44 protein-coding genes, 4 tRNA genes and 1 pseudogene (1 of these 49 only partly in view) are annotated in these 44,434 nt (G+C 47.2%); 20 read left to right on the forward strand and 29 right to left on the reverse strand.

Features of this window, described 5'->3' with window-relative positions; all coding sequences use genetic code 11:
- Positions 1-855, forward strand: partial view of a DEAD/DEAH box helicase gene (locus I8H75_01775; GenBank protein ID MBH2006068.1) — the 3' portion only. It extends 828 nt beyond the left edge of the window; only the last 855 of its 1,683 coding nucleotides appear in the window; its start codon lies off the left edge, out of view; its stop codon occupies positions 853-855.
- Here the strand turns inward: I8H75_01775 and hflX are convergent.
- Genes hflX through I8H75_01790 form a run of 3 tightly spaced genes read right to left on the reverse strand, consistent with a single transcriptional unit; the run spans position 804 to position 3,427 of the window.
- On the reverse strand, positions 804-2,420 hold the full coding sequence (gene hflX / locus I8H75_01780; protein MBH2006069.1) for a GTPase HflX: 1,617 nt from the start codon (positions 2,418-2,420) through the stop codon (positions 804-806). The two genes, I8H75_01775 and hflX, sit on opposite strands and share 52 nt — an antisense overlap.
- A complete protein-coding gene (locus I8H75_01785) occupies positions 2,417-2,653 on the reverse strand; it encodes a Fe(2+)-trafficking protein (protein MBH2006070.1) in 237 nt (78 codons plus the stop codon). Before I8H75_01785 ends, hflX begins: the two co-directional genes overlap by 4 nt.
- Positions 2,654-2,686: 33 nt before the next feature.
- Positions 2,687-3,427 carry a Bax inhibitor-1/YccA family protein gene (locus I8H75_01790; protein MBH2006071.1) on the reverse strand — a complete coding sequence of 247 codons (741 nt, stop codon included), beginning with the start codon at positions 3,425-3,427 and terminating at the stop codon, positions 2,687-2,689.
- 97 nt (positions 3,428-3,524) lie between these two features.
- Here I8H75_01790 and I8H75_01795 point away from each other — a divergent pair, with 97 nt between their 5' ends.
- From I8H75_01795 to I8H75_01820, 6 genes are all read left to right on the forward strand, one after another.
- A complete protein-coding gene (locus I8H75_01795; GenBank protein MBH2006072.1) occupies positions 3,525-5,792 on the forward strand; it encodes an HAD-IC family P-type ATPase in 2,268 nt (755 codons plus the stop codon).
- Positions 5,793-5,927: 135 nt separating this feature from the next.
- Complete coding sequence (gene ccoN / locus I8H75_01800) at positions 5,928-8,039, forward strand: cytochrome-c oxidase, cbb3-type subunit I (GenBank protein MBH2006073.1); 2,112 nt, start codon at positions 5,928-5,930, stop codon at positions 8,037-8,039.
- Positions 8,040-8,213 (forward strand): CcoQ/FixQ family Cbb3-type cytochrome c oxidase assembly chaperone, encoded by a 174-nt coding sequence (locus tag I8H75_01805; GenBank protein MBH2006074.1) that lies wholly within the window; start codon positions 8,040-8,042, stop codon positions 8,211-8,213.
- A complete protein-coding gene (locus I8H75_01810; protein MBH2006075.1) occupies positions 8,206-8,772 on the forward strand; it encodes a c-type cytochrome in 567 nt (188 codons plus the stop codon). Before I8H75_01805 ends, I8H75_01810 begins: the two co-directional genes overlap by 8 nt.
- Positions 8,759-10,090 carry a cytochrome c oxidase accessory protein CcoG gene (ccoG, locus tag I8H75_01815; GenBank protein MBH2006076.1) on the forward strand — a complete coding sequence of 444 codons (1,332 nt, stop codon included), beginning with the start codon at positions 8,759-8,761 and terminating at the stop codon, positions 10,088-10,090. The genes I8H75_01810 and ccoG overlap by 14 nt, the downstream gene beginning before the upstream one ends.
- Positions 10,090-10,785, forward strand: coding sequence for a sulfite exporter TauE/SafE family protein (locus tag I8H75_01820; protein ID MBH2006077.1), 696 nt, complete (start codon positions 10,090-10,092; stop codon positions 10,783-10,785). Before ccoG ends, I8H75_01820 begins: the two co-directional genes overlap by 1 nt.
- On the opposite strand, the gene I8H75_01825 is transcribed toward I8H75_01820, so the two are convergent.
- From I8H75_01825 to I8H75_01845, 5 genes are read right to left on the reverse strand one after another with little or no spacing between them, the layout of a single operon-like run.
- Complete coding sequence (locus I8H75_01825; GenBank protein ID MBH2006078.1) at positions 10,782-11,285, reverse strand: flavin reductase family protein; 504 nt, start codon at positions 11,283-11,285, stop codon at positions 10,782-10,784. The two genes, I8H75_01820 and I8H75_01825, sit on opposite strands and share 4 nt — an antisense overlap.
- Positions 11,260-12,294 (reverse strand): ATP-grasp domain-containing protein, encoded by a 1,035-nt coding sequence (locus tag I8H75_01830; protein ID MBH2006079.1) that lies wholly within the window; start codon positions 12,292-12,294, stop codon positions 11,260-11,262. The genes I8H75_01825 and I8H75_01830 overlap by 26 nt, the downstream gene beginning before the upstream one ends.
- 31 nt (positions 12,295-12,325) lie before the next feature.
- Positions 12,326-14,227, reverse strand: a complete 1,902-nt coding sequence (rpoD, locus tag I8H75_01835) for an RNA polymerase sigma factor RpoD (GenBank protein ID MBH2006080.1) — start codon at positions 14,225-14,227, stop codon at positions 12,326-12,328.
- 19 nt (positions 14,228-14,246) lie between these two features.
- Positions 14,247-15,860, reverse strand: coding sequence for a toprim domain-containing protein (locus tag I8H75_01840; protein ID MBH2006081.1), 1,614 nt, complete (start codon positions 15,858-15,860; stop codon positions 14,247-14,249).
- Entirely contained in the window at positions 15,857-16,327 is a 471-nt protein-coding gene (locus tag I8H75_01845; protein ID MBH2006082.1) for a GatB/YqeY domain-containing protein, read from the reverse strand. Before I8H75_01845 ends, I8H75_01840 begins: the two co-directional genes overlap by 4 nt.
- 143 nt (positions 16,328-16,470) lie before the next feature.
- On the opposite strand from I8H75_01845, the gene I8H75_01850 reads away from it, so the two are divergent.
- Positions 16,471-17,430, forward strand: a complete 960-nt coding sequence (locus I8H75_01850; GenBank protein MBH2006083.1) for a DUF1566 domain-containing protein — start codon at positions 16,471-16,473, stop codon at positions 17,428-17,430.
- A 78-nt stretch (positions 17,431-17,508) separates the two neighbouring features.
- Positions 17,509-18,393 carry an SPFH domain-containing protein gene (locus I8H75_01855; protein MBH2006084.1) on the forward strand — a complete coding sequence of 295 codons (885 nt, stop codon included), beginning with the start codon at positions 17,509-17,511 and terminating at the stop codon, positions 18,391-18,393.
- Here the strand turns inward: I8H75_01855 and I8H75_01860 are convergent.
- Positions 18,379-19,266 carry an LD-carboxypeptidase gene (locus tag I8H75_01860; protein ID MBH2006085.1) on the reverse strand — a complete coding sequence of 296 codons (888 nt, stop codon included), beginning with the start codon at positions 19,264-19,266 and terminating at the stop codon, positions 18,379-18,381. The genes I8H75_01855 and I8H75_01860 overlap by 15 nt on opposite strands.
- 31 nt (positions 19,267-19,297) lie before the next feature.
- Positions 19,298-20,317, reverse strand: coding sequence for a DUF1566 domain-containing protein (locus I8H75_01865; protein ID MBH2006086.1), 1,020 nt, complete (start codon positions 20,315-20,317; stop codon positions 19,298-19,300).
- Positions 20,318-20,515: 198 nt separating this feature from the next.
- On the opposite strand from I8H75_01865, the gene I8H75_01870 reads away from it, so the two are divergent.
- A complete protein-coding gene (locus tag I8H75_01870; GenBank protein ID MBH2006087.1) occupies positions 20,516-21,880 on the forward strand; it encodes a trypsin-like peptidase domain-containing protein in 1,365 nt (454 codons plus the stop codon).
- 315 nt (positions 21,881-22,195) lie between these two features.
- Here the strand turns inward: I8H75_01870 and I8H75_01875 are convergent.
- Both I8H75_01875 and I8H75_01880 read right to left on the reverse strand, forming a co-directional pair.
- A tRNA-Arg gene (locus tag I8H75_01875) sits at positions 22,196-22,272 on the reverse strand.
- A 3-nt stretch (positions 22,273-22,275) separates the two neighbouring features.
- Positions 22,276-22,352 (reverse strand) — tRNA-His (locus I8H75_01880).
- 173 nt (positions 22,353-22,525) lie between these two features.
- Between I8H75_01880 and I8H75_01885 the strand changes: the two genes are divergently transcribed.
- Entirely contained in the window at positions 22,526-23,113 is a 588-nt protein-coding gene (locus I8H75_01885; GenBank protein MBH2006088.1) for a DedA family protein, read from the forward strand.
- Between the two features lie 27 nt (positions 23,114-23,140).
- Here I8H75_01885 and ssb read toward each other — a convergent pair whose 3' ends face one another.
- From ssb to serS, 11 genes are all read right to left on the reverse strand, one after another.
- Entirely contained in the window at positions 23,141-23,572 is a 432-nt protein-coding gene (gene ssb, locus I8H75_01890) for a single-stranded DNA-binding protein (GenBank protein MBH2006089.1), read from the reverse strand.
- A gap of 239 nt (positions 23,573-23,811) precedes the next feature.
- Positions 23,812-24,756 carry a ribose-phosphate pyrophosphokinase gene (locus I8H75_01895; GenBank protein ID MBH2006090.1) on the reverse strand — a complete coding sequence of 315 codons (945 nt, stop codon included), beginning with the start codon at positions 24,754-24,756 and terminating at the stop codon, positions 23,812-23,814.
- A tRNA-Gln gene (locus I8H75_01900) sits at positions 24,757-24,831 on the reverse strand.
- Between the two features lie 262 nt (positions 24,832-25,093).
- On the reverse strand, positions 25,094-25,591 hold the full coding sequence (locus tag I8H75_01905) for a hypothetical protein (protein ID MBH2006091.1): 498 nt from the start codon (positions 25,589-25,591) through the stop codon (positions 25,094-25,096).
- A gap of 191 nt (positions 25,592-25,782) precedes the next feature.
- Positions 25,783-26,514, reverse strand: coding sequence for a M23 family metallopeptidase (locus I8H75_01910; GenBank protein MBH2006092.1), 732 nt, complete (start codon positions 26,512-26,514; stop codon positions 25,783-25,785).
- Complete coding sequence (pcnB, locus tag I8H75_01915) at positions 26,504-27,736, reverse strand: polynucleotide adenylyltransferase PcnB (GenBank protein MBH2006093.1); 1,233 nt, start codon at positions 27,734-27,736, stop codon at positions 26,504-26,506. Before pcnB ends, I8H75_01910 begins: the two co-directional genes overlap by 11 nt.
- The gene (locus tag I8H75_01920) at positions 27,639-28,466 is read right to left on the reverse strand and encodes a type III pantothenate kinase (protein ID MBH2006094.1); all 828 of its coding nucleotides are present in this window, start codon (positions 28,464-28,466) and stop codon (positions 27,639-27,641) included. Before I8H75_01920 ends, pcnB begins: the two co-directional genes overlap by 98 nt.
- Positions 28,467-28,478: 12 nt before the next feature.
- Positions 28,479-29,696, reverse strand: a complete 1,218-nt coding sequence (locus I8H75_01925; protein MBH2006095.1) for a hypothetical protein — start codon at positions 29,694-29,696, stop codon at positions 28,479-28,481.
- Positions 29,693-30,205 carry a hypothetical protein gene (locus tag I8H75_01930; protein MBH2006096.1) on the reverse strand — a complete coding sequence of 171 codons (513 nt, stop codon included), beginning with the start codon at positions 30,203-30,205 and terminating at the stop codon, positions 29,693-29,695. The genes I8H75_01925 and I8H75_01930 overlap by 4 nt, the downstream gene beginning before the upstream one ends.
- Before the next feature lie 57 nt (positions 30,206-30,262).
- Entirely contained in the window at positions 30,263-30,637 is a 375-nt protein-coding gene (locus I8H75_01935; GenBank protein ID MBH2006097.1) for a hypothetical protein, read from the reverse strand.
- A complete protein-coding gene (serS, locus tag I8H75_01940; GenBank protein ID MBH2006098.1) occupies positions 30,625-31,872 on the reverse strand; it encodes a serine--tRNA ligase in 1,248 nt (415 codons plus the stop codon). The genes I8H75_01935 and serS overlap by 13 nt, the downstream gene beginning before the upstream one ends.
- 21 nt (positions 31,873-31,893) lie before the next feature.
- Between serS and I8H75_01945 the strand changes: the two genes are divergently transcribed.
- Entirely contained in the window at positions 31,894-32,250 is a 357-nt protein-coding gene (locus tag I8H75_01945; GenBank protein MBH2006099.1) for a hypothetical protein, read from the forward strand.
- 58 nt (positions 32,251-32,308) lie between these two features.
- Here I8H75_01945 and I8H75_01950 read toward each other — a convergent pair whose 3' ends face one another.
- From I8H75_01950 to I8H75_01960, 3 genes are all read right to left on the reverse strand, one after another.
- The gene (locus tag I8H75_01950; protein ID MBH2006100.1) at positions 32,309-33,082 is read right to left on the reverse strand and encodes a hypothetical protein; all 774 of its coding nucleotides are present in this window, start codon (positions 33,080-33,082) and stop codon (positions 32,309-32,311) included.
- A gap of 103 nt (positions 33,083-33,185) precedes the next feature.
- Complete coding sequence (locus I8H75_01955; protein ID MBH2006101.1) at positions 33,186-33,872, reverse strand: polyprenyl synthetase family protein; 687 nt, start codon at positions 33,870-33,872, stop codon at positions 33,186-33,188.
- A complete protein-coding gene (locus tag I8H75_01960) occupies positions 33,863-34,360 on the reverse strand; it encodes a thioredoxin family protein (GenBank protein ID MBH2006102.1) in 498 nt (165 codons plus the stop codon). The genes I8H75_01955 and I8H75_01960 overlap by 10 nt, the downstream gene beginning before the upstream one ends.
- A 24-nt stretch (positions 34,361-34,384) precedes the next feature.
- Between I8H75_01960 and I8H75_01965 the strand changes: the two genes are divergently transcribed.
- The 4 genes from I8H75_01965 (at position 34,385) to I8H75_01980 (ending at position 40,058) form a co-directional block, all read left to right on the forward strand.
- Positions 34,385-35,359, forward strand: a complete 975-nt coding sequence (locus tag I8H75_01965; protein MBH2006103.1) for a hypothetical protein — start codon at positions 34,385-34,387, stop codon at positions 35,357-35,359.
- A gap of 238 nt (positions 35,360-35,597) precedes the next feature.
- Entirely contained in the window at positions 35,598-36,044 is a 447-nt protein-coding gene (gene smpB / locus I8H75_01970; GenBank protein MBH2006104.1) for an SsrA-binding protein SmpB, read from the forward strand.
- A 61-nt stretch (positions 36,045-36,105) separates the two neighbouring features.
- Positions 36,106-37,743, forward strand: coding sequence for a serine/threonine protein kinase (locus I8H75_01975; GenBank protein MBH2006105.1), 1,638 nt, complete (start codon positions 36,106-36,108; stop codon positions 37,741-37,743).
- A complete protein-coding gene (locus I8H75_01980) occupies positions 37,740-40,058 on the forward strand; it encodes a hypothetical protein (protein MBH2006106.1) in 2,319 nt (772 codons plus the stop codon). The genes I8H75_01975 and I8H75_01980 overlap by 4 nt, the downstream gene beginning before the upstream one ends.
- On the opposite strand, the gene I8H75_01985 is transcribed toward I8H75_01980, so the two are convergent.
- The 3 genes and pseudogenes from I8H75_01985 to I8H75_01995 form a co-directional block, all read right to left on the reverse strand.
- The gene (locus I8H75_01985) at positions 40,051-40,752 is read right to left on the reverse strand and encodes a hypothetical protein (GenBank protein MBH2006107.1); all 702 of its coding nucleotides are present in this window, start codon (positions 40,750-40,752) and stop codon (positions 40,051-40,053) included. The two genes, I8H75_01980 and I8H75_01985, sit on opposite strands and share 8 nt — an antisense overlap.
- Positions 40,753-40,915: 163 nt before the next feature.
- Positions 40,916-41,011, reverse strand: a pseudogene (locus tag I8H75_01990) (transposase).
- A gap of 10 nt (positions 41,012-41,021) precedes the next feature.
- Positions 41,022-41,095, reverse strand: a tRNA-Gln gene (locus tag I8H75_01995).
- Positions 41,096-41,131: 36 nt separating this feature from the next.
- On the opposite strand from I8H75_01995, the gene I8H75_02000 reads away from it, so the two are divergent.
- The 4 genes from I8H75_02000 to I8H75_02015 all read left to right on the forward strand — a co-directional run bounded on the left by I8H75_02000 (position 41,132) and on the right by I8H75_02015 (position 44,222).
- Entirely contained in the window at positions 41,132-41,854 is a 723-nt protein-coding gene (locus I8H75_02000) for a hypothetical protein (protein MBH2006108.1), read from the forward strand.
- An 87-nt stretch (positions 41,855-41,941) separates the two neighbouring features.
- On the forward strand, positions 41,942-43,000 hold the full coding sequence (locus I8H75_02005; GenBank protein MBH2006109.1) for a hypothetical protein: 1,059 nt from the start codon (positions 41,942-41,944) through the stop codon (positions 42,998-43,000).
- Positions 42,997-43,464 (forward strand): hypothetical protein, encoded by a 468-nt coding sequence (locus I8H75_02010; protein ID MBH2006110.1) that lies wholly within the window; start codon positions 42,997-42,999, stop codon positions 43,462-43,464. Before I8H75_02005 ends, I8H75_02010 begins: the two co-directional genes overlap by 4 nt.
- Positions 43,461-44,222, forward strand: coding sequence for an ABC transporter permease (locus tag I8H75_02015; GenBank protein MBH2006111.1), 762 nt, complete (start codon positions 43,461-43,463; stop codon positions 44,220-44,222). Before I8H75_02010 ends, I8H75_02015 begins: the two co-directional genes overlap by 4 nt.
- Positions 44,223-44,434: the final 212 nt, after the last annotated feature.

Raw genomic sequence — 44,434 nt, forward strand, 5'->3', positions numbered from 1 at the left:
GGAGATATGAGTCAGTCTGCTCGAGAACGCGTACTGGATGAGTTAAAGCACACCGAATCGTCCATCTTAATTGCAACAGACGTGGCCGCACGAGGAATTGATGTGCCCGGTCTCACGCATGTCTTTAACTACGAACTACCCGATAATCCGGAGAGTTATGTTCACCGAACTGGGCGAACCGGCCGAATCGGGCACATCGGAACGGCGATTTCGCTTATACGAGACAAAGATGAGCTCATGCTAAGCCAGCTCCAGAAAACATATGAGCTAAGCTTCGAAAGAGTTCCATTTCCCGCTGAATCTGAAATTCTCTGGATGCAAAGTCAGCGATTGGCGCAGCTTTTAATTGAGCAAGCAGAACAAGTCGAAATTAGTCAATATCGACCCGTCGCAGAAAGCCTTCTCGGTCGACCCGACCTCGCGGAAGTGCTCGCTTTTCTCTTGCGTTCACATTTTTCAAAAATAACTCAACCAAGCAAACCAACTCAATCGGCCCCTAGGCCCAAAGCACCGTCTGTACAAAAGCTTCCGGAACATCGCGACCTTTACGTCACCCTGGGCCGACAAGACGGATTTACCAACCTCGCGGGCCTAGCCAATCATGTCAGCGATTTGTCTAAAGTTGATTTAGGACACTTTACAGGTCAAGGAAACCTTCGGGATACAAGCTCTCATCTCGAAGTCGACTACAATGTAGCCAACCAGATCAAAGAAGCGCTTCATGGACTCGCACGCGCATCGGGTGTCACAGAAACAATTACGTGTGATTTTGGTTCAGGAAAACCTCAAAAACCGAGAACATTTCACAAGGACAGAAGATTCTCAAGCAAATCGGACAAACCAAACCCGGTTTGAGCAGAGACGAGAATTCCCTCTTGCTGTTTCATCCAGGCTTTTTGAGTGAAGTCGGCTTCAAATCGGTCGGCTTTATTCACCACCAAAAGCTTGGGTTTATCGGATAGGCCCAGCGTATCGATCAAATCGTTGACCACTCGAACGTGTTGTGGGGCTTCAGGATCCGAGCCATCCACCACGTGGAGCAACAAATCGGCTTCCTGCAGTTCTTCAAGCGTTGCACGAAAGGCGTTAATCAGTCCCTGAGGAAGATCTCGAATGAAACCAACCGTATCAATCAAAATAATTTCGCGACCATTCGGTAGCCACCGTTTTCGGGAAGTGGTGTCGAGCGTCACAAACAAAGCGTTTTCTGCATCAATATCGGATTGGGTCAAACGATTCATCAAAGTCGATTTTCCCGCGTTGGTATAACCCACCAAAGATACAACTGGAAAATGCTTATTCTGACGACCTTGGCGAGTCCGTTCTCGTTGTTCACAGAGCTTATCAATCTCTCGTTCGAGTTTTGCCACTCGATCTTTCACGCGCCGCCGATCGAGTTCCAGTTTGGTCTCACCAGGGCCCACTCCACCAATTCCTCCAGTTAAGCGAGATAAGCCACTGTGCTTCTTGGCAAGTCTTGGAAGCGAATATTGAAGCTGCGCAAGCTCAACCTGAAGCTTTCCGGATCGAGATTTGGCGCGTTGCGCAAAGATATCCAAAATCAACATCGTACGATCGAGGATCTTTAAGTCCGTCGCTTCGGTAATCGCATTGAGTTGCGAGGGTGTCAGATCGCGATCAAAAATCAACATTTCCGCACCCAAATGCAAAGCATTCAGACACAGCTCTTCCAACTTTCCGCTGCCAACAATCGTGCGTGGATCTAGGACCCTGCGCTGTTGAATGACTGTATCCAGAATCTGAACTTGAGCGGTTTTAGCCAATTCTTGAAGCTCATTCATCGAAGCTTGCCATTGCTCTCTAGGGGTTGCGTAAACTCCAACGAGCACGGCTTTTTCACGGGCACCATAGGCAACTTTTGGGCTGCTCTTCAGCAAAGATGCCTCAAGCTCAGCAATCAATTCGGAAAAATGAAAATCGATGGCCTTGAAGCTTGAATAGGATTCAATCTGACAATGAATGCTGGGTGAAAGCGTTCCCAGGACACAGCGACCGGCAGTCCCATCTGGCAATCCTTCAATTTGAAGCACTAAATCCAGTTGGAGCTTCTCAAGATCCATCCTAAAATCTCGATCCAACGGGTAAGTCGCTTGTGTCGAACGTCTTGGCTTGACAACCACCAAGCGAACCCCTCTCAAACGAGAAGACGAGGCCCTAGAGCGACCGATGTCCGGCAGGTATAATCTTGAACCGTCCCCCAGAATGACCGAAGTCACGCTGCCTTTACGATCAATCAGCACGCCCAACAATCGATTGAGTTCAGCGGCCTGACGACATAAGGTTCTCACCAAATCAGCACTAGCCACCTCTCCATCGCCAACGAAGCAGGCATACACAGCTTCGAGGGCGTGGATTTGAGAGGCTTTAAGCCCTGATGTCTTACCGAAAATCGAGTTCAGACTGGCGTCCCAACCTGAAGCATTTCTTCACCTTCGCTATCCAGTTTGAGGAAACTGCGCATTTGCTGCAAAAGCTTTTGACGATCGACGGATTCCGACAAATCAAGCCGGTATTCGTTGATGATTTTTGTCTGCATCTGCCGCCAAGCTTCCCAATCTTCCTGGGAAACCTTCGCAACAATTTCTTTTCCTAACGGACCTGCAAAAGGAGCTACATCCATGGGTGTATTCATAGACCGCCTACTCTATCGAATGAATTGAACAAATCAATCACGGCTTCGCAATTTGGAAATTAAACGCAGCATCTCTAAGTAAAGCCAAACCAAGGTCACCATCAAGGCAAAAGCTCCAAACCACTCCATGTACTTTGGCGCTCCCTGACGAGCTCCACGCGCGATCAGGTCAAAATCTAAGACCAAGTTCAAAGCAGCCACGCAAACCACGACTACGCTAAAACCGATTCCCACCAAGCCGTTCCCAAAAATACCGGGGATCTGGATGCCAAAAAAACCCAAGATCATCGAAGCGATGTAGAGAAACGCAATCCCTCCAGTGGCAGCCATCATCCCGATTCGAAAACGCTCATTGACCGCAATCATTCCTGTTCGATAGATCAACAGCATGACCCCAAGAACGCCAAAAGTTCCCAGCATGGCTTGTAAGGCAATTCCTGGATACTGTACGTTGAACATGGCAGAAATTGCTCCAAGCAACAAACCTTCGCACAGAGCGTACGCTGGAGCGGCCAAAGGAGCCCAATGCGGCCGGAAACTGATTGCCAAGGCCAAAATAAACCCGCCAATCATCCCTCCCCACATGGGGATTCCCAAAGCATTCGCATTCTGAGCATGAACCAAACTCCACGGATACGCGGCGGCAGCCCCTGCTAAAGCTAAAAGAAATCCGGTTTTATTGACGGTCCCTTCCAAAGACATGCGATCATGGCTGAGATCATCCGATCCACTTTTTTGAAGTCCGCGAGCCAATACGGGATTGTTCGATTCCATTTGTTAAATCCTCCAGTCCCTATTGTATAGACACCTTAAAGCAAATGACAAGACTCGGGCATTGCAGGCTCAGGCAACATAGGCCATGGCTCTCGTCATGCGAAGCTGTCGCCACTGCCGTTTAGCTTACATACCTAAAAATCCAGAGGATCTATTTTGCTGCACCGGTTGCTGTTTTGCTTACCGCTTTTTAAACGAAGCAGGGCTCAGTCGCTTTTATGAATTAATGGATGGAACAGGATTCGCAGTTGGAAATAGCCCTCTTTTGTCTTTAGAACTGTTTGATTGGATCATCCCACGCACTCAGCCCATTGGATCCTTTGATACCCTCGAAGTTGACATCCAAGGCCTTCATTGCACAGCTTGCATCTGGCTCATCGAACAGCTTTTTCAAAAAGAGCCTGGCTGTGTTCAGGTTCGAATCAATTCCTCCATCGGCCGGATGCACTTGATTTATCAGAAGGGATTCGACCTCCGCCCCTTCTTGCTAAAACTCGCCCAAATTGGCTACCAAACTGCTCCGGCAAGCCAAGCCACCACGACGTCCAGCCCCTTTCTCTTCCGCTTTGCTATTTGCGCCGCTCTTTCCATGAACTCCATGGTCTTATCCGCTTCGTTCTATTTCGGTTTGGCAACCGACAACAACCCTACGATCTATTCGGTTTTCTCTTGGACCAATTTGATTCTATCGCTTATCTGCTTGTGGGTCGGTGGGTCTGTTTTCTTCAAAAGTGCTTATCAAGCTTTGAAGCATGGCTTGATTCACTTGGATCTTCCGATTGCGCTCGGACTCTTTCTTGGGTTTTTAGGAAGCCTGATTTCGTTTTTTTCTGAATACCAGCAAGCCGTGTATTTTGACACGCTGAATATCTTTGTGACCTTCATGCTGCTTGGGCGAATTTTACAAAACCGAATGATTGAGCATAATCGAAGCCTTCTCTTGCGCGATAACTCCATCCAAAACCTATGCGTTCGAAAAATCACCGCAAGCGGCGTATCGCTCGTTCCAGCACAATCGCTCAATGCTTTCGATCGGATTCTCGTTGTCCCCGGCGAAGTACTCCCCTGCCAAGGCAAGCTCTTATCTTCCAGCGGCCATTTTTCTTTGGAGTGGATTCAAGGAGAGTCCACTCCTCATCTCTACCAACTCGGCGATTTACTGCCTGCAGGCGCCTTTCACATTGGCTCAAAAGCTCTGACTTTCGAACTCAAGGAAGGCTTTCAGCAATCCCAGCTCGTCCCACTATTGGCCAATTCCAACCCGATTCATTCTAAAAATCAAGTACACTCTCCGTTATTTCCTCGCCTCAGCCGCTTTTATACCCTTGGGGTGATTTTGATCGCTTTGGCCGGATTCTTATGGTGGATTCCCAGCGGATTTCAACAAGCTTTAAACATCACCGTCGCTCTACTGGTTGTGACATGCCCCTGTGCCATCGGACTAGCGACTCCACTGGCTCTGGATTCAGCCATCGTGCACCTACGACGTTACGGTCTATACATTCGTAATTCAGACTTCTTCATGCGAATCCGAAAGGTTCGTCACTGCTTCTTTGACAAGACCGGAACTCTGACGCTTGGCCACCTTTCGGTGGAAAACCCAGAAGCGATTTCTGAACTTAGTCCTGTGGAACGCAACGCACTCTTTCAGATGGTGGTCCGTTCCAATCACCCTAAGTCAAAAGCTTTACTAGGCTATCTGTCCGAATCCATCGACCCTCAGGCTCAGGTTGAAGAAATCACCGGTGTCGGCATGCGCTACGGCGAATGGACATTGGACGATAGCTTCAAAAAAAGCGATCGGATTCTGGCTACTTTCCGCTTTGCTGAAACTCTCAAAGAAGATGTTCTGTCAGAGCTTGCAGAGCTACGAAAGCGAAAAATTCAAATCTACTTGCTCTCTGGCGATCGAACTCACAAAGTCTCACAACTGGCTGAAAAGCTCGCCATTCCCGAATCGCATATTTGGGGAAACCTAAGCCCTGGTGAAAAAGCCGAAAAAATCCTGGCAATCGACCATCAAGATACCCTGATGATTGGAGACGGAATCAACGATTCACCTGCATTTGATACCGCTTATTGCGCAGGAACACCGGCCATCTTACACCCCTCTATCCCTGGGAAAGCGGACTATTTTTACCTTGGAACAGGCCTCGGGCCACTCGGTTCCGTGCTTCGATTGGCTGATCATCTTCACCACGTGATTCATCGAAATCTTCTTTACGCCCTTGGATACAATGTGCTAGCGATCACTCTAGCATTTTCTGGAGTCCTATCGCCTGTTTTTGCCGCCATTTTTATGCCACTCAGCTCCATTTCAATCATCGCAATCACACTCTTTTCTTTTCGGCAAAGCAAGGGATGATTGTCTTGCTGCTCACCTTTTTTGTTGGAATCGTATTGACTTTTGTTGGCATCCTTCTTTTCACCTACAGTTTCCAACAAGGCGATTACGACACCCTCGATTCACTTTCGCTGCTGCCCCTCCAGGAGGAAGAACATGAAGCAGGTCAAGATCACCTATAACGACTCGGTCGTACGTCAATTTATTTGGGCATCCCTGTTCTTTGGTCTTGTGGGCATGCTGGTCGGTGTTTTAATCGCTGCACAGCTTGCTGATCCGAGAGCAAGCTTTGGATTATCCTGGCTTTCTTTCGGAAGAATACGCCCACTTCATACCAACGCAGTGATTTTTGCTTTTGTAGGCAATATGCTATTCGCTGGCATTTATTATTCTACCCAACGTCTGCTCAAGGCTCGACTTGCCAGCGACTTTCTTTCCAGTCTTCATTTTTGGGGGTGGCAGGCGATCATTGTTGCCGCAGCCCTTACATTGCCTCTTGGAATCACGCAGTCTAAAGAATACGCTGAGCTTGAATGGCCCATTGATTTGGCTGTGGTTGCTATCTGGGTTGTTTTTGGAATCAACTTTTTCTGGACTTTGGCCAAGCGCCGCGAGAAGCATCTATACGTTGCGATTTGGTTTTACATCAGCACCATTATCACCATCGCAGTGCTTTATGTTGTCAACAATTTGGCCATACCCGTCTCATGGACTAAGAGCTACTCCGTATTTGCAGGCGTTCAAGATGCCTTGGTCCAGTGGTGGTATGGGCACAACGCGGTTGCCTTTTTTTTGACCACCCCGATTTTGGGTATCATGTACTATTTTATTCCCAAAGCGGCCGAAAGACCGGTCTACTCTTATCGCCTTTCGATGATTCATTTTTGGTCGCTCATCTTTCTCTATATTTGGGCCGGACCTCATCACCTTCTCAATAGCGCTCTTCCAGACTGGACTCAGTCTATGGGAATGCTCTTCTCAGTCATGCTTTGGGCACCCTCTTGGGGCGGAATGATCAATGGTCTTTTGACCCTTCGCGGAGCTTGGAATAAACTTCGAACCGATCCTGTGTTAAAATTCTTTATTGCGGCAGTCACTTTCTACGGAATGTCCACATTGGAAGGGCCTCTTCTTTCTATCAAAAGTATTTCTGCTCTTGCGCACTACACCGACTGGGTTGTGGGACATGTGCACAGCGGGGCACTCGGTTGGAATGGGTTCATGGCGGCGGGGATGTTTTATTGGCTCGTGCCAAGATTGTATTCGCGAGAGCTTTACAGCAAAGCGGCTGCGGATTTTCATTTTTGGATCGCTACGTTTGGCATTGTTTTGTACGTCATGGCGATGTGGGTAGGAGGCATCACCCAAAGCTTGATGTGGCGTGCCATGACACCTGAAGGCTCTTTGCTCTACCCCAATTTTGTTGAGACCCTGGTTGCGATTCGCCCCATGTATTGGATGCGCCTTGTGGGCGGCAGCCTTTATCTGTTCGGTTTCGTACTCATGATTTGGAATCTGCTGATGACCATGTCCTTGGGCAAAGCCACGGATACCACCGTCACCGTCCTTGAAACCTTCCCCGAAGCAGCTCCGCGCTCCAACCTGATTTTTTCACCTAACGATCACCGATTTTTAGAAGGCAGGCCTTTGCTGTTCACTGGCTTAGTCACCCTAGCCATTCTTGCGGGCGGAATCGCAGAGCTTATCCCCACTATTTTATCCGAAACTCAAGCGGTTGATGGAAAATGGCCCATCCGGCCTTACACAGCGCTGGAGCTACACGGACGCGATATCTACGTTCGAGAAGGGTGTTACAATTGCCACAGTCAAATGATCCGCCCCTTCCAGGATGAAGAAATGCGCTACGGTGCTCATGCAAAATTAACGGACTTCATCTTTGACCACCCCTTTCAATGGGGAAGCAAACGGACAGGCCCAGATTTGCAGAGAGTCGGGAAAAAATATCCGAACATCTGGCATTTTTACCATATGCAGGATCCACGAGCTATTTCACCTGGCTCGAACATGCCAAGCTATGACTGGCTTTCGGAACAAAAAGTCGATTTTTCTCTTAGCCCCATCCAAATGAACGCCATGAAACACGTTGGGGTTCCTTACTCGGAAGCGGAAGTTTTGAATGCTGAAATCTCGGCTCAAAGCGATGCCAAAGCTTTGGCCAATGCGCTTCAAGAAGAAGGGGCTTCTTTAGACTATGATGCTGAAATGATTGCTTTGATTGCCTATCTGCAATCACTCGGAACTCGCTAAATGTACCGAGAATTTTATGCGGATAGCTCCTTCTTATCTTATGCACTTGTCGCGTTTCTATTTTTCTTCGTTTTATTTATCGTCATCTTCATTCAAGTTCTGAGATCAAAAAGCGAACCGAGCCGATTCGATGCAATCGCTCACTTACCTTTGGAGGAGGATCCGAATGGCTGATGAAACCGAACGCGATCAAGAACGGGATCACGATTACGATGGCATCCGAGAATACAACAACCCACTTCCACGTTGGTGGTTGCTGAGCTTCTTCTCCACCGTCGTATTTACCTTCGCGTATTGGGGATATTACCATGTTCTAAACCTGGGTATGTTCCCAGATCAAGCACTGGTGCATCAAAACCAAATGACCGCAGAGCTCAAAGCCGCTGCAGCAGGGCATGTTGACAATGCGCAGCTGATTTCGATGAGCCAAGATCCAGATATCGTTGCTGCTGGAAAAATCGTTTTTTTTCAAGCCTGCGTGGCTTGCCATGGTGATCGAGGCCAAGGAGGCATTGGGCCTAACCTGACCGACCGTTATTGGATGCACGGTTCTAGCCCCATGGAAATTCGACACATCATTTCCCATGGAGTCGTTGAAAAAGGCATGACAGCTTGGAAGTCGGTGCTTAGCGAGCAAAAAATCAACGAGTTAGTCGCGTTTATTTTGACCCTCAAGAACACTGCGATACCCGGTAAAGCACCTCAAGGGGTCTTAGACCATGAAAAGCCCTGACAAAAAGCCGAACCTGGATCGTCTTTTTATTTTGGATCATCGAGGAAGCCGAAAGTACGTCTATCCCGCAGATGTCTCAGGGTTTTATCAGCGCATCAAATCGGTTTTATTGAGCCTTCTGATGCTGGTCTATTTTGGTCTGCCTTGGGTAAAAATCGCAGGACGGCCTGCGATTTTAATCGATATCAAGGCACGCCATTTCTACCTCTTGGGCCAAGTGTTCAATGCGCAAGATTTCTTTCTCGCATTTTTCCTAGCTTCTGGAGCCGCTTTTTTTCTGATTGTTCTCACGGCTTTTGTGGGTCGAATTTGGTGTGGCTGGCTGTGTCCTCAGACGGTCTTTGTTGAAGGAGTATTTCGGCGAATCGAGCGGTGGATTGAAGGCCCTGCTCATCAGCGTCAACGTCTCGCTCAGGCTCCTTGGACTGCTTCGAAGATTGTTCAAAAATTCTCAAAACATATTATTTATATTTTCATATCAATTTTTACAAACTATACATTTTTAAAATATTTTAACGAAAATAAAAATATTATATTATATTTTTTAAGCATTTTTATTTATTTTAATTTCTATTGGTTTCGAGAGCAGTTTTGCGTTATTCTGTGCCCTTACGGGCGCATGCAATCGGCCTTGCAAGATCGAGACACCATCCATATCAACTACGATTCCAAACGCGGCGAGACTCGAGGCAAAGCTCGAGATACGACGGCAGGAGACTGCGTCGATTGCGGCCGCTGCATCGCGGTCTGCCCAACCGGCATCGATATTCGCAATGGCCTTCAAATGGAGTGCCTTGAGTGCGCGAATTGCATCGATGCCTGCAATGCGATCATGAACAAATTGGGTCGACCTCTTGGCTTGATTCGATACGATTCGCTGCGTGGACTTGAAACCGGAAAAAGGCGTTTTTTACGACCACGCATGGTCGGCTATGCTTTGGCAGGGATCGCCGGGCTAGCAATCGCAACGACTCTTTGGCTGAAACGCCCCCCTTTCAATGCAAATCTTCTCAGAGTTCAAGGCATTCCCTTTACCCTCGAGCAAGGAATCATTCGAAATCAATTTATGATCCACTTAACCAATAAGAACAACCATTCAGCCGTTTTTCAGTTGCAGAATGTCTCTGAAAACCGGGTCCAGGTTATTCTACCGCTGCAGACCCTCTCGTTGCAACCGCTCCAAAGCTTTCAGACGCCCGTCATTGTCGAACTCCCGATAAAAGCCTATGTTCGAGGCATGAAAACCCATATTCGTGTTTCGGATTCTGTTTCGGGCCAGTCGCAAGTTCTTCAAGGGACTTTAATAGGACCTCTCTGATGTCGCCTAGCATTTACGCAGCGTATGGACAGCTCTTCAGTGTCGGGTTTATCTTCATCGGATTTCATTGCATTGGCATGTGCGGGCCGATCTTGTGTGGTTTACAGATAGGGCGTCAGCGATTTGGGCTTCTCTTTTATCAACTGGGGAGAACTACGCTCTATATGATTTTTGGAGCCATCACGGGAGCTCTTGGAGCTGTCTTTGAAAAAACTTTTAGCGCAGCAGGGACTGTCATCAGCATTGCTTTTGGTTGTTTGCTGATTGTGCAAGCAGGAAAAACCTATCGCTTCAAAAACACTCACCGCCTTGCTTCTAAATTAGCGATTTTACAACCCGATGAATTCGGCCTGATACGACCTCTGTTCTTGGGGATGTGTTTGGCTTTTATGCCCTGCATGATTACCGTCTGGGCTCTCGGTATTGCAGCAACCACCTTATCTCCTCTACACGGTGCGCTCATCATGGCTTTATTGGTTCTCTTGACAACCCCTGCCCTGTGGATCTCCACCCGAATCCCGAATATCTTGCAACGTCTTCAAAAAATCGAGTTCTTGAAGCGACTTTCCCCAGCTCTTTTAGGCATTTCAGGAATTTGGATGATTTTAGTGGGTTTAGCCGGAGCAGGTATCTTGAATCACTGCCATGTTCATTTCCAACTCTTCGGGCAGCACTACATGATCATGTTTTTTTAAAAGGGCGAACCATCTATATCAGCAACCCGATGCCATCCACGACGGTAATAAACGATCGGACTTTGAGTGCTCAGTGTCTTGGCTTCTAAAACCTCTCCGACGAAAATAACATGGTCGCCAATATCGTGAAAAGAATGAACGTTGCAGTCCAACCAAGCCAATCCGTCGGATAGAACCCGATTTCCCGAATGGAGATTCTGAAACGCGTGCTTCTTAAACCGATCGGGCATCCGAATCGTTGAATCCGAAAAAGTCTGCCCTACCTTTCTTTGAGTCGAATCAAGCATGCTCGCGGCAAAAGACCTAGATTGCTGCAAAATCGAACACATCGTTGTACGTTTATCGATGCACACTGAGATCATTGAAGGATGCAAGCTCACGCTGGTCAACGAGCTCACGGTCATTCCGTAATCCTGGCCATCCAGATGGGTTGTAACAACCGCAACCCCTGAAGGCCAGTGAGACATGGCTTCCTTATAGCGTTCGACGAGCTCGGACACGAGCGATCTCCATTTGTTCCTCAAGAAACTCCCGAAGGCTTACCCCTTCATAAGCGAGCGCCTGAGGAACAAGCGACGCCTTGGTCAGGCCTGGAAGAGCATTGGTTTCTAGAAATACCACACCTTGCTGATCCACAATCATATCCGTCCGAGAATATCCTTCACAATTCAAGACCGTATGAGCAGCCACCGCTAAACGCTGGGCCATCTCAATCACATGAGCGCTCACCTGTGCAGGAGTCACCTCGACCGTTCCAAGGCCTAAATACTTCCCATCGTAGTCTGCAAAACCTCGCTGAACCCGAAGCTCTGTGGGCACTAAAGCTCGAGTACCGGATTTCGAATCAACAACCCCGACCGTCAATTCGGTTCCAGGAATATAAGCCTCCAGCAAGTAAGAGGTGCCTAGATTTTTGCTAATCTCTCGCAGAGCTTGGTCCCAATTAGAGGGCTCTAGCAATAAAAGCCCAAAGCTGGATCCTTCTTCATTGGGTTTTAAGATCAACCGATCAAAACTCTGAAACAATTTTCGAATCGATGCTTCCGCTTCGACATCATCATATCCTGATATTAAGTAAGATTCCGCGACTCGAGCTCCAGCAGCTTTTAATTTTTGTTTCGCTTGATCTTTGTTCATGCAAGCACGACAAGCCTCAGAGCCTGGCCCGGTGAAAGGGGTGTAACGTTTCTCGAACCAATATTGAACCGTTCCGTCTTCTCCAGAGCCCCCATGCAGGCCATTAATAAATAAACTCTTGAAGGCTAACTCAGAATGCAAGGCCATGGAAAGGCTTTCGAAAAGAGGAGCTTTCTGAGGAATGAGAGGCACTTTAAAAGCATCCGCATGGCTTAAAAGATGTTCTCTCGATACATCGTAGATTTGCCCATCCAGTGCCCAAAACCAACAACTCGCTTCCGGCAACGCTTGGCTCAAATTCTGCGCGGTCGCCACTGAAACCAAACTTTCTCGACTATGGCCTCCAAAAATAATCACAAGATTTTCACGCATCGATATCCCTCTTACAAGCCCTGACTCGAAACTACTCTCTTGATTGCGAATTTTTCTGGATCTGAGCCTCTGTCGGTTCAGAGAAAGCAAACAGCTTCTTCGATCGGGAAGGATGTCGAAGTTTTCGAAGCGCTTTGGCTTCAATCTGCCGAATGCGCTCACGTGTGACCTCAAAGTCTTGGCCAACTTCTTCCAGCGTGTGATCGGAACGCTCACCGATTCCAAAACGCATGCGCAAAACCTTTTCCTCTCGAGGCGTCAGCGTGGCCAATACTTTGCGTGTTTGTTCGCTGAGATTCATCAGCATGACCGCACTGGACGGGTTAATCGCCGACTTATCCTCAATAAAATCTCCCAACGAACTTCCGCTATCGTCTTCATCTCCAATCGGGGTCTCTAAGGAAATCGGTTCTTTAGCGATTTTGAGTACTTTACGAACTTTTTCAACCGGCATTTCCATTTTTTCAGCGATTTCTTCCGGAGTGGGCTCACGGCCCAAATCCTGCACCAAGTATCGGCTGGTTCGAACCAACTTATTGATCGTTTCAATCATATGAACCGGAATGCGAATCGTACGAGCCTGATCGGCTATCGCACGCGTAATCGCTTGCCGAATCCACCAAGTCGCGTACGTTGAGAATTTATAGCCACGCTTATATTCGAATTTGTCTACCGCTTTCATTAAACCAATGTTGCCTTCTTGGATGAGATCCAAAAATTGCAGACCGCGATTGGTATATTTTTTTGCAATCGAAACCACCAAACGAAGATTGGCTTCAACGAGTTGTTCTTTCGCACGATTCGCTTTTCGTTCGCCTTTTTGAACAAAGCGATAAGCTTCTCGCAAACTTTCGACGTCGACCTGAGCTTCTTCTTGGACGCGCTTAATGCGATGAACTCCCATCACAATCGTCCGGTACCAATCCTGCAAGTGCTCAATGCTGGTCATCCACTTTTTAGCCAAGACGGCCATCTTCTCTTGCTTGCTTTCGCAAGCTCGGATTTCTTCTAAGATAACATGCGCAGAACGATTAACGCGCCTTTCAATATTCGAGATTTCGAATTCGACTTTGTTGACGCGTCTAACCAAGATCTTGATCCGCTGAACAATCCGATCGATCTGACGCTTGTTAATCTTAAGCTCACGAAGCAAAGAAACGACTTTTTCGCTGTTTGTCGAAGTAATTTTTTTCCGAAGTTGGGTCAGTTCTGCCACAATTTTTAAAGCGCGTTCGGTAATTTTGGGTTCATCAAATTCAATGGTTTGCCCATCTTCCCCCGGCTCGTTCTCTTTGACGATCTCTTTGACGCGTATTTTGCCTTTTCGAAGCCGCTCTCCCAAATCCAGAATTTCGATGAGGCAAATGGGGGTATGCAAAACTGCCGACAAAACTTCGATTTCGCCTTCTTCAATTCGTTTCGAAATCTCAACTTCACCTTCGCGAGTCAGCAGATGGACCGAACCCATTTTTCTTAAATAAAGTCGAACTGGATCATTTCCCTTTGAGAAATCCCCTGATTCCACAGCTTCGCCATCGGTTTCAGCAGAAAACTCTTCAACTTCTTCTTTTGGGCCAACTTCCGCCGTTTTGCCGCCATCATCGGTCAGCTCAACTTCCGCCTCAAGCAAGAGCGCGACTAAGTTTTCCAAATCTTCCATTTTGGCCAGATCGGACCCCAGAGCATCATTAACCTCATCAATGCTCAAAGTGCCTTTGTCGCGCCCACGACTGACAAGCTTGACAACATCTTTTCTCTCGTGAAACACTCGAGCCACTATCTTGACAGGGTTGGGTAAACGAGGCTTCGAAAAAGAGCCTAGTTCATCAAAATCGTCCGCATCGAAGTCTGATTCTGCAGTTAAATCGAGCTCATCCATATCAATATCAGCGTCCATATCGAATTTATTTTTTTCAGTCACACATTTACCCATATCCGATCCATCAAAGTCTTCAAGTCCAACCCTGCTTGAGTGCTCCTGTCTGGCTCTTGAGTGTATCTCGAACTTCCTGGAGATTACCCTCTGAACTTGCCTGCAACAATCTTTTGTGCTGTTCTGACAGCCAAGCGTTCTTTTTCTTTTTCTGGACTCGAAGCCGCCAGCCTTGTAAAATCAATTCCGCTTCTTGTCGACTGATTTCAGAAACGTTCACTTCTTTCAATTGATACACCACCGTCGAGTGTCGAGGCAATACAATGTCAGACCATCCTTTTTGGTTCGGCAACTCCATCACTCGATCCATAAAAAACGCAAAATCTGAGTTTAATTCCGCGACAATATCGCTCGCCTCATGCACCAAAGCAGGATGTTGCACAAACGCTGCAAACAAAAGCTTTTCAGAAGCGCTCCAAACTACACGAGCGATTTCACGGGATATAGGCGCCGCAGCTTTAGGAAGAGCTCCCGGGCGAGCTTTCAAAACCGATTGAATCAACACGCGTTCGTCTTCTTTCAAGATAGACGAAGCCAATCGGACATACTGACGATTGACGAGCGGATCCGGGTGCACCGAAAGAACCGGCAAAAGTGCCTGCAACGCTTGAATCCGAGCGTGTACCCCTATCATCCCGTCGGATGAAGCTTGTTCAATCCGAACTTGAACGGCATCTTTGGCATTGGAAAGCAAGCCTTTCAGCGTCTCGTATTCTCCCTTTTGCCACAGAGAGTCCGGATCTTTATCAAGCATTTCGGCCGTTCGAACCTGAAATCCATTCGCGAGAAATAAAAGCAAGGCCTTCTCTTGAGCGGCCACACCCGCTGGATCTCGATCGAAACAAAGCACAACTTCCTGCGTATACTTCTGGATCAGGCTGGCGTGTCCTTGAGTTAAGCTTGTTCCACAAGGCGCAACCGCTGGGATACCGCTGGCCAAAAAAGCCATCACATCAAAGTATCCTTCCACCACCATCACGCGGCTCTGCTTTTTAATCAGCGGAAGCGATTCGTAGAGCCCATAGAGAGTCTGGCTTTTGTCGTACACTTCACTGGAAGAACTATTGACGTATTTGGGTCGTGTCTTTTCTAAATTGCCAAAAATCCGCCCTCCGAATCCAATGATTTGACCACGAGGATTTCGAATGGGAATGGTAATTCGTGAATGAAAGAGAGAATCTGAGTTGGCTCCAAAACCCAATCCCATTTTTTCGATAAATTCAGTGGGGTAGCGTCGAACTTGAGTCAAATATCGAAGCGGTTCGTCTTTTAAGTTTGCTAGAAAATAAGACTGGTCACGCTCCAAAGCATCTAAAGACAAATGATCGACTCGAGTTTTGGCATTCCCCTGAATCACAATTCCATGTTCAGCAGCCAATTGCCGCACGATATCCATGAAAAGCTGCCCGCTTTGCTTTTCTAAAAAGCTAAAAACATCGCCACTGGCTCCACAGCCAAAACACTTAAAGAAGCCCTTATCAGGACGAACGTTGAAGGAAGGGCTCTTTTCGGCGTGAAAAGGACAAAGGCCCAAGTAGCTGGGCCCCTGTTTTTTCAATTTAACGGTCCGTCCAATGACTTGGACCAAGTCCGTACGCCGCTTGATCTCGGCGATTGCGTCTTCGAGCTTCACGATACTCCTAAACACCTCTTAACACAGGCTGAGACACGATTTCCATCCGCTTGACCGGCTGCACTCGCCAGCACCGCTTTCATCACTTTGCCCATGTCCTGAGCTCCCGATGCTCCCAGTAACTCGATGTGTTCTCGCACAAGACGTTCCAAAGCACGTTCATCCAGCTGAGCTGGCAAGTAAGACTCGATTACCGATAATTCAAAAGCTTCTTTTTCAGCTAAATCCATGCGCCCACCCGCTTTGAACGACTCCACAGATTCTCGGCGTTGTTTAGCCATTTTCTTTAAGACATCCAGAGCCTGCAAATCATCCAAATCAGTCCCTTCCGAAGACCCATGGGTCCGAGCGGAGATGGCCCGATTTTTCAGTTCTGTGCGCACCAACGCCAAAACGTCTTTTTTCGGATCGCGTGCTTTCATCGCATCCTTCCAGTCCAAGCTAACTCTATCGTGTAATGAAATCATAGTCATCTCATCGCACATTTGCGGAGAAAAAGGAACTTGATGGATGAAAACCTTGCCTAGAGTAGCTTGTGCTATCTGCAGTGAGAGAATAGAGACAGGAACCAGATTGTTGGTAACCTTGTTAGCATGAGGAGAGTGTTCGCTTGATACGTCCCATTTCTACCTCTATTGTCCTTGTTTTTGCACTATCCACAGACTTATTGGCTTGGCTAAAAGATCCTAGATCTGAAGTCGCCCGAATCAGCCGACAAATCCGAGACAGCGTTCGAGAAGTAAAACCTTTTTCGCTGGGCTCGTCTTCGGTGCCGCTGATTCGCACGAACAATAACTACATCGAGCAAATGAGCCAACGACTCAAACGCATCCAAGAGCTCCGGCTCGAGATTCACAGATTGCACCAGATAGGAAAAATGTCGGAGGCTCTAGAAGCCGAAGAAGAGCTCTTGCGCCTGATTGAGTTGGGTGCTTTGCCTGAGAAGTTGCAAAGAACAGAAGCTTGGAAGATTGGATTGGGCCTTAGCGAAATGCCGGGTGAACTATTTTTGCCTACGTCTGGGAAAAAGTATGGGGTACCAGAACTACGCTTGCTGCCCGGCACAGATGCACCATCCGTTGAACCGAACCCTTCACCCGCGGATGTTGGCCAAGCTTCTCAAGCTGAACAAGAGGCTCAGGGCAAAGAAGCATCCATTGATGGCGCTATCCGTGTTGTTCGTACGCAAGCGATGTCTGTGGACCCACTCCGATCGGTAAGAAGGTCATATACAGGTCCACGTGAGCCCAGGAACATTACTGCTCTGAAATGGGATTGCACCAATTTGGAAAAAATGACCTTTCAAGAAGCGCAAGCTTATGCCACAAGCCGTTTAGCGGAAGGATGGGAATTGCCAACCATTTGGGAGCTGGAAGCACTGTATCGACAGCAACACAGAGAGCTCGGAAACGATTGCAACGAAGCCTCGTATTGGTCTGAAACAGCAGTGACGGATGTGATTATCGGTGGTGCTTGTCATTGGGTCTTCGATTTTGAAGATGCCGATGTTTACGGTGGCAGCAATTTTAGCCACCATTTAGTTTGCTTAGTGCGGGATTTAGATGAGTGAGCCTCCCCAGAGAGAGAATTGGGCTATGCCCTAACACAAAAGGGTTGCAGGGCTTCCCAGACGTGCTACGACTTGAGAATGGATCTATCAATCATTTTGGGTTCGGTCGCTATCTTGCTACTTTTTCCAATGACTCTTTTTACGGTCCGCCAACAAACTTCGATTTCGATTGAGCGCTTTGGTCGCTTTGTTCGAGTAGCCGGACCCGGGCTTAACTGGAAGCTGCCTTTCATTGAACGCATTGCACGCCGCCTGGATCTTCGCATTCAACAGATGGTCGTTGAAGTAGAAACCAAGACCAAAGATAACGTCTTTGTGCGTGTCCACATCGCTGTTCAATATTTTGTTCTTCAAACTCGATTGTTTGATGCTTTTTACAAGCTGAGCACTCCAGGCCCTCAAATCGAATCGCATGTTCTAGATATCGTTCGAGGCCAAGTTCCTAAGATGGACCTGGACCATGTATTTGAAAATAAAGATACCATCGCTTACGCTGTTAAAGACGAACTGACAGAGTCGATGACCGAGTTTGGCTACGGCATTCAAACTGCTCTGGTGACGGAGATTGACCCTGACCAGAAGGTAAAGTCTGCGATGAACGATATCAACGCGGCCCTACGAGAACGTACCGCTGCGAATGAAAGAGGCGAAGCGGAACGGATCTTGGTTGTCAAGCGCGCTCAAGGCGATGCCGAAAGCAAAGCTTTGCAAGGAACCGGGATCGCCAATCAACGCAGAGCCATTATCGATGGTCTCCAGCAATCAGTCGATTTATTTCAAAAAGCCATCCCGGGAACAACGGCCGATGATGTGATGAAACTAGTCCTCATGATTCAATACTTGGACACGTTGAAAGACATTGGAGCCACTGGAAAATCGAACACGGTGTTCCTCAATCACTCACCCGGTACTCTGGGTGACCTTGTTCAACAGATTGCTGCCGCTAATCTAGCATCGAAATAACAATCGCGAAGGAAATACTTCTTCCAAAACCTTCAGAGTACCTCGATGAGATTGGAGTTGAATCTCCGCTTCTACTCCAATCGGAACAGGCCAATTAGGCTGTTCATGACCCACCGGCAAACCCGTCAACAGAGGAATTTCAAAGCTCTGGCATCGTTCTTCAAAAACCTTAAACGGTTCGTCTCCACAATCCGTTAAATAACCCAAAACGATGGCTTGAATCCCTTTCAAAGCCCCGGCCGCCCAAAGGTGCGTTAGCATACGATCCAAGCGATAAGGCTTTTCACCGACATCTTCTAAAACAAGAATGGTTCCGCACAAAGATGGCATGGACCGAGTTCCGAGCAACTCAACAAGCATGGATAAATTGGCCGCAAGCAACGTCCCCCGTATCCGATCTTTCAAGTAAGTCTTTCTGAGACTTAAGCTCGGGTATGCAACGTCTCGAGCTTGTCCGTTCAAGGCCAGCAAAAGCGCTTGGCTCGACTCTGCAGATTCCTCACTCAGTTGCGTGATTAAAGGAGCATGTAGACTCTTTAACCCGTGCAAAGCCCAGAAATGCATCATCAAAGCTGTGGTATCGGAAAATCCAACGATCGGAGCAACCGGTTCGCAGTCTTTCAGCATGGGTAAAAGCCGTGTCATGCCATAGCCGCCTCGGACCGCCCAAATCGCGTCGGCTCTCTCTTCTGAGCAGGCCCGCTGAAGCTCACGGAGACGCTCTTCATCAGAACCATTCAAATAGGTCTCTAGGCCTATGCGCAGAATCGGATTGCTCAAAATTTCGCAGCGATTTTGGAGCAGCCATTGAGCCCCTTGCTCATATTGCTGCTCATTAAACCGAGACGAAACTGCAAAAGGGATTATCTTCATGAATCGGCTCCATCAGCAACATGAAATGGAATCACAATACCTCCCGCACCAAACGTACTCGATACCCGACGAAAACATCACCGACGCAGGCGATACCGTCTCTGAAATTGAAGGCCCAACAGAAACCAGCGTAGCCAACGACCGAAGTGTCTGACCAATACCAGGCTCCATCATCATCTTCTCCTAATACACTACGCTGCTGATACAACCCTTCTAATTCCCAAATTGTCGGCAATCGCCACCCTTCTCCGGAATGGCCACTCGCATAAGCCTCGGCTTCTTCGAAAGTCACTCTTCTCAAGCTTTTACGGCCCAATTCCCATTCCAGGGTGGGTAGATCTTTGAGCACACGAAAGCCTTGATACCAATTCTCTAAACCTCTGAGCGGGTCTACTCGCATTATTTGAGTGCGAGCAACATGAGTAATGACCTGACTCGATACTCCTGTTGCGTGGACCCTTTGATTAACTTGGGAGGCTTGAGAATGAACGGGTTCATTTGGACTCGAAGCTCTCGGCAGCGTTTGTTCGCCGCTCGTGGCTGAAGATTCGGGCTGAACTGCTGGTTCAATCGCGCCGGGAACCAAATATAATCCTGGTGCCTGATACTTCTCCCCAGACGTAGGCAAAAATAGTTCACCCGGCATTTCGCTAAGGCCCAATCCAATCTTCCAAGCTTCTGTGCTTTGCAACTTCTCAGGCAAAGCACCCAACTCGATGAGCCGCAAGAGCTCTTCTTCGGCTTCTAGAGCCTCTGAAATTTTCCCTATTTGGCGCAACCTGTGAATCTCGAATCGGAGTTCTTGCATGCGCTTAAGCCGTTGACTCATTTGTTCGACGTAGTTATTGCCCATGCGAATGAGCGGTACCCAAGCAGAACCGAGCGAAAAGGGCTCCACTGCTCGAATGCTATCTCGGATTCGTATCCCAATTCCAGCGATTTCAGACTCTGCATCTTGCAGCCAAGTGGGACAGTGCTGAAGCAAGCTCCAAGCCAATAAGTTGGGAGATAGGACAAAAATAAAGAAAATAGGAGCAAAAACCTGATTCATAACGCAAATACTCTCTTCTCATTCATGAGGCCGATTGAAAATCTATCTCCCTCGCTCCTATACTTCTACTTCAGAACTGTAAATGTCGGTGAATTTGATAGACCCGATTGAAGAATCGTACTTTTGAACTCAACACGCATTCGAGCGAATTTCCCCTATTGCATTTGAAACGTTTCGCTCTCATACCAAAATGATTCTATGAAAAAGTTATTACTACTTGGTTCATTTGCTGTCTTTGCCATTTGCCTCTGTGCTCACTTCATCGACCGGCAACCGAGTAGTCTATGGACTCAGCAGTTGACCTCCGAAAATAAATCTGTCTCGATCCCATCGCTGGCTCCTTTGGTTGAAAGAGTCAAGCCTGCCGTTTTAGTAGTCACGACAGAGTCTTTGTCCAATCACCGACATCGGCTGCCTTACGGTTACTCGGAACCGAAACAGCAAGGTTTAGGAAGCGGCTTTATCATTCACCCATCCGGACTTGCTCTGACAAACAATCATGTGATTGCCAATGCAACGCGAATCCGAGTCAAAGTGGGAGGCAAGCTTAAGGAATACGATGCTGAGATAGTCGGTACTGACCCCGACACGGACGTCGCTTTGATTCAAATCCAAAGTGCTAAAAAAGACTGGCCAGTCATTCCTTTAGGAGAATCCGGCAAAATGCTCGTAGGAGATTTCGCTGTCGCCATCGGCAATCCATTGGGACTGGATTACTCGATCTCTTTTGGGCCGATCTCTGCCCTAGGACGCCGGGACATTCAGCCTTCGGGAAAACGTGGCTTGTTTGATTTTATCCAACTCAGCGCCCCAATCAATCCTGGAAACTCGGGCGGGGCTTTAGTCAACCTTTCCGGAGAAGCGATCGGAATCAATACCGCCATCAATGCAGCCGGCCAAGGAATCGCTTTTGCCATTCCGATAGACCAAGTTAAGCAAATTTTGCCTCAACTCAAAGCTCATGGCAAAGTAACTCGTTCGAGCCTTGGAATCCGGGTGATCGACGTGTCTCCTGAGCTTGCTCAAGAACTGGGTTTACCCCAAGCCCACGGTGTTTTGATCCGAGAGGTGTTAGCGAATTCTACCGCCATGCGCGCAGGATTACAGCCAGGCGATGTTATTACCGAATTTGAAGGCAAAGTACTCACCAACGCCCAAGCGCTCTTGGTAGAAACCGGGTTCGCTGGAGTCGGCAAAACCGTTCAGCTCAAATTATTCCGAGATGGCCAGTATCAAACCGTTCGCCTTAGCCTAGAAGCTCCCCCAGCACCCACAGAGCTAAAACCCTCGCAGTTACAAGAACTCGAAGCCTTGGGGATTCGAGGCATTCAACAGGAGGATGCACACTATCCAGGGGTGCGCATCACAGAAGTGAACCCGTATTCTGCCGCTCATATAGCCGGTGTAGAGCCGGGCGATGTCATGGTTCGGATCAATCGTCAAATGATAGACAGCGTCGAACGGTTGGCAATTACCCTTCGTTCCATCTCGCCCGGAAGCCCTTTTCGTGTTTTGGTCCGCCGCGATAATCGCTCTCTCTTGCTCATTGTTCGAAAGCCCTGACTCAATCGAAAACCAGATCAGCTTAGAGACCTATTTGACCGAGATTAGCTAGAAACGAAGAGTTGAAGCATGCGGAGACTCCCTTGGATAACGCAGACGCTCGTTCACAAGACATGAAAGCTTTTCTCAATGATATGCACAATACCACAGAGAAATTCTTGAAACCTTAAACTGTGTTAATATTGGTACGCGTCAGGCTTTTGGTTTAGGTCGCTTTGATACAAAAAATCATAGACCTGATTTCGAGTTTTTCTGCCTATGACAGCCAGCACACGGGAACAAGCGAGTGTTTTTGAAAATTGAACTTTAGCGGATTGGTGCGCTCGAGAGGATTCGAACCTCTGACCCCCGGAATCGAAATCCGGTGCTCTATCCAGCTGAGCTACGAACGCATTTGGGGTGAATGAAGGGACTTGAACCCTCGACCCCCAGGGCCACAACCTGGTGCTCTAACCGACTGAGCTACATCCACCGCGTCAGCAAGCACTCGTATCGGGCATTATTCGATCTTTCAAGGGGCTTCAGGAGAAATACTCGAAAATCGAATTCCATTACCTCATTCGCTCAGCAACTTCCTAGAGCATTCAAGTCAATTTTAGCCTAAAGTTGTTCCTATCCATCACCGTTCGTGGCATTCTGGAATTCATGGATCTGGTCCAATACATTCAATCGATTCCATCCTGGCAGTCTATGCTGGTTCTATTCGCTGCAGCTGTCATTGAATGTATTTTTCCGCCTTTCCCGGGTGATACCATTCTAGTCGGCGGTGGTCTCTTGATCGCCCAAGGCGTGCTTCCCTTGATTCCTACCTACTGCCTCATGAGCGCTGGCTCGATTTTGGGAGCTTTTATCGGCTATTGGCTTGGCTATCATGGCTTAGGACTTCGACGCCTACTGAAAGCGGAGTCCATCCAACATCTTGAAAAAGCTTATGACCGATGGGGAGTTTTGTTAATTTTATCCAATCGTTTTATCCCCGCTTTCCGAAGCGCTTTTATGATCGCAGCGGGGTTAATTCGAATGCCGATTCGACGAGTTCTCTTTTGGGGAACCCTTTCTTCTCTTTTGTGGAACGCCTTTTTGCTTCTGATCGGACACGCTTTCAGCGATCGCGTTGAAGACGCGATCCGATTCGCACAAGCCTACGGAAAAACAGTTCTGATTTTCATCGGAATCTGCCTAATAGCGTACACGCTATTTAGAATAGGGGGGAAAAAGCATGGCAGCCGCTAGTCATGCCGGCTGCTAAGCTCGTAACGATTAAAACGGAACGTCTTCGTTCATATAGCCCATCGACGGATCGAAGTCTGTTTGAGGAGCCTGGAATGAACCTGCAGCCCCCATGCCCCCGACTCCTTCCTCACGCCCATTACCCAAGAAGATAAGCTGACTCACGACTACCTCAAGGCTAACCCGATCTTTCCCTTCTTTGTCTGCCCATTTTCGAGCTTGAAAGCGCCCTTCTGCGAATACTTGTCGCCCTTTTTTCAAAAATTTCTGAGCATTTTCAGCTGTTTTTCCAAAACAGACCAACGTAAACCATTCTGTATGATCGCTAAAAGCCTCCCCTTCTTTTCGACGCTCTGTGACGGCAACACGCAAATTACACATCGCCATACCGCCTTGGGAGTAACGTACCTCTGGATCCGCTCCTACGTTCCCAATAATCGTCATTTTACTAATTCCAGCCATGTTTACACCTCGAAGGGTAGTGCATAAAGTGAGATCTCCACTTTGTAAATGGGCCACTCAAATATTTTTTATATCTATTTATATATTTTCAAATAATCACAAACAACTATCTTCTTTTGAAGAAAAAAGCCTTCTGAACGCACTGCGCAAATCCATTTTTGGGCCCCTATCGAGGACTGAAGAACACCTTGGTGACTTTAGGATTTGGGCAAGCTTTCTAAAAGAGTCGTTGGATTCTCTTAAACAAATAAGCTTGAAATACTGGCACCCGTATGAACGCGCTGGATCGCCTCACCCACCAAGGAAGCGCAGCTTAAAACTCGCACTTTCTCACTCTCGGCAGCGGTTCCTCGCAGAGGAATGCTATCGGTGATCACCACCTCCTCTAAACAAGAAGCGTCTATCCGAGACACCGCCTCACCAGATAATACACCGTGGGTCGCGTAAGCCCACACACCAATGGCTCCCGCTTTTTTGACGGCTTCGGCTCCTTTTACTAAAGTTCCCGCCGTATCGATCATATCGTCAATGATAATCGCGGCCTTCCCTTCTACTTCGCCAATGATGTTCATCACCTCTGCAACGTTTGGCTTTGGGCGTCGTTTATCGATAATCGCGAGACCTGCTTGAAGTTTCTTTGCATAGGAACGAGCTCGTTCTACCCCTCCTGCGTCCGGCGAAACAATCACAATTTCATCAGGTCGAAATTTAGCTTGGATATCTTCGATGAAAATGGGCGTTGCATACAAATTATCGACCGGAATATTGAAGAAGCCTTGAATTTGAGCAGCATGTAAGTCGATCGAGATGACGCGCGTCGCTCCTGCGACTTCCAGCAGATCTGCCAATAACTTAGCCGTAATGGGTTCTCTAGGACCCGCTTTACGATCCTGTCGAGCATAACCATAGTAGGGTATCACCACCGTGATCTCAGAAGCCGAAGCTCGCTTGAGAGCATCAATCATGATAAGAAGCTCCATGACGTTCTCGTTGGCCGGTGGTGAGATCGATTGCAAACTATAAACGTGATGTCCACGAACGCTCTCTTCGATGGCCACAAAAGTTTCACCATCGGCAAAATGGTTAATCTTGCGAGCCCCTAGAGGTGTCTTCAGATATTGCGCCACCCGCTCAGCGAGGAGCGGATTCGAACTTCCTGAAAATATTCGGATCGATTCACGCATTGGTTGGGGCGGAAGGATTCGAACCTTCGCATGTTGGAATCAAAATCCAATGACTTACCGCTTGTCTACGCCCCAGAAAAATCCTAGCTCCGTGTTTAACGTCTAAGCTGATTCTGTCAAGAGGAGTTTTTTGCTGAAGATGCTGTCCCAAAGCCAAGCAAGGACGATTTCCTAACGTTTTAAGTCTTTTTGTATACAGACCGACAGTCACACCCAGACGTTGAGCAGCAGCTTAAGTCTCAGCCTTTCGCCAAGCCTCTGTTTAACAGAATCTATGAATCATAAAAACCAGAACATCGATTCTCTTTTAAGATGTTCTGGTTTCAGTATAAGGAACTTAAGGTTTTGGAACATTAAACATAAACGAGCTCACGTTGTTACACTGACATTGGCCACCAACACCATTATGACTAGATATCAGCGTCACGTCGTAAAAGCAGTACCCAGCCTCACAGGCTCCTCCAGATAGGAGGACTTTGGCACCAATATCCCAATTATTTCCACCACATCCTATCTGATCTACGTGGTAGATTACTAAGTCATTATAAGCTTGACCATACATAGTTGGCTGTTGCCAATTCTGCGGGGCTTGGCTATCGCAATCTGCATTACTATTACTTTTAATCGTGAGCGTAAACATTTCTGAATCCAGTGGAGAAGCATCTGCGCAAACATTTAACCATGCGCCACCACAACAAGTTGCCTCGCCGCATTGAACTGCATCTCGAAACCTCTCTTTAGAGGAGTTTTTTTCAGCAAAAGCTACTGTCTCTAATAATGCAAAGCAAATTAAAGAAACAGACTTTAATAATTTTCTAATCATCACATTTTTCATTTTTAAATCTCCTATATTTCATGCAGGATTTATTGTCTGCATGAATAAGCGGAAGTTTGCTCTCAGAATTGTTGGAGTCAATTTCGGAAATTACACAAAATCGCACTTCAAAGCAAAAAATCAAAAAAGCCTTTATGGCTAGAACGGTTCCGGTTTGAGATAGTTTAGTACCCACAGTGTTTGGAACCGCTCTAGCGACGGCTGGAGCGATTCAGGTATTTCTCAGGATCTACAGGGGTTCGGTTTTTTCGCACCTGGAAATAGACCCGCGGTGAATCAACACCCCCAGATTGGCCAACCGTTCCGATGGATTCGCCTTGTTTGACCCTCTGCCCCTTTTTAACCAAAATTTGATCCAAATGCGCATAAATGGTCACAAAAGAATGTTCGTGATCGATAATAACAATCTTTCCATAATGTGCCTCTTCTTCTCCCACGTAGAGAATTTTCCCCTCTGCAGCCGAGTGAACCGAAGTTCCTAAAGGAGCTCCTACGCCAATTCCTTCATAGAGAGTTTGAGATCTCGAATCAAAAGATTTAAATAAAACGGCATTCTTAACGGGCCATTCCAAAGCAATCTCTCGAGTATCTTCTTCGGATTTCGTCTTTTCAAAAACGGGTTCAGGTATTTTTTGAACAAAAGCCGATGGTTTTTTGGGCGCTGTTTGATTTTTTACAACAGGCTGAGATTCTAAGTAAGGAACAAAGAGCTTCTGATCAATTCGTAACTGAGAAGCATTTTCAATGCCATTCATCTCCATCAAATCCATCACCGAACAATGATTTTTCTGAGAAATACTGTAAAGCGTATCGCCTTTTTTAATGATGTAAACATAACCCCCCTGCCAGCTCGAGTGTTTTGAGGCATGCCAAAACACACAAGACGGCAGGAAAAATGATAATACGATTAAGCTAAGTGGCATTCTCATGAACAGAAAATCGATTCCTTGAACGGTTTGGACGTTTTCTTCGGAAGTTTGTCCTGGGCTTCGGAACTCCACGTTTATCTTGAATATAAGGCTTACCCGCTTGCTTCGCGATTGCTTTCAGTTGGCCAATCGGCTCTAACGATTCATTTTGGCTATACAAAGAAATCGTATAAAGCATTAATGCTTCTCGAAACCAGGATTTATGCACGAGAGCTGGCGCAAAAGTACTCATTGCAGCAAGCATGCTTCGAATCTTATCCTGATCGTGTCGAGCAAGGCGTATTCGCTGGGCCCAATCAACACATAGTTTATCGATCCAATTGCGCTCATTATGTTCCGATTTCTCGAAACTCAGATAAGTTGGTAAAAGAAGGCATGAAAACCCCACAGCAGCCGAAACATCGACATTCCGACTCACGGCCTCATCAAGAGCTCTCAACATGTGATCCATATTCTCGGACAGCTCAGGCATGAATACTTCCAGAATGCCTAACTCGCGACATAAGCGAAAAGCTTCTTGAGAATGCCCAGAGCTTAGAAGACGGACAAACTCTTCCTGCAAGCGTGCCGGAGCACAGCGCGGAATCTCCGAAACGTGCCGCTTCATAGCTTCGTAGGTATTGGTTTCAATTTGGAAGCCGAGGCGGCTGGCAAATTTGATCGCTCGAATAATCCGAACAGGATCTTCTTGAAACCGAATATCGGGATCTCCTACGGTACGAACGAGTCGAGCTTCCAGATCCTCTCGCCCTCCCACAAAGTCTAAAACCTTTCCATCAATCGGATCGTAAAAAAGACCATTGATGGTCAGATCTCGGCGTCTGGCATCCTCTTCGATATTGCCGTAGACATTATCGTGGGTCACCAGCAGATCTTCTGGGAGATCTTCCTGCAAATCGAGTGGATTTGCTCGAAACGTGGCTGTTTCGATAATCTGATTCCCTGGGAAGAAAACATGGGCCAACAAAAATCGTCGGCCAATTAAGCGCGAATTTTTAAAAATTTGCCGCACTTCTTCCGGTTTCGCATTGGTCGCAACATCAAAATCTTTTGGCGTTCTTCCCAAAAGCAAATCGCGCACACAACCACCGGTCAAATAAGCTTCATAATTTTTGGCTCTAAGCCTCTTGATAACCCACAATGCATTCAGATCGATCAAGGCCAAAGGAATTTCTGGTTCCACGAAAATACTCCTGATACAGCAAGCTGAGGCCAGAAAGAGTCAACTCTGGCTCAACAATTTCAATCGTTTTGGAGGCTTGCTTCATAAAAGGCGCCAATCCGCCTGTTGCGATCACCCGACATCGGGTTCCTACTTCTTCTTGCATACTAAGCACAAGTCCATCAATCAAGGCGGCATGACCCAAAACCAGCCCGATTTGAAGATGTTCCACGGTTGTTTTTCCAATCGCTCGACTGGGGCTTTCCAACAGGACTCGATTCAACTTAGACGCTCTTTCAAACAATGCTTCGGAAGCGATTTCGAGGCCTGGAGCAATCGCTCCCCCAAGATAAGAACCGGAAGGACTGACAACATCAAAAGTTGTGGCAGTGCCCATATCAACGACGATCAAAGGGGCCTGAAAACGCTTCCAAGCAGCATAGACATTCACTAAACGATCCGCACCCAATTGCTCCGGGTGCATGACTTCGAGCGGCATATCTACCATCAGTTGACGCCCTACCCAAAGCGGAATCTGGCCCAAGTACGTGCGGCAAGCATCTTCCACACAGCGTCCAAGTTCAGTCACAACCGAGGCTACGCAAACTGCCTCAATATCTTGGATACGAATCCCTTTTCGCTCCAAAAGAGCGCTCATCCAATAACCCAATTCGTCGGCTGTCGCTTTGCGCTCCGTTCGAAATCGAATCGAACACGTTAGTTGAGAATCATTGTAAATACCTAATACAATGTTCGTATTCCCAATATCGATGACCGCTAGCATGCGCAGCAGTCATTAGCATTTTTTCCGGATTCTGGGAACTCCTATTAGCAAAATCAGAGCAAAGAACCAAAGATGGAAAGCTCCATTCGATGCATTGCAACCCGACTGTTGCCTGGCTGTGCTCAATGAACCAGAGTTAAAAGAGCTTGCCAAAGAAGCTGTCTCAATGCAGGCCGATTCATGCACTGGATGGCTTTGGTTGTCTTTTAGGGGGTAACAGACTTCGGTATCCGTACAACCGCTACCCGTACTGCAATCCGTATAACATAAAGAGCTTCCGCTTGAATTGGTCACACAAAGAAGCCCCACCGCGCATTTTCGCCAAGAACAATCCTCCGCCAAATGGCTGGATAAACTCGACCTCGTTTGGAAACTGCAAAACCCAGAATCACAAACCATCAGACTCCCAGAGCACTCTGAATCCGTCGCACAAGGCTTGGAACAGTATTGTTGAGCGTCTACAGTACGACATTCAAATTCGGATTGACAACGGTGATGGCCCGAACAAGAGTCTCCCAACACACCCGGTGTCGTACCCGGATAAAGCATACGAATCGCCGATTGTTCGTCAAATCCTGGCTTATCGACCATGAAAACCGCTTGAGCGCTCATCAACTGTTCGCAAGCTACACAAGGATGCCCAAGGCCTAATACATGCCCAAATTCATGCGAAAATGTTGCTTGAGGTGCAAAGCAATCAGCGAGATTCGTACAATTCGGATCCCAAACAATACCCAATTCGGGGCAAGCGTTGAGAACCATATCAGCATCTTCCAAAATACGAACGGAACTTCCCTGAGCAACCGAGTACACAGGCAAGGTAACCCCCAGAATTCCCTCTGGGCCTGCTCCAATCAAGCTCATCCACTCATCACGATCTCGTACCCAAAAAACATCGTGGCTGCTTGCATCAGTTCCGAATGAACGCTGGGATCCTACAGAACTTCTTAATGCAAGAGACGCATTGGGAGTTGCTTGCCAATCTTCTAGAACTCCTTGAACCAAAGATAGCCAAGTATCTGAATCGATGCCGTTTGGAAGCCCCTCCATATCGAGATAGAACTGCATGCTGGAACCTGGCCAGCGCGGAGCGGATGCAGCTGTACAACCCAGTTTAGGGCTGTGTTCATCTCCCCAAACATTGCCTTGCGCATCGATGCTATTGCAAAGATAGCGATAGGAAACAGACGGCCAAGCCACTAGAACGCACAAGAATGCCCACAACCTCATAGCGCACTCCGAATCACTGCCTTAAATCTTTCTAAGGATTTAAAGTGCCTTGGCGAAGGATTCGCCAACAGCAAGTAGGTATGAGGGCGACGAGCAAGCTTTAAGTCTCCAAGTTCCTCAAATACCTCGAGCCCACGTTCTCCTGAAACGACTTTGAATTTACCAAGCCCCAAACCATAGCTGACTACGTTTTCCTGGAGTGGAAAGCCAAACCAAACCAGCCGCTCACCCGGACGATACACACTCGATCCCTCCAAATGCATGACCCGACCGTTGAGCGAGCCCCCTACTTGGTAAAGAGTCAAAATCTCCCCTTTTGATATCCCCTTTAAGCCTTCGTCAACCTGCAACTTCGTGAGCGTAATAATGCGCTTCTTGGCATCTTCACGCACTTCTTGCGAGAGCACTCGCACATCGGCAATCATTCCACTTCGGCGGCTCATGCTTGGAAGATCATCCAGCATGCCAACGGTTGCGAGCAACGGGTAACCTGAAAGAAAAAAGGACATCAACCGCATAATTATTTATACGATCAAAAGCACTCAAAATACTGTCAAGTCACTTATTTATTTCAATAAACGCAGCCAATCTGGAAAGATTTCAACAATATCTTCTACAATATCGCGAGGCAAAACAGCATGCGCCAATCCATTGTTTGACATAAAAGCGACCAAGCCCGCCTCTCCTTCGTTCAACAACTGAATCGAGTGTTCGTCCAGTGTCAACCAACTAATGGATTGATCTGGCTTTTCAAAGAAAAACTTCTCGTTGCCGACGCCTTTATCAAAACGATTTCTTTGGACCCATACTCGAATTAATTCATATTGCTCCGATTTATTGAGGCCTTTCAATTTATTGGGTTCTCGCTTTTTTTGAGATCGAACGATTTGTGACTCGGTCACCAGGCCCGCTTTTAAGAGCTGAGCTTTTAGATCAAACATGTTTGTCCTCCCATGTAAGAACGTAAAACTTCTGGAATCAGTACGGAGCCATCTTTCTGCTGATGATTCTCCAAGATTGCCACCAAGGTCCGACCCAGCGGCAGGCCCGAACCGTTCAGAGTCCACACCGATTGAATGTGACGTTCTGCGTTTCGATAACGAATTTGGGCTCGCCGTGCTTGAAAAGCACCGAACACGCTGCACGAACTAATTTCACGATAAGTACTTTGCGCAGGCAGCCATACTTCGATATCGTAGGTCTTTTGTGCGCTAAAACCGGTATCTCCTGAACAAAGAAGCACGATTCGATGGGGCAATTCCAGTGCACTCAAAATAACACTGACTCGCGTCACCATCGCATCCAGTTCTTCTTCGCCCTGCTCGGGTTTACAAAATCGAACCATTTCTACTTTTTCAAACTGATGCAGTCGAATCAAGCCTCGCGTATCTCGACTAGCTGCTCCTGCTTCCGATCGAAAGCAAGCGGAATAGGCACAATAGCGCAATGGAAGTTGAGACTCTTCTAAGATTTCATGAGCATGAAAATTGGTGACCGGAACTTCGGCAGTCGGAATTAAATGCAGCGCTTCTGAATCTGGAATCGGAACTTCAAACGAATCTTCACGGAACTTCGGAAATTGACCGGTTCCTCGCATCGCGGTTTCACGAACCAGATACGGAGGAGTCAGCTCAGTATCGCCTCGGGCCACATGGAAATCGCACAAATATTGGATCAACGCTCGATTCAGTCGACTTGCAGCACCTTTTAAAAAAGCAAATCGCGAACCCGAAATCCTCGCCGCTCGCTCAAAATCAATCACGCCTAAGCGCTGACCGATCTCAACGTGATCTAAAACCGGAAAATCGAAATGAGGAGGCACTCCAACCGTTTGGACAACTTGGTTATCGTGGGCGTCTTGGCCTTCGGGCACTTCGTCTTGAAGTGGGTTTGGAATGTGAAGCGCTAAGCATTCGATCTGTTCTTCTATTTCACGCAAAGACGCTTCCAATTGCTTGATACGCTGTCCCAAGAGCTTCAGTTCGTCTCGTCTCGACGGATCAAAATTCTTACTGGACGCGTTGCGCTCTTCTTGCAATTTCTGAGAGCTTGCAATCAAAGCCTTGCGCTCTTTCACCAAGTTCAATAACTCAGAAAGGCCAGGGACTTGCCCACGGCGCAGCAAACACTTCTCAAAGGACTCCGGATCTTTCTCAAAAGCTTTCAAATCTATCATAAGAAACCACAGGAAATCACAATGTTTCTCTCCTTGCAACTCTACAAAATGCTTCACCTTGTCGGATTTTCATTGCTGACAGGAGGCACTCTGACCAGCCTGCTCATGAATCTTCGCCGAGAAAACCCATTTGTGGCGCAGCACTTAGTCGCTGCTCCCGGTCTGATGCTGATCTGGATCACCGGACTTGCACAGTCTTGGATCCGAGAATGGGTGAATTTTAAAGGCTCGGGCTACATGCATGCCAAGTTAACACTGGTGATTTTTGCGACTTTATTCTTAGCGTTGGATATCAAAAGAAAAAAACCGCTTTGGGCTTTTTTAGGCTTTGTGATCCAAATTTTCATTTTGGGCTTGATTGTTTGGAAGCCTTTCTAAAACAAGCCGAAAACGCCTGCCCAGCTCGCGCTTTGCACAGGCGCTTGTTTACTCGAACTTAGAAATTCCAGGCCATCCCTAAGTTATAGTTCATGCCCCAGGTCTTAGAACTGTCCAAGTTAGCGATGCGTGGGCTTACTTGAACGTTGATATCACCAATCTCTGTGCGAAAATCAACGCCGGTGTTGATTTGCATACCGATGGCACTTTTCCAGATACCGGTATCGCTGCTGCTTTTGAAGGTTTGACCAAACTCGAAGGCAGGAAATACGTACGCGCTGATGAAATCAGCAAAATCTGCCCCCAAGACAAGACCTAAGTTCATCGGAATGAAACTTCTGGCCGCACCGGCGCTGCTAGAACCAAGCGCGGTAAACTCTGCGTCTGAAAACCCTGGAGCCCAATCTGTATAGCTATAACCCACTTGATATTGAATACCCGCGTAAAAGATATCGGTTAGCATTGCCGTGTAGCGCATCATGACATCGAGACCGAACATCCCACCATATTGCGCTGCAGGGGCCGTCAAATTCACATTTCGAAACATTCCGTAAGGGGAGAAAGTACCCGCATGAAAACCAAGCCCCAGATCCACTCCCATAAACACGTTGTAGATCAGGCCGGCGTTCAATTGTAGGTTGATGAGATCTGAACGCCCACCTGCCCCGCCATTCTGAAATAGCTGAGCACTGTTGAGATTGATGAAAAAGCGCATCGGCTCTTTTTCCATAGGAACTGGAATAAACTGGGTTGGAGTCGCAAACTGAGCCCAAGAAGGCAACGCGACCACACTCAGAGCCAGAGCAAGGATCCATTTTTTAATTTGTTCCACAGACTTTCTCTCCTTTGACATTTCAAATGCCACTATTTTGTTTTAGCTTAAACTCCTTTTTAAAATCAATATTATCTTCTAATAAGCGATGATTCCAGCCATCTCAGACAGGCTCCTGATTTGCAAAATCGGGACCACCCTCTCCATCTGCTTCGTCGTCTGCTAATTGAAACATCAATCCAAAACGCGCTCCTTCTAAAGCCAAGGCATCTTCCGTGGATTTCGACGCCCCCACGGAAATTGCTCCCAACCGAAAAGCGCATTCGAACAGCTTGCCCGTTTTATTTTGGAGGGTGTTCAATGTTTTTTTGGAGCTCACGATATCATCCAACTGACCCAAAACCATTCCTCGGCTTCCAATCGCTTCCGCCAAAACAGCGCATTGACGAGCAGGCTCATAACGCGCGAGTGCAAGGTGCCCAAAAGCATCCGAAAGCAAAGCATCTCCTGTCAAAATAGCCACTGCATCGCCAAACTTCCGATGAATCGTTGGTTTGCCTCTGCGAAAATCGTCATTGTCCATGCAAGGCAGATCATCGTGCACAAGCGAATACGCATGAACGTATTCCACCGCCAAAGCAGCCGGAAGCGCTAAAGCAAAAAAGCGCGACGTGTTACAACAACGCTGGGCAGCTTCAAACACTTTCAGGGGCCTGATGCGCTTACCAGGTCCCAATAGAGCGTGCTCCATGCTCAAAACCATCAAACGCGCAGCCGGCGAACGATCTTTTTTTTCCAATTTTCGAATGCTGCGTTGCAGCACCGATTCGAATCGATCTTTTAGGTCCATTTGATCGAGCATCCAATGCTGTGTCGTTGCATCGTGGGAGGCGGAAAACCTGCAAGCACCTGATCAATGACCGTGGACAACTCTTCTATTCGACCATGGTAGAATAAGCGCCTATCCTGGTCGTAGAGAAACAAATCGGGCGTGCAAACCGCTTGGAACGCTTTGGCCACTGCTTGATCTGAATCCAGCAAATAGGGAAATCCGTAGTTTTTTTCACGCCATCGCTTCAGCAATGCTTCGGGAGCATCGTCCGGATACCGATTTGCATCGTTTGAGCAGATTCCAATGATTTGCAAACCATCTCGTTTTAGAGCGATTAATGAATCCTCTATCGCTTGCACGTATGGACAATGATTGCAGATAAATGCTACCAGAAGGGCGGATTGATCGGAGAAATTCTTCCAATCAACCAGACGACCGTCGACCGATGGCAAACGAAAGGGAGGACAAGGTGTTCCCAATTCGATGTCGTTTGAATTAAGCGCCATGAAAATGTTTTATAGGAGAAACAAATGGATCGCAATCTCGCCTTAGAAGTTGTTCGAGTCACGGAAGGCCTCCGTTTCGTTTCTAAAGCTGACATCGCCGTTCAAGACGTCTTAACTCAGCATCGATCCACCGGAGAACCTGTTGATCGGCTTGTTGGACGCCTGACTCGCTCGCGTGGCCTGGGTTCTCGGGATCGAAGGCTGGTGGGAGATCGCGTCTTTGATGAACTCCGAAACAAGCCCTGGCCCACTTGGTTTACTCAACAAATCACGCCTGAGCTCGAGCAAGCACTTCGACAACGTGCCAAGCCTAATTTAGCAGTTGATCGGCGTCACATGACTCGAGAAGAAGCCTTGCAACTCCTCAATCAAGCGGGAATTATCGCAAAGCCTTCTCGAATTGCCGAGACAGGGTTAATCCTAGAAGAACGACTCGATCTCAATAAATTAGCAATGCGATTGCAACAAGCTTTGTGGTGGATGGACGAGGGAAGCCAGCGAATCGCGCTCGAAGTCCAGGCCGACCCCAGCGATCGTGTTCTTGATTTATGCGCGGGAGCAGGTGGAAAGACAAGAATGATACTCGCCACCGGAGCTTCGATCACCATGGTGGATTCTTCCCCACAACGTCTGGGAAAAATTAAAGGCGTTCAGCGTTTCGTCGCCGATGGCCGGACCTTGACGCTTCCCCTGTTTGATTGGATTTTATTGGATGCTCCCTGCTCAGGAACCGGAACACTTCGACGATCGCCAGACCTATTTGGGCGCCTTCAAGAAAACAGCATCCCCCGTTACGCGCTCTTGCAGAACGAACTAGCAAAGAACGCACACCGGCTTCTAAAACCAAATGGGAAACTTGTCTACGCAACCTGCTCGCTCTTAAGCGCTGAAAACCATAGGGATTTTGTAGGCTTTGATCGAATCGAGCACCGACAACTTCTGCCATCAGCCGATGGATGCGATGGCTTTTATTACGCTATTTTCAAGAAACAACTTTAAAAAGTTCGTCTCGAGGCAAAGTGCTGCCCTTGCTCGCTAGAGTGTTTTTGCGTTTACGGCCTGCCATCTTTTTTTTGCGGTCACGAATGTTCCAAGTTTGTTTTGTAGGTGATGCCATAAGTTCGTCCTATATCATAGACCACGATTTATGCTAGGGATGCGAGAATGAAAATACGTGAATGCCAAGTACCAGGCGTTGCGATCGCTCAAAACCCAGCTGAGATTGGAGTAATTTACCGTGATTATTGCGGAAAATCGGCGCGCGAAGTTTGAATACGCCATTTTTGAAACCCTTGAATGCGGAATTGTTTTGCTTGGAACGGAAGTCAAGTCGCTTCGAGACCGACATGTCAATTTCGCGGACTCTTATGCTCTTCTTAAAAACCAAGAAGTCTTTTTGATCGGACTTAAAATCGAGCCTTACCAATATGGCACCCACGTCAATCATGAAACCGATCGAACTCGAAAGCTTCTTCTCAATCGATCAGAAATTGAAAAATTAGCAAAAGAAACGGATCGAAAGGGCCGAACACTCGTTCCTCTCAAGCTTTATTTCAAAGAGGGAAAAGCGAAAGTCTTAGTCGGTGTAGCAGAAGGCAAAACAAAGTCTGATAAACGCGATACCATCCAACAACGAGAAGGAGACCGTGAGATTGCCCGAGTCATGCGTCGAGGCCAACGTTAAGCTCAAAGCTTCCTTATTGACAAACATGAAAGCCTTTTCAATCCTCATTCTTATGTATTGGATGAAATTTACTTTTATCTTTTTGCTCGTTTTACCAACCGATTTAGCAATTTCTGCGCGAACTTTCGGCATTATTTCACGAACCCGCTATCAGATTCTCTCCTGTTCAGGAGCCGGGAACAATTGCTTTTTCCATGCACTCAGGCAAGCGGGAATCGATATCCAGCGCCAAGATGTCATCCATTTTTTAACCCGAAATCGAGAACACCCCACCATACAAACCGCAGTCCACCGAGTAGCGGCCCAAGAACTTCTGACATTTTCCGGAGAACTCGAAGCACCCATCCAAGAGTTTCGGGCTTATCTCGAGCAACATCCTTCCGAAGCCATGGCTAACCTTGGTTCCAACGAAGATCTTTATTCGTGGTTTGTCGAACATCTTCAAAATGGAAATCCCATGCCGTTCGAGCGAGATTGGCAAGAGCTGCCAGGTCCTGATTTTTTTGAACTTCTTGGGCAAGCATTTGACTTCGATGTCCAGATTCTGTCTCGTTCCCAGCAGATTCCAAGCCATTACGAAGTCATTCGTCAATTTCAAACTCCGACTTCAACCCGCAGACGTCACGTTGAATTGCTTTTTCAAGCTGGCGATATAGGTCATTTTGAACTGCTCGTTGATCCAAATGCAGGAAGCCCGATTCCAGCAACCGTTCAAGATTATTTTCACAATATTATCACGCCCTATACATCGGGCGCTCTTTATACAAATGCTAGCCTTCGGGCAAGCGGAAATTTTGGACAAATCTTCTATGTCAAAAATCGAGATCGAAGCTACGCTGCGAAATGGGTTATTGGCCAGAATTCGGATTCATTTCGAGCCGAACAAGAAGCCTTGCGAAGACTGCATTCTCCCTTTTGCAACGGTCTGATTGAACTCTTTGAGAGTTTATACGATGGGAATTACCTACTCCTGCTCGAGTGGGTGGGAGGAGGAAGTCTCCGCGAAGCCATTAAAACTCAAGAGTTCGAAGACTATCAAGTCGTTGCGATTGCGACTCAACTACTCCTGGCCTTGAAACATATTCATGATCAAGGAGTGATCCACTGCGATATAAAACCCCAAAATATTTTGCTGAACCCAGGCGGAAATTATGCGCAAATCTGCGATTTCGGGCTCGCTGAAATCGATTCAAAGCTCCACAAGCAGGGCGTTTTAAAAGGAAGCCCGAACTACATGGCTCCAGAGGTGATTCAAAACGGAATGATAACTCCCCAAGCGGACATCTGGGGGCTCGGGGTAACACTCTATCGGCTCTCTTTTAAGCGGCATCCCTATCCGAGTAACACTTTCATGGAGACGAGGGAAAACGTCTGGCAGCCCATCGCATTTCCAAGATCCCAGCGCTTAACCCCCGTGTTAGAACGCATGTTTGAGACAGACTATCAAAGACGCCCAAGTGCAGAAGATCTCTTGAATGAGCGGCTCATTCAAGTCTTTTTGACCATGCTTGCTCACGTTGATCCAAGAGTTCCAAGCGAACATCGAGCATCTTACCGCGATCAAATACGGTTGATCGATTGGTCGCAGCCTATCTCTCAATCCCATCAAAATCCACCGTTTGTGATCGCCGTTAATTACCTTAATGGTTCGTTTACCCTCCTCGTATCTTGGAAAAACTGGACTGCGATAACCGAATGAATTGGGTTTTTATTATTTTTTTTATCTTTCCCGGCTCATTGTATGCGAAACCATTTGAGATTTCATTTTGGCCACTGTCAAAAAGCCTTGAGGGGCTTCGGTATTGCTTAGGAGGAGGCAAAAGTTTCGATCCAACAGCAGCGGAAGTCCGAACGCAGAACTTTGACATCGTCCCGGCTTCTCCCGCGTGCAATAACTGTTTTTTTCACGCTTTAAACTTAGCCGGCATTGAAGTTGAACGTACCACGCTGCTGCACAATCTATACGAAAGGGCTTCTCAGACAACCAATCCCCTTGATCTTTCCTGGGTTCTTTTACAATCTGAAATTGCTGCATCGATTTCCGTGGGGGAATATCGCGCTCCTGAAGGTCAAAACTATTTGGGAGTTGCTCGTCACTATCTCTTTGACCACCTCAGTCGAAGGCTCGATTCGGACGGTGTGTATCCCATGATCGGATTCTCACTAGACGAGCCCGGATTAATTGACTTAATCGCTGACGAACTCCGAATTGAGATTCAAATTTACGAAATTGATTCTCGGACCCATCGCTCAATGCTTCTGAGACAAACGATTCCTCTTTCGGAGAATTCTCATTTTCCTACCGTCCGATTGGCTTACAATCGAACTCGCCAGCATTTTGACTGGCTGCGTCAAATTGAGGCTCCACTGCCACGAAACACCCAAGAATTGTTTTCGCACGAAGAACCGTCTCAGGACTTGAGCAAGGCTCTTTCATTGAAACCCGATTCCATTCGAGAAGCTTTGTCCGAACTTCTACCCCACCTCATAAATCCCTACGATCGACGATGGATGGCTCTTTGGCAAGAAGTTGCTTACCAAATCCAGGAAAGGACTCTCCCATTCGATAGACAACCTTCTTATCCTTACGAAGCCGTTCAGCACTTCATTGAGTGGCTTCCTTTGCGTAACGTACAACCCTACAATCTAGGTATTCTGGATCTGATCGCAGACCTAGCCAATCTTTCGATTGATATCTACCGTCCTCATGAAAATGGTTCCGCCTACACCCTTATTCGTCACACCACCTCCTTAACGCAACGCCCTGAGAATGCTCCCAATGAGCTTGTCCTGTTGAGTTACCATCCAACGGATCATACCTATCAAGTTCTCTTAACTCGATCGGAGTGGATTCACCAAAAGCTTGAGCAAGTTAGCGAAATTCATGTTCCAGAAGGATTTTGGGATACCGAACAAAGCATTGAAGTTTACAACGGCTTGCTCGCTCTGTTCGAAGGTACCCTACGTTATTGCTATGATCGATACCAACAGAGCTCCAAAAGTGCTTATTCTTTGCAACGAGTCTTATCAGCGGTTCGAGCTGAGAAAGATGCGAACCATACATCCGCTCAAATTCAATATGACTTTGCTGTCATGTGCTATTGGTTTTGCTACACGGCTCAAAGCGAGCTGGGAATCCAGCCCGAAGCGAGTCCAATGGATGATCTCATTCTTTTTATCCGAGAAAATTTTTCCTTGCCCCGTTATTTGATTGAACATACTTTTACAGGAAATTCGTTTCAAAGAAGAGAATTAGTTGATTGGGCAAGAACTTTTTCACGAAACAACCGTACAAATCACCGCGCTATTTTTCTTCGCGATTTGGAGATCATTGATTCATCGGATCCCCTGGAAAAGGGTCATTTTTTAGCCCTTTCTTGCTTACAATCACGCAAAGCCATTATCGATCAATTCTATCCTAAAAAAGAGCGAAGCGAAACAACTCCCGATCTGCTAAACGAACACAGAGCTTACTTGGAGCGGATCCGAGCGGAACGCCAGAAAAAACAATCCAAATCTCGAAATCAACGCGCCGATCAACCAAACCAGAAACCAGAGCTTGCGCATCAAGACGATTCATTCGCACAAGAGCTTCGTAAACAACAAAGATCCGAAACGAATCAACAACGGATAGAGCGGCAACAATTTTTAGAAGAACGCAAAATGGCTCAAGAAATTTTCAAGACAGCCATTCTATTTCATATTGCCCAAAGAACCCGCCGAGCTCAAGAGCGCCAAGCTCAAAGTATTTCAACTGCGCCATTCGATGCGACACTCCTTCACGAAACAAGCCCCAATTGGCCTGCCATCTACGAAGAAATTCACCGCATTGGAGGGCAAGTCTTTCTCAACGCTCAAGGAAACAATCGGCACATGTTCCAATGGACCGGAACAAACGGAGAAACCGTCATCCATTTCTTTGACTCCATTCATGGCAGCCAACGTGAAAAAGGAAACAAAGCAGCAGCGATCGTTGGGCTCAAAAAACGCTTAATGGAAAGCGGCCTTATTTAGCTGAATAGCGATCCGCTTCTCTTTGTCGGCGTTCAAAGCTTTTCAGCGCCTTGGAAGCCTCTTCATAAATACGGTCGATTAACTCCTCTTCATCGCCACGTTCAGAAAACACAAACAGGTTAAAAAAGAAACTTTGCATGTTCGGGTATCTGGTTTGATAAGTGGAGCACAAGTCAAATAGTCTGTTTCTTAGTGAAGGAGCTGAAGGAAGCAAGACCAAATCAAAAATAAATTCGTTTAATACATCGATCTCTGTTGGATTGGATTTTCTGAAAAGCTCCGCCACACTTTGTGTTCCCCCATTTTGTACTTCAGGGCTCTTTCTCTCGGAGTGATACGCCGCCTCAATCCATTCTGCAACATCGAAGCTTGAGTACTGTTCCCTAGGCACTGGCCTCGGAACCTGAATTTTCTCTGGAGAATTTTTGAGAGGCTCGAATGCTTTCGCAAACTTACGAAGACAGGGAGGTATTCTCGGGTAAGCCAAAGGGGGCTGAAGGGGATTACGAGGTTCGGGAGGAGGAGTTCGGTCAACCCGAGATCCATCGTCGGCTTCAAAAGCTAAAAACTCACCGGAATCAACCGTATCCGAATTATTAACGCAGCGAGAATGAAAGCCCCCTGCAAACATCGTAATCGATGACAACCAAACAGCCGCTAAATAGATCCATCTAAATCCACTAATCTGCTTCATGAAGCCCTATAATACAGATGTATTTTTATTTAGCAAACGCTTTCATTGAAAGATCTGAGATCTCTTAAAAGATCCTAAAAAAACCTTCAAATGCCTCTTCTTTAAACTGGATTAACCTACTTATTTTCTTTCGCTTGCTCAGCCGATTGCAGAATCGCCGCCGGTAGTTTCGAGCTAATTTCTCAAACCGAGTCGCAATGCCTCTCAAGGGTTTCAGTCTCGCGAATAAATTTTCAACAAGATGTCGGTGCTTGTACAAGCTTTGAGCTTGGCTGGGGAACTAGGATTCGAACCTAGATTAACGGAATCAGAATCCGCGGTCTTGCCATTGGACGATTCCCCACTTTCCCTTTTCTAAAGAAGGAGGTATAAAAGCGCAATGGGTTTTTTTGGACTATTCGGAAAGGGTGCCCCTACCCAAAAGCAGATTGATAAACAAGTCACTCACTTGAAGGAACAGTACGCAAAGCCAGAATACCGCCAAATGGCGATGGATAAGCTGCTGGAATGGAACACCAAAGAGTGCCTTGCTGCTCTGCTCAATCGTTTCAAAGTCGTTGTTCAATCCCCTTACTGGGATGAGAAAGAAAAACGCTGGGTCGTTGATCAGCTCGTTGAACGCGGATCGGTGGCCAGAGAAGCCCTGGAAGACTTTATTCTCAAAGAAGATCAAATCACCTACGCCATTGCCGCTTACCGCAGAATCAGCCTGGAAGAAGAGCTGATTGCTCTCTTAAGAAAAGCGCTTGAAATGCGTTTGCCAGAAGACTATCGCTCCTCTGCAAGCAAGGTGGAGCTGATTGCAGCCTTAGAAGAGTACGACTCCTCGGATCTTTCCGAGCTCCTGATCCCCTACCTAGTCGATCACCACGATGATGTTCAGTGCCTGACGCTGGATGTCGTGGCTAGAAAAAAATCCGAACGCGCCTACCCCTCTTTGCTCAGCATGCTGGAAGAAGAATCTCATTCCGCACGCGTTTTACGCCACACGGCTCTCAAAGTGGCCGAGCTTGAACTGCTGATTCCCGAAAACCTGTCTTTAGCTCCGGAAATTCAAGAAGATTATGTTATCAAAGCCGGAAAACTAACGACCCGCCGCTAAACTCATGCCTGCAATCGTTCATAAATTAATACTAGAATCCAAAAATATTTCGACTGTTATCAATTCGTATTATTCGGAGTTTTTTCAATGAGTTATTCAAACCGCACCGCTTTTGTACTGAACGCAAATGCGCGCAGCGTGACGGATCAAGTCGTCGCGAAGCTGGTCAAGTTAATCCCTGCAGGAGATCTCTTCTATTCGAAATCCATGGAAGATTCTGAGAATCACTACCAAACCATCTTAGAACGAGGTTATGGATTCGTGTTTAACGGAGGCGGTGATGGAACCGTGGTCAATGCCATCAATACCCTGCATCGCATCAGCCGAAAGTGTCGCAACACCCAACTTCCCAAGGTTGGTATTTTGAAGCTTGGAACCGGGAACGCCATGGCTCAATTAGTCGATGCTAAGCGAGCCTATGCAGATGTCAGCCATATTGTCCAAGGTGGCACTATTTTTCAAAAGCCAATTAGTCTCGTAGAGTGCGATGACGGAACACTCACACCATTTGCAGGGATTGGCTACGATGGCGAAATTTTGAACGACTACGTTCATGTCAAAGAAAAACACGGTTTCACCTCTATCTCAGCCTATCTTTGGGCTGCCTTTACTCGAACTCTCCCCAGACATATTTTCTCTCGAAGCTCAGCACCCGTGATTCGAATCAAAACCCTACAAACAGCCTATCAGATGATTGAAGTCGATGGACAGGATTGCGAAGTTGAGATTCCAGCGAATACCCTCCTCTACGAAGGACCAGCGGATGTGGCCACAGTAGGCAGTATTCCTTGGTTCGGATTTGGTTTCACCGCGTTTCCTTTTGCATTCCGCAAGGCAGGTTTTATCAATCTGCGGATTTGCAACATGGGTCTTCGAACCGTGGTGACGAACCTCTACCCGGCTCTTTGGAAAGGCACCTTCCGACACGCAAAGCTAAACGATTTCTTGGTACAAGAGGTTTTAATTGAAAGCGATTCACCGTTGCCCTATCAGATTGGAGGCGACGCCTCTGGTTATCGAAATCGCCTCCGGTTTAAAGCTGGTAAACAGCAGGTGCAGTTCGCAGAGCTTCCCAAAGAACGTTTACCAAGCTTGGAACGTCTCATATTAGGTCTTTTGCCCGCATTTTCAGGAGCTTCCAATTGAGATGGATCGCGGTTATTTCAACTGCTTTTTTATTTGCATGCGCTACGCCTGTCCGCATCAGGCCTCTGGAGCTCTCAAACACTTCCTGGAAACCCGTTAACATCAAAGGCGCTCAACAAGCCTGGATTGTTCCCGGCGAGGGTTCTTCGCTTTTGGTGGATGTTCATTGCAATCCTCGCGATTTAAACGTGCCTTTAATCGGCCTGACGGGTCAACTTTTAATCGGCATGACGGACCAGATTCTGATTAGCCAAACCAAGATTCCCTACCAAGAACGTGAAGCTTTGCTCAGCACCTACGAAGTGAAGGTAGATGGAATCCCTCAAAAAATTCGAACACTGGTTTTGAAGAAAAATCAATGTATTTACGACCTCGTCCTATCGGCCCCAATTTCCGATTTTGACCGACGGGTCTGCGATTTTGACCATATCCAGCAGCATCTTAAGCTTGAGCTTAATCCATGAAAATATTTCTTCGGCAATTGGCTTACGTGGGCAGTGCCACTGAATTGATCGGTATCTTCGTAAGAGATCTTTTTAAGTACAAACTTGAATGGCCTGAAATCAAGCTTCAATGCCAGCAAATTGGGCTTTACTCGATGCCCTTAGCGGGGATTACTTTGCTCTTTGTCGGGTTCGTTTTTGCTTACCAGTTTGGCCTATCGATGGCCACGTTGGGAGCAACACCGTACATCGGCAAGCTGGTGAGTCTTTCAGTGGTCCGAGAGCTCGGCCCTGCCTTTACGGCGCTCGTCGTTGGGGGCAGAATTGGCTCTGGCATGGCAGCAGAAATTGGTTCGATGAAAGTGACGGAGCAAATTGACGCGATCCGAGCCTTAGGCGGAAGTCCCTATCCCAAATTGCTGATTCCACGCGTCATTGCCGCAACTTTCATGCTTCCAGTGCTCACGGTTATTTCCAGCTTTATTGCGATATTGGGTGGGATGCTCATCGCTTGGACAGAATTCAAGCTCTCTCCCCTCGCTTTCTATCAATCTTCTTTGCAAACCGTCAGCTTTAATGACTTCTGCTCCGGATTCTTCAAGCCATTTTTCTTTGGATTTGGGACTGCGATTATCGGCTGCCTACAAGGATTCCGTTGTGAAACCGGCACCGCTGGAGTCGGAAAAGCGACGACTCAAGCCGTCGTGAATATCTCACTGACCGTCGTTTTTTTCGATTTTTTGCTCACCCGATTATTCAACCAAATTTGGCCTCATTAATCCTATTTACAAGCTGTGAACAGAAATGGCCTCGTTTTTGGAGTTTCCGTTTGATCGGAAAACCCTAACTTCTCCGACCAACAACTTGACATTTGATATCGGCGGGTATTTGATGACGCTGAATAAAGCTATTTAGGAATCTCAAATATGAACCAGCATTTTTGTATTTTCGTACCTGTAATCTTTTCAAGTTTGTTGCAAGCTCATATAGA

The organism is Myxococcaceae bacterium, from assembly GCA_016000045.1.
Lineage (GTDB): Bacteria > Myxococcota > UBA727 > UBA727 > JABDBI01 > AER2-1.

Bases quoted from the DNA above. Each gene is read 5' to 3' on its own strand.
- I8H75_01905 (MBH2006091.1), bottom strand. From the start codon at position 25,591: ATGAAAAATGTGATGATTAGAAAATTATTAAAGTCTGTTTCTTTAATT.
- I8H75_01925 (MBH2006095.1), bottom strand. From the start codon at position 29,696: ATGAGGTTGTGGGCATTCTTGTGCGTTCTAGTGGCTTGGCCGTCTGTT.
- I8H75_01945 (MBH2006099.1), top strand. From the start codon at position 31,894: ATGTTTCTCTCCTTGCAACTCTACAAAATGCTTCACCTTGTCGGATTT.
- I8H75_01870 (MBH2006087.1), top strand. From the start codon at position 20,516: ATGAAAAAGTTATTACTACTTGGTTCATTTGCTGTCTTTGCCATTTGC.
- I8H75_01860 (MBH2006085.1), bottom strand. From the start codon at position 19,266: ATGAAGATAATCCCTTTTGCAGTTTCGTCTCGGTTTAATGAGCAGCAA.
- I8H75_01975 (MBH2006105.1), top strand. From the start codon at position 36,106: ATGAAATTTACTTTTATCTTTTTGCTCGTTTTACCAACCGATTTAGCA.
- I8H75_01985 (MBH2006107.1), bottom strand. From the start codon at position 40,752: ATGAAGCAGATTAGTGGATTTAGATGGATCTATTTAGCGGCTGTTTGG.
- I8H75_01820 (MBH2006077.1), top strand. From the start codon at position 10,090: ATGTCGCCTAGCATTTACGCAGCGTATGGACAGCTCTTCAGTGTCGGG.
- I8H75_01865 (MBH2006086.1), bottom strand. From the start codon at position 20,317: ATGAATCAGGTTTTTGCTCCTATTTTCTTTATTTTTGTCCTATCTCCC.
- I8H75_01845 (MBH2006082.1), bottom strand. From the start codon at position 16,327: ATGATTTCATTACACGATAGAGTTAGCTTGGACTGGAAGGATGCGATG.
- I8H75_02015 (MBH2006111.1), top strand. From the start codon at position 43,461: ATGAAAATATTTCTTCGGCAATTGGCTTACGTGGGCAGTGCCACTGAA.
- I8H75_01910 (MBH2006092.1), bottom strand. From the start codon at position 26,514: ATGCCACTTAGCTTAATCGTATTATCATTTTTCCTGCCGTCTTGTGTG.
- I8H75_02000 (MBH2006108.1), top strand. From the start codon at position 41,132: ATGGGTTTTTTTGGACTATTCGGAAAGGGTGCCCCTACCCAAAAGCAG.
- I8H75_01810 (MBH2006075.1), top strand. From the start codon at position 8,206: ATGGCTGATGAAACCGAACGCGATCAAGAACGGGATCACGATTACGAT.
- ssb (MBH2006089.1), bottom strand. From the start codon at position 23,572: ATGGCTGGAATTAGTAAAATGACGATTATTGGGAACGTAGGAGCGGAT.
- I8H75_01895 (MBH2006090.1), bottom strand. From the start codon at position 24,756: ATGCGTGAATCGATCCGAATATTTTCAGGAAGTTCGAATCCGCTCCTC.
- I8H75_01855 (MBH2006084.1), top strand. From the start codon at position 17,509: ATGGATCTATCAATCATTTTGGGTTCGGTCGCTATCTTGCTACTTTTT.
- I8H75_01790 (MBH2006071.1), bottom strand. From the start codon at position 3,427: ATGGAATCGAACAATCCCGTATTGGCTCGCGGACTTCAAAAAAGTGGA.
- ccoG (MBH2006076.1), top strand. From the start codon at position 8,759: ATGAAAAGCCCTGACAAAAAGCCGAACCTGGATCGTCTTTTTATTTTG.
- I8H75_01795 (MBH2006072.1), top strand. From the start codon at position 3,525: ATGCGAAGCTGTCGCCACTGCCGTTTAGCTTACATACCTAAAAATCCA.
- I8H75_01955 (MBH2006101.1), bottom strand. From the start codon at position 33,872: ATGGACCTAAAAGATCGATTCGAATCGGTGCTGCAACGCAGCATTCGA.
- I8H75_01965 (MBH2006103.1), top strand. From the start codon at position 34,385: ATGGATCGCAATCTCGCCTTAGAAGTTGTTCGAGTCACGGAAGGCCTC.
- I8H75_01785 (MBH2006070.1), bottom strand. From the start codon at position 2,653: ATGAATACACCCATGGATGTAGCTCCTTTTGCAGGTCCGTTAGGAAAA.
- I8H75_02005 (MBH2006109.1), top strand. From the start codon at position 41,942: ATGAGTTATTCAAACCGCACCGCTTTTGTACTGAACGCAAATGCGCGC.
- I8H75_01885 (MBH2006088.1), top strand. From the start codon at position 22,526: ATGGATCTGGTCCAATACATTCAATCGATTCCATCCTGGCAGTCTATG.
- I8H75_01830 (MBH2006079.1), bottom strand. From the start codon at position 12,294: ATGCGTGAAAATCTTGTGATTATTTTTGGAGGCCATAGTCGAGAAAGT.
- rpoD (MBH2006080.1), bottom strand. From the start codon at position 14,227: ATGGGTAAATGTGTGACTGAAAAAAATAAATTCGATATGGACGCTGAT.
- serS (MBH2006098.1), bottom strand. From the start codon at position 31,872: ATGATAGATTTGAAAGCTTTTGAGAAAGATCCGGAGTCCTTTGAGAAG.
- ccoN (MBH2006073.1), top strand. From the start codon at position 5,928: ATGAAGCAGGTCAAGATCACCTATAACGACTCGGTCGTACGTCAATTT.
- I8H75_01930 (MBH2006096.1), bottom strand. From the start codon at position 30,205: ATGTCCTTTTTTCTTTCAGGTTACCCGTTGCTCGCAACCGTTGGCATG.
- I8H75_01920 (MBH2006094.1), bottom strand. From the start codon at position 28,466: ATGCTAGCGGTCATCGATATTGGGAATACGAACATTGTATTAGGTATT.
- I8H75_01980 (MBH2006106.1), top strand. From the start codon at position 37,740: ATGAATTGGGTTTTTATTATTTTTTTTATCTTTCCCGGCTCATTGTAT.
- I8H75_01935 (MBH2006097.1), bottom strand. From the start codon at position 30,637: ATGTTTGATCTAAAAGCTCAGCTCTTAAAAGCGGGCCTGGTGACCGAG.
- I8H75_01805 (MBH2006074.1), top strand. From the start codon at position 8,040: ATGTACCGAGAATTTTATGCGGATAGCTCCTTCTTATCTTATGCACTT.
- I8H75_01960 (MBH2006102.1), bottom strand. From the start codon at position 34,360: ATGGCGCTTAATTCAAACGACATCGAATTGGGAACACCTTGTCCTCCC.